Origin of the sequence: Halorubrum zhoui (assembly GCF_051194155.1) — an archaeon.
Lineage (GTDB): Archaea > Halobacteriota > Halobacteria > Halobacteriales > Haloferacaceae > Halorubrum.
In genome coordinates, this window is sequence record NZ_JBLZNJ010000005.1 from 1 (window position 1) to 54,363 (window position 54,363).

General features: G+C 69.1%; 61 protein-coding genes and 2 tRNA genes (1 of these 63 only partly in view). 30 read left to right on the top strand and 33 right to left on the bottom strand.

Annotation, left to right across the window (positions count from 1 at the left end):
• From ACNTAO_RS08720 to cysS, 3 genes are all read left to right on the top strand, one after another.
• A partial coding sequence (locus ACNTAO_RS08720; protein ID WP_435161604.1) for a transposase occupies positions 1-569 on the top strand: 569 nt, incomplete at its 5' end.
• Positions 570-680: 111 nt separating this feature from the next.
• On the top strand, positions 681-1,016 hold the full coding sequence (locus ACNTAO_RS08725; protein ID WP_435161605.1) for a hypothetical protein: 336 nt from the start codon (positions 681-683) through the stop codon (positions 1,014-1,016).
• 104 nt (positions 1,017-1,120) lie between these two features.
• Entirely contained in the window at positions 1,121-2,620 is a 1,500-nt protein-coding gene (gene cysS / locus ACNTAO_RS08730; protein ID WP_435161606.1) for a cysteine--tRNA ligase, read from the top strand.
• Between the two features lie 58 nt (positions 2,621-2,678).
• Here the strand turns inward: cysS and ACNTAO_RS08735 are convergent, their stop codons facing one another.
• The 5 genes from ACNTAO_RS08735 to ACNTAO_RS08755 form a co-directional block, all read right to left on the bottom strand.
• Positions 2,679-2,858, bottom strand: a complete 180-nt coding sequence (locus ACNTAO_RS08735; RefSeq protein ID WP_435161608.1) for a hypothetical protein — start codon at positions 2,856-2,858, stop codon at positions 2,679-2,681.
• Positions 2,859-2,868: 10 nt separating this feature from the next.
• Positions 2,869-3,078, bottom strand: a complete 210-nt coding sequence (locus tag ACNTAO_RS08740) for a hypothetical protein (RefSeq protein ID WP_435161610.1) — start codon at positions 3,076-3,078, stop codon at positions 2,869-2,871.
• A 75-nt stretch (positions 3,079-3,153) separates the two neighbouring features.
• Entirely contained in the window at positions 3,154-3,960 is an 807-nt protein-coding gene (gene pheA, locus ACNTAO_RS08745; RefSeq protein ID WP_435161612.1) for a prephenate dehydratase, read from the bottom strand.
• 62 nt (positions 3,961-4,022) lie between these two features.
• Positions 4,023-4,886, bottom strand: a complete 864-nt coding sequence (locus ACNTAO_RS08750) for a TIGR01548 family HAD-type hydrolase (RefSeq protein WP_435161614.1) — start codon at positions 4,884-4,886, stop codon at positions 4,023-4,025.
• A gap of 83 nt (positions 4,887-4,969) precedes the next feature.
• On the bottom strand, positions 4,970-5,467 hold the full coding sequence (locus tag ACNTAO_RS08755; protein WP_435161615.1) for a UPF0146 family protein: 498 nt from the start codon (positions 5,465-5,467) through the stop codon (positions 4,970-4,972).
• Positions 5,468-5,506: 39 nt separating this feature from the next.
• On the opposite strand from ACNTAO_RS08755, the gene ACNTAO_RS08760 reads away from it, so the two are divergent.
• The 3 genes from ACNTAO_RS08760 to ygfZ are packed head-to-tail and all read left to right on the top strand — an operon-like array spanning position 5,507 to position 7,592.
• Positions 5,507-6,028 carry an archaemetzincin family Zn-dependent metalloprotease gene (locus tag ACNTAO_RS08760; RefSeq protein WP_435161616.1) on the top strand — a complete coding sequence of 174 codons (522 nt, stop codon included), beginning with the start codon at positions 5,507-5,509 and terminating at the stop codon, positions 6,026-6,028.
• A gap of 42 nt (positions 6,029-6,070) precedes the next feature.
• Positions 6,071-6,367: a DUF6432 family protein gene (locus ACNTAO_RS08765; RefSeq protein ID WP_435161617.1), complete on the top strand. Its 297-nt coding sequence runs from the start codon at positions 6,071-6,073 to the stop codon at positions 6,365-6,367.
• A gap of 58 nt (positions 6,368-6,425) precedes the next feature.
• A complete protein-coding gene (gene ygfZ, locus ACNTAO_RS08770) occupies positions 6,426-7,592 on the top strand; it encodes a CAF17-like 4Fe-4S cluster assembly/insertion protein YgfZ (protein ID WP_435161618.1) in 1,167 nt (388 codons plus the stop codon).
• 22 nt (positions 7,593-7,614) lie between these two features.
• Here ygfZ and ACNTAO_RS08775 read toward each other — a convergent pair whose 3' ends face one another.
• The 7 genes from ACNTAO_RS08775 to ACNTAO_RS08805 all read right to left on the bottom strand — a co-directional run bounded on the left by ACNTAO_RS08775 (position 7,615) and on the right by ACNTAO_RS08805 (position 13,153).
• Entirely contained in the window at positions 7,615-8,781 is a 1,167-nt protein-coding gene (locus tag ACNTAO_RS08775; protein WP_435161619.1) for an inorganic phosphate transporter, read from the bottom strand.
• Positions 8,782-8,783: 2 nt separating this feature from the next.
• Positions 8,784-8,912 (bottom strand): DUF7859 family protein, encoded by a 129-nt coding sequence (locus ACNTAO_RS08780; RefSeq protein WP_435161620.1) that lies wholly within the window; start codon positions 8,910-8,912, stop codon positions 8,784-8,786.
• Between the two features lie 54 nt (positions 8,913-8,966).
• The gene (locus tag ACNTAO_RS08785) at positions 8,967-9,479 is read right to left on the bottom strand and encodes a metallophosphoesterase (protein WP_435161621.1); all 513 of its coding nucleotides are present in this window, start codon (positions 9,477-9,479) and stop codon (positions 8,967-8,969) included.
• 39 nt (positions 9,480-9,518) lie between these two features.
• Positions 9,519-11,147, bottom strand: coding sequence for a preprotein translocase subunit SecD (locus ACNTAO_RS08790; protein ID WP_435161622.1), 1,629 nt, complete (start codon positions 11,145-11,147; stop codon positions 9,519-9,521).
• A complete protein-coding gene (secF, locus tag ACNTAO_RS08795) occupies positions 11,147-12,028 on the bottom strand; it encodes a protein translocase subunit SecF (protein ID WP_435161623.1) in 882 nt (293 codons plus the stop codon). The genes ACNTAO_RS08790 and secF overlap by 1 nt, the downstream gene beginning before the upstream one ends.
• A gap of 85 nt (positions 12,029-12,113) precedes the next feature.
• Positions 12,114-12,584, bottom strand: coding sequence for a DUF5812 family protein (locus tag ACNTAO_RS08800; RefSeq protein WP_435161624.1), 471 nt, complete (start codon positions 12,582-12,584; stop codon positions 12,114-12,116).
• Between the two features lie 2 nt (positions 12,585-12,586).
• Positions 12,587-13,153 (bottom strand): DUF8056 family protein, encoded by a 567-nt coding sequence (locus ACNTAO_RS08805; protein ID WP_435161625.1) that lies wholly within the window; start codon positions 13,151-13,153, stop codon positions 12,587-12,589.
• A gap of 93 nt (positions 13,154-13,246) precedes the next feature.
• Here ACNTAO_RS08805 and ACNTAO_RS08810 point away from each other — a divergent pair, with 93 nt between their 5' ends.
• The gene (locus ACNTAO_RS08810) at positions 13,247-13,855 is read left to right on the top strand and encodes an undecaprenyl diphosphate synthase family protein (RefSeq protein ID WP_435161626.1); all 609 of its coding nucleotides are present in this window, start codon (positions 13,247-13,249) and stop codon (positions 13,853-13,855) included.
• A gap of 494 nt (positions 13,856-14,349) precedes the next feature.
• Here the strand turns inward: ACNTAO_RS08810 and ACNTAO_RS08815 are convergent.
• Positions 14,350-14,420, bottom strand: a tRNA-Gly gene (locus tag ACNTAO_RS08815).
• Positions 14,421-14,598: 178 nt separating this feature from the next.
• Here ACNTAO_RS08815 and ACNTAO_RS08820 point away from each other — a divergent pair.
• Positions 14,599-15,264, top strand: a complete 666-nt coding sequence (locus ACNTAO_RS08820; protein ID WP_435161627.1) for a DUF7114 family protein — start codon at positions 14,599-14,601, stop codon at positions 15,262-15,264.
• 125 nt (positions 15,265-15,389) lie between these two features.
• Positions 15,390-15,461, top strand: a tRNA-Thr gene (locus tag ACNTAO_RS08825).
• A gap of 452 nt (positions 15,462-15,913) precedes the next feature.
• Here the strand turns inward: ACNTAO_RS08825 and ACNTAO_RS08830 are convergent.
• From ACNTAO_RS08830 to ACNTAO_RS08850, 5 genes are all read right to left on the bottom strand, one after another.
• On the bottom strand, positions 15,914-16,291 hold the full coding sequence (locus ACNTAO_RS08830; RefSeq protein ID WP_435161628.1) for a DUF5811 family protein: 378 nt from the start codon (positions 16,289-16,291) through the stop codon (positions 15,914-15,916).
• Between the two features lie 114 nt (positions 16,292-16,405).
• Positions 16,406-16,951: a pyruvoyl-dependent arginine decarboxylase gene (locus ACNTAO_RS08835; protein WP_435161629.1), complete on the bottom strand. Its 546-nt coding sequence runs from the start codon at positions 16,949-16,951 to the stop codon at positions 16,406-16,408.
• A gap of 110 nt (positions 16,952-17,061) precedes the next feature.
• Positions 17,062-18,285, bottom strand: coding sequence for a proteasome-activating nucleotidase Pan2 (gene pan2, locus ACNTAO_RS08840; protein WP_435161630.1), 1,224 nt, complete (start codon positions 18,283-18,285; stop codon positions 17,062-17,064).
• A 164-nt stretch (positions 18,286-18,449) separates the two neighbouring features.
• Entirely contained in the window at positions 18,450-19,538 is a 1,089-nt protein-coding gene (locus ACNTAO_RS08845) for an aminopeptidase (protein ID WP_435161631.1), read from the bottom strand.
• A gap of 69 nt (positions 19,539-19,607) precedes the next feature.
• Positions 19,608-20,222, bottom strand: coding sequence for a LysE family translocator (locus ACNTAO_RS08850; RefSeq protein WP_435161632.1), 615 nt, complete (start codon positions 20,220-20,222; stop codon positions 19,608-19,610).
• Positions 20,223-20,415: 193 nt separating this feature from the next.
• Here ACNTAO_RS08850 and dhaK point away from each other — a divergent pair, with 193 nt between their 5' ends.
• The 3 genes from dhaK to ACNTAO_RS08865 are packed head-to-tail and all read left to right on the top strand — an operon-like array spanning position 20,416 to position 22,486.
• A complete protein-coding gene (gene dhaK / locus ACNTAO_RS08855) occupies positions 20,416-21,414 on the top strand; it encodes a dihydroxyacetone kinase subunit DhaK (RefSeq protein ID WP_435161633.1) in 999 nt (332 codons plus the stop codon).
• The gene (dhaL, locus tag ACNTAO_RS08860; RefSeq protein WP_435161634.1) at positions 21,411-22,106 is read left to right on the top strand and encodes a dihydroxyacetone kinase subunit DhaL; all 696 of its coding nucleotides are present in this window, start codon (positions 21,411-21,413) and stop codon (positions 22,104-22,106) included. Before dhaK ends, dhaL begins: the two co-directional genes overlap by 4 nt.
• Positions 22,106-22,486, top strand: a complete 381-nt coding sequence (locus ACNTAO_RS08865) for a PTS-dependent dihydroxyacetone kinase phosphotransferase subunit DhaM (RefSeq protein ID WP_435161635.1) — start codon at positions 22,106-22,108, stop codon at positions 22,484-22,486. Before dhaL ends, ACNTAO_RS08865 begins: the two co-directional genes overlap by 1 nt.
• An 8-nt stretch (positions 22,487-22,494) precedes the next feature.
• On the opposite strand, the gene ptsP is transcribed toward ACNTAO_RS08865, so the two are convergent.
• Together ptsP and ACNTAO_RS08875 are read right to left on the bottom strand one after the other, a co-directional pair.
• Positions 22,495-24,186 (bottom strand): phosphoenolpyruvate--protein phosphotransferase, encoded by a 1,692-nt coding sequence (gene ptsP / locus ACNTAO_RS08870; RefSeq protein ID WP_435161636.1) that lies wholly within the window; start codon positions 24,184-24,186, stop codon positions 22,495-22,497.
• The gene (locus tag ACNTAO_RS08875) at positions 24,183-24,467 is read right to left on the bottom strand and encodes an HPr family phosphocarrier protein (RefSeq protein WP_435161637.1); all 285 of its coding nucleotides are present in this window, start codon (positions 24,465-24,467) and stop codon (positions 24,183-24,185) included. Before ACNTAO_RS08875 ends, ptsP begins: the two co-directional genes overlap by 4 nt.
• A 146-nt stretch (positions 24,468-24,613) precedes the next feature.
• On the opposite strand from ACNTAO_RS08875, the gene ACNTAO_RS08880 reads away from it, so the two are divergent.
• From ACNTAO_RS08880 to cofH, 4 genes are all read left to right on the top strand, one after another.
• A complete protein-coding gene (locus tag ACNTAO_RS08880; RefSeq protein ID WP_435161638.1) occupies positions 24,614-25,549 on the top strand; it encodes an HFX_2341 family transcriptional regulator in 936 nt (311 codons plus the stop codon).
• A 183-nt stretch (positions 25,550-25,732) separates the two neighbouring features.
• Positions 25,733-25,954: a DUF3311 domain-containing protein gene (locus ACNTAO_RS08885; RefSeq protein ID WP_435161639.1), complete on the top strand. Its 222-nt coding sequence runs from the start codon at positions 25,733-25,735 to the stop codon at positions 25,952-25,954.
• Positions 25,947-27,422: a sodium:solute symporter family protein gene (locus ACNTAO_RS08890; RefSeq protein WP_435161640.1), complete on the top strand. Its 1,476-nt coding sequence runs from the start codon at positions 25,947-25,949 to the stop codon at positions 27,420-27,422. The genes ACNTAO_RS08885 and ACNTAO_RS08890 overlap by 8 nt, the downstream gene beginning before the upstream one ends.
• Positions 27,423-27,631: 209 nt before the next feature.
• Positions 27,632-29,023 carry a 7,8-didemethyl-8-hydroxy-5-deazariboflavin synthase subunit CofH gene (gene cofH / locus ACNTAO_RS08895; RefSeq protein ID WP_435161641.1) on the top strand — a complete coding sequence of 464 codons (1,392 nt, stop codon included), beginning with the start codon at positions 27,632-27,634 and terminating at the stop codon, positions 29,021-29,023.
• Between the two features lie 565 nt (positions 29,024-29,588).
• Here cofH and ACNTAO_RS08900 read toward each other — a convergent pair.
• The gene (locus tag ACNTAO_RS08900) at positions 29,589-30,587 is read right to left on the bottom strand and encodes a radical SAM protein (RefSeq protein WP_435161642.1); all 999 of its coding nucleotides are present in this window, start codon (positions 30,585-30,587) and stop codon (positions 29,589-29,591) included.
• A gap of 150 nt (positions 30,588-30,737) precedes the next feature.
• On the opposite strand from ACNTAO_RS08900, the gene ACNTAO_RS08905 reads away from it, so the two are divergent.
• On the top strand, positions 30,738-31,847 hold the full coding sequence (locus ACNTAO_RS08905; RefSeq protein WP_435161643.1) for a DUF373 family protein: 1,110 nt from the start codon (positions 30,738-30,740) through the stop codon (positions 31,845-31,847).
• Positions 31,848-31,870: 23 nt separating this feature from the next.
• Here the strand turns inward: ACNTAO_RS08905 and ACNTAO_RS08910 are convergent, their stop codons facing one another.
• The 5 genes from ACNTAO_RS08910 to ACNTAO_RS08930 form a co-directional block, all read right to left on the bottom strand.
• Complete coding sequence (locus tag ACNTAO_RS08910; RefSeq protein WP_435161644.1) at positions 31,871-32,788, bottom strand: cell division protein CdpA domain-containing protein; 918 nt, start codon at positions 32,786-32,788, stop codon at positions 31,871-31,873.
• Between the two features lie 77 nt (positions 32,789-32,865).
• Complete coding sequence (locus tag ACNTAO_RS08915) at positions 32,866-33,927, bottom strand: AAA family ATPase (RefSeq protein WP_435161645.1); 1,062 nt, start codon at positions 33,925-33,927, stop codon at positions 32,866-32,868.
• Positions 33,924-36,038 (bottom strand): acetate--CoA ligase family protein, encoded by a 2,115-nt coding sequence (locus ACNTAO_RS08920; RefSeq protein ID WP_435161646.1) that lies wholly within the window; start codon positions 36,036-36,038, stop codon positions 33,924-33,926. Before ACNTAO_RS08920 ends, ACNTAO_RS08915 begins: the two co-directional genes overlap by 4 nt.
• 116 nt (positions 36,039-36,154) lie before the next feature.
• Positions 36,155-37,765: a PAS domain-containing protein gene (locus ACNTAO_RS08925; protein ID WP_435161647.1), complete on the bottom strand. Its 1,611-nt coding sequence runs from the start codon at positions 37,763-37,765 to the stop codon at positions 36,155-36,157.
• Positions 37,766-37,887: 122 nt separating this feature from the next.
• Positions 37,888-38,268, bottom strand: coding sequence for a helix-turn-helix domain-containing protein (locus ACNTAO_RS08930; protein WP_435161648.1), 381 nt, complete (start codon positions 38,266-38,268; stop codon positions 37,888-37,890).
• A gap of 111 nt (positions 38,269-38,379) precedes the next feature.
• Between ACNTAO_RS08930 and ACNTAO_RS08935 the strand changes: the two genes are divergently transcribed.
• The 3 genes from ACNTAO_RS08935 (at position 38,380) to ACNTAO_RS08945 (ending at position 39,802) form a co-directional block, all read left to right on the top strand.
• On the top strand, positions 38,380-39,036 hold the full coding sequence (locus tag ACNTAO_RS08935; protein WP_435161649.1) for a helix-turn-helix domain-containing protein: 657 nt from the start codon (positions 38,380-38,382) through the stop codon (positions 39,034-39,036).
• 65 nt (positions 39,037-39,101) lie between these two features.
• Positions 39,102-39,260 carry a DUF7560 family zinc ribbon protein gene (locus ACNTAO_RS08940; RefSeq protein ID WP_435161650.1) on the top strand — a complete coding sequence of 53 codons (159 nt, stop codon included), beginning with the start codon at positions 39,102-39,104 and terminating at the stop codon, positions 39,258-39,260.
• Between the two features lie 83 nt (positions 39,261-39,343).
• The gene (locus ACNTAO_RS08945) at positions 39,344-39,802 is read left to right on the top strand and encodes a pyridoxamine 5'-phosphate oxidase family protein (protein ID WP_435161651.1); all 459 of its coding nucleotides are present in this window, start codon (positions 39,344-39,346) and stop codon (positions 39,800-39,802) included.
• 18 nt (positions 39,803-39,820) lie between these two features.
• Here ACNTAO_RS08945 and ACNTAO_RS08950 read toward each other — a convergent pair whose 3' ends face one another.
• The 3 genes from ACNTAO_RS08950 to ACNTAO_RS08960 form a co-directional block, all read right to left on the bottom strand.
• Entirely contained in the window at positions 39,821-39,979 is a 159-nt protein-coding gene (locus ACNTAO_RS08950; protein ID WP_435161652.1) for a DUF7560 family zinc ribbon protein, read from the bottom strand.
• 76 nt (positions 39,980-40,055) lie between these two features.
• A complete protein-coding gene (locus tag ACNTAO_RS08955; RefSeq protein ID WP_435161653.1) occupies positions 40,056-40,811 on the bottom strand; it encodes an ABC transporter permease in 756 nt (251 codons plus the stop codon).
• Positions 40,808-41,983 (bottom strand): ABC transporter ATP-binding protein, encoded by a 1,176-nt coding sequence (locus ACNTAO_RS08960; RefSeq protein ID WP_435161654.1) that lies wholly within the window; start codon positions 41,981-41,983, stop codon positions 40,808-40,810. Before ACNTAO_RS08960 ends, ACNTAO_RS08955 begins: the two co-directional genes overlap by 4 nt.
• A 120-nt stretch (positions 41,984-42,103) precedes the next feature.
• Between ACNTAO_RS08960 and folP the strand changes: the two genes are divergently transcribed.
• The 3 genes from folP to ACNTAO_RS08975 all read left to right on the top strand — a co-directional run bounded on the left by folP (position 42,104) and on the right by ACNTAO_RS08975 (position 47,551).
• Positions 42,104-44,773, top strand: coding sequence for a dihydropteroate synthase (gene folP, locus ACNTAO_RS08965; RefSeq protein ID WP_435161655.1), 2,670 nt, complete (start codon positions 42,104-42,106; stop codon positions 44,771-44,773).
• A gap of 50 nt (positions 44,774-44,823) precedes the next feature.
• A complete protein-coding gene (locus ACNTAO_RS08970; protein WP_435161656.1) occupies positions 44,824-46,329 on the top strand; it encodes a DHH family phosphoesterase in 1,506 nt (501 codons plus the stop codon).
• 151 nt (positions 46,330-46,480) lie between these two features.
• Positions 46,481-47,551, top strand: coding sequence for an NAD(P)/FAD-dependent oxidoreductase (locus ACNTAO_RS08975; protein WP_435161657.1), 1,071 nt, complete (start codon positions 46,481-46,483; stop codon positions 47,549-47,551).
• A gap of 388 nt (positions 47,552-47,939) precedes the next feature.
• Here the strand turns inward: ACNTAO_RS08975 and ilvA are convergent, their stop codons facing one another.
• The 3 genes from ilvA to trxA form a co-directional block, all read right to left on the bottom strand.
• Entirely contained in the window at positions 47,940-49,151 is a 1,212-nt protein-coding gene (ilvA, locus tag ACNTAO_RS08980) for a threonine ammonia-lyase (RefSeq protein ID WP_435161658.1), read from the bottom strand.
• Positions 49,152-49,809: 658 nt separating this feature from the next.
• Positions 49,810-49,959: a 50S ribosomal protein L40e gene (locus tag ACNTAO_RS08985; protein WP_435161659.1), complete on the bottom strand. Its 150-nt coding sequence runs from the start codon at positions 49,957-49,959 to the stop codon at positions 49,810-49,812.
• A 100-nt stretch (positions 49,960-50,059) separates the two neighbouring features.
• Complete coding sequence (gene trxA / locus ACNTAO_RS08990; protein ID WP_435161660.1) at positions 50,060-50,326, bottom strand: thioredoxin; 267 nt, start codon at positions 50,324-50,326, stop codon at positions 50,060-50,062.
• A gap of 165 nt (positions 50,327-50,491) precedes the next feature.
• Between trxA and ACNTAO_RS08995 the strand changes: the two genes are divergently transcribed.
• From ACNTAO_RS08995 to hisE, 6 genes are all read left to right on the top strand, one after another.
• The gene (locus ACNTAO_RS08995; RefSeq protein ID WP_435161661.1) at positions 50,492-50,656 is read left to right on the top strand and encodes a preprotein translocase subunit Sec61beta; all 165 of its coding nucleotides are present in this window, start codon (positions 50,492-50,494) and stop codon (positions 50,654-50,656) included.
• Positions 50,657-50,748: 92 nt separating this feature from the next.
• Entirely contained in the window at positions 50,749-51,432 is a 684-nt protein-coding gene (locus tag ACNTAO_RS09000) for an SCO family protein (RefSeq protein ID WP_435161662.1), read from the top strand.
• The gene (locus ACNTAO_RS09005) at positions 51,433-52,020 is read left to right on the top strand and encodes a TlpA family protein disulfide reductase (RefSeq protein ID WP_435161663.1); all 588 of its coding nucleotides are present in this window, start codon (positions 51,433-51,435) and stop codon (positions 52,018-52,020) included. It begins immediately after the preceding gene.
• 19 nt (positions 52,021-52,039) lie between these two features.
• Positions 52,040-52,705 carry a cytochrome C biogenesis protein gene (locus ACNTAO_RS09010; RefSeq protein ID WP_435161664.1) on the top strand — a complete coding sequence of 222 codons (666 nt, stop codon included), beginning with the start codon at positions 52,040-52,042 and terminating at the stop codon, positions 52,703-52,705.
• A 90-nt stretch (positions 52,706-52,795) separates the two neighbouring features.
• Positions 52,796-53,389 carry a pyridoxal 5'-phosphate synthase glutaminase subunit PdxT gene (gene pdxT, locus ACNTAO_RS09015; protein ID WP_435161665.1) on the top strand — a complete coding sequence of 198 codons (594 nt, stop codon included), beginning with the start codon at positions 52,796-52,798 and terminating at the stop codon, positions 53,387-53,389.
• A complete protein-coding gene (gene hisE, locus ACNTAO_RS09020) occupies positions 53,386-53,691 on the top strand; it encodes a phosphoribosyl-ATP diphosphatase (protein WP_435161666.1) in 306 nt (101 codons plus the stop codon). Before pdxT ends, hisE begins: the two co-directional genes overlap by 4 nt.
• A 4-nt stretch (positions 53,692-53,695) precedes the next feature.
• Here hisE and ACNTAO_RS09025 read toward each other — a convergent pair whose 3' ends face one another.
• A complete protein-coding gene (locus ACNTAO_RS09025) occupies positions 53,696-54,097 on the bottom strand; it encodes an SHOCT domain-containing protein (protein WP_435161667.1) in 402 nt (133 codons plus the stop codon).
• Positions 54,098-54,231: 134 nt separating this feature from the next.
• On the opposite strand from ACNTAO_RS09025, the gene leuS reads away from it, so the two are divergent.
• Positions 54,232-54,363, top strand: partial view of a leucine--tRNA ligase gene (gene leuS / locus ACNTAO_RS09030; RefSeq protein WP_435161668.1) — the start only. Its footprint extends 2,607 nt past the window's final position; the window shows 132 of its 2,739 coding nt (coding positions 1-132); the start codon lies at positions 54,232-54,234; its stop codon lies beyond the right edge, outside the window.

The window sequence follows — 54,363 nt, forward strand, 5'->3', positions numbered from 1 at the left end:
ACCAGTCGAAGGTCAAACTCGAAGAGGGGCGGTACACGTCGAAACGGATTCGACGCCTGTACCGACGCCGGACGAGACGGCGCGACCACGCCATGGACGCCCTCGCCCGCGACCTCTTCAAGCGACTGTACGAGGAGGGCGTGGCAACCGTGTACGTCGGCGACCTCACCGACGTACTCGACACGCACTGGTCGGTGCGAGCGAACCAGAAAACGCACAACTTCTGGTCGTTCCGGGCGTTCGTAAATCGACTTGCGTGTATCGCCGAGGAGTTCGGCATCACCGTCGAAGTCCGGCCCGAAGCGTGGACGACTCGGACGTGTCCGCAGTGCAGTTCGACGGAGAACACGACTCGGCACCAAGACACGCTCACGTGCACCTGTGGATTCGAGGGCCACGCGGACCTCACGGCGTCGGAGACGTTCCTCCGACGCCACGAAGCAGACGTACAACGGCCGATGGCACGGCCCGTATGCCTCAAGTGGGACGACCATTCATCGTCGGCGTCACCACGCGCTCACCGTCCCAACGAGGAGCATACAGACCAGAGTATCCTACGGTCGGCGTAGGAGAAAGTTGCCCCCGTGGGGGGTGGCGCTAATGCCGGACCCTCAACGCGAGGAATCCCACGGCTTCAGCCGTGTGGAGGATGTCAAGTAGCTGGAGTCGAATCGTCGGCCGTGAACCACGTTCCGGACGAGGCGCTCGCCGCGATCGATGCGTTCGGCGAGGGGCACCTGTACGGCGACCCGCCGCCGGTTCGCGAACGTCTCCGCTCCGACCTCCGCCTCCGGATCGTCCCGGACGGAGACGGCCGGCACGCCAGCTGTCGGTTCGAGACCGAACACACCCGCGCGCCGGCGTCGCTCCGCGAGCGCGGATCCTTTCTCGCGACGTACGTCGACGGCGTCGACGACCGGCTCCGGGCGTGGGGGATCGAGCCGCCGCCGGTGTACGAACACGTCGAGACCACCGACGGGACCCACCACTACGCGGGAACGCTTCGGCTGCCCTAAGCGGGACGCTTCGGCTGCCGTAGGCGTCGTGTCGTGGTCGCGACGCGGCCTCTGGCCGCGCCGATCCGACGATTTCAAATCCGCCGCGTCGGTACGCCCCGTCAATGAGTCTCGTCGTCACCGACACCCTCGCAGGCGAGCGCGTCGAGTTTACCGCGGACGACGACGTCACCCTGTACGTCTGTGGGCTCACGGTGTCCGACGATCCCCACCTCGGACACGCCCGGCTCTGGTTCCACGCAGACGTGCTCCACCGGTGGCTGTCGTACCGCGGCTACGCCGTCCGCCACGTCGAGAACGTCACCGACGTCAACGAGAAGATCACCGCGCGGGTCGGCGAGCGCGACGAGTGGGCCACCGAACGCGACGTGGCGACGACGTTCACCGAGTCGACGTTCGCGGCGATGCGCGGATTGAACCTGTTGCGCGCGGAGGTGTACCCCCGCGTCACCGAACACGTCCCGGCGATCCGCGACCTCGTCGAGACGCTCGTTGACGGGGGATACGCCTACGAGTCGAACGGCTCCGTCTACTTCGACGTCACGACCTTCGAGGCGTACGGGGCGCTCTCGAATCAGGCCGTCGACGAGCTGGAAGCACAGGGTGAGCCCGACGAGCGCTCTGAAAAGCGCAACCCCGCCGACTTCGCGCTGTGGAAAGCCGACGGGGTGAGCGAGACGGCCGTCCGTGAGCACGCGAACCACGACCACGGCGACGCCGTCCCCGAGGGCGAGACGTGGGCGTCGCCGTGGGGCGAGGGGCGTCCGGGGTGGCACGTCGAGTGTTCGGCGATGTCGACGACGCACCTCGGTGACACCCTCGACGTGCACATGGGCGGCCGCGACCTCGTCTTCCCCCACCACGAAAACGAGATCGCCCAGTCGGAGGCGGCCACCGGCGAGCCGTTCGCCCGTCACTGGCTCCACGTCGGGCTCCTCCAGACGGACGGCGAGAAGATGTCGTCGTCTATCGGCAACGTCTGGACGGTGCCCAACGCGCTCGAGGAACTCGGCGTCAACGTGCTCCGGACGTTCTACGCCGGGGCCGCCTACCGCTCCGAGCAGACGCTCACCGAGGAGACGATCGCGGAGGCCCAAGAGCGCTGGGAGCGCCTTTCGCGGACGTACGACCGCGCCGTCGCGGCGCTCGACTCCGCCGACGCCTACGCGACGACGACCGACGAGTCGCTGCGCGAGGCGGCCGAGCGCACCCGCGACGCGTTCGAGACGGCGATGGACGACGACCTCAATCTCCGACGGGCGACCGCGGCGCTGCTTTCGCTCACCGACGCGGTGAATCGACACCTCGACGCGCGGTCGGTGGCGACCTCGCGTGGCGACGACAACTACGATTACCGCGGGCTCCACGCGGCCGTGACCGCCTTCGACGAGCTCGGCGGTGACGTGCTCGGCCTCCAGTTCGAGTCGTCCACCGACGGCGACGTCGACCTGGCCGGTGAGCTGGTTGAGCTCGTCCTTGACGTCCGCGAGGCCGAGCGAGAGGCCGGGAACTACGACCGTGCGGACGAACTCCGCGACGCCCTCGACGCGGTCGGGGTCACCGTCGAAGACGGCCCGGACGGCGTCGAGTACCGGTTCGAGTGAGTCGCGGACGCTCGCCGCGCGGTTCACGCGAGAGTCGACCGGTCGCGTCGCGACCGACTCACTCGAGGAGCCGACTGCCGACGTACAGCGACACGACGACCCCGCCGAGTGCGGCCGCGACGACGAGTCGAAGCTCCGTCGGCTCGTCGACGTCGAGCGCGTCGATCTCGCGGTAGATCGCCACGCCGACGGCGAGCAACACCCCGTAGGCGACGAGCAGCCGCGTGAAGACGGACATCCCGCCGCACTCAGCGGTAGCCGAGCGCTTCGAGTCGTTCGCGCGTCTCCGCGTCGAGCGCCGTCTGCTCCAGCGACGCGGCGAGGTCGGCGTGTTGGTGTTCGACGACGTCGACGAGCTGTCGCGCCGTGCGGAGCGTGTAGTGCACCTCGGGGTCGTCGGTCTCGTCGATGGCGCGCTCTAAAAGCGCCGCCATCGTCTCGAGCGCGCTGGACTCCATACGAATCTCGAATGTGAGAACCTGCATATAAAATTATGCGATCTCGAGGCGTCGCCTCGTGACGACCGGACTCGCTTACTGGAGCACGTGTTCGGTGTCGTACGATCCGAGCACCCGGACCCAGCCGTTCTCGGCTATCGCCTCGACGTCCTCGACTGCCGCCTCCATGTGGTCCTCGTAGAGACCGGCGTCGACGTCGAAGTGGAAGCAGTAGTCGCCGAGCCGCTCGCCGCTCGGGCGCGATTCGATCCGCGAGAGGTTGAGGCTCCGGTCGGCGAACGCCTCGAGCAGCTCGAGCAGTAGTCCGGGGTAGTTCGCGTTCGGGTAGACGACGAGCGTGGTCTTCCCGCCGGCCTCAGAGCGCTCCGTCTCGGGAGCGACGACCAGGAACCGCGTCGCGTTCGAGGTTCGGTCCTGGATGTTCTCGGCGAGGATCTCGAGGTCGTCGCCCGCGTTGTCCGGGTGGCCGATGCCGGCGACCCGGGCGTCCTCGCGGGCGCGTTCGACCCCGCGTGCGGTGGAGGCGACCGCCTCGAGGCCGGCCTCCGGGTGCGTCGTCTCTAACCAGTTGCGACACTGTGCGAGCGCCTGCGAGTGACTCGCGACGAGTTCGAAGCTCGGCGACTGAGCGAGCAGCGCGTGGCGGATCGGCGTGACGACCTCGCGGGTGACGGCGACGTCGTGATCGGCGAGCGCGTCGAGGCTCTCTGAGACCGACCCCTCGATGCTGTTCTCGATGGGGACGACCCCGCGCTCGAACGCGCCGGTCGCGACGGCGTCGACGATGGCGGTGACGGACTCGCGGAACGACACCTCGGCGGCGACGGCCCGCGCCGCGCGGTGTGAGTACGTGCCGGCCGGTCCGAGCGTGACTGCGTTCATGCGTGTCCCGTACTCGGCGGCACGCGAAAAGGGTGCTGGGATCGCGACGTCTGCCCGACTCGTCACCAGCGGTCGTCGGTGAGCGCGTTCACGTCCGCGACGACCGCGTCCGCTCCCGCCTCGAGAAACGCCCGGCGCCCCGCCTCGCCGGTCAGGCCGCCGGTCAACACGCCGATGGCGTCGTACGTCCGGTCCGGATCCGCCTCGTCGGCGTTGCGAGCGGTGCGGACGTCGTCGAGCGTGTCGCCCGCGAACGCAATCCGATCGGCGTCGAACCGCGCTGCGAGCGTGACGAGCGCGCGCGGGTGTGGTTTCCCCTCCTCCCAGTCGTCCATCGTGAACCGGTGGGCCGCGGGGACGTCGAGTCCGACGCGCTCGAGCGCGATCGTCGCCTCCGCGGCCGGTCGCCCGGTCAACACGCCGACGTCGAACCGTTCGGTCAGCGCCTCGATCGTCGCCGGCTTGACGAGCGTCGGCTCGTCGTGGATGTACCCGGTCGCCGCTACCGGCGGGTCGCCGCCTTCGAGCTCCCGATACAGCGTTGCACCGAGGTACAGCGCCTGGAAGACGGCACGGAGCCGCTCCGGGTCCCACGCCTCGAAGACGCGTTCGGTCGCCACGCCGTCCGCCGTCTCGACGACGCGTCTCGCCGCCTCGACTCCGCCACCACCGGCGGCGACGCGGTCGGTGAATGCCTCGACGTCGAGGGCGAGACCCGCCCGCCGAGCGAGCACGAACAGCGCGGCCGCGTCCGTGAGCGCCCAGTCGTTGTTGAACCCGCCGGCGGCTTTGAACGACTGTATCGCGTCGCGGTCGATCGTCTCGCCGTAGACGCGGTCGATCGACTCGCGGATCGCTTTGCGGTAGGAGTCGGCGACGTCGACGAGTACGCCGTCGATGTCCACCACGAGGGCGTCGACCTGCATACCGGTAGGCCGGCCGGTAGAGAGTTGAACGTTCGGATCTGGTACTCACCACATCGAGCGCGTCGGTCGCTGTCTCGCGCCGGTCATCGCTCCGCGTCGACGACGTACACCGTCTTCCGTGCCAGCGCCCGTCGCTCGACAGGCACGATTGGCTCCTCGAAGCCGAGCGTAGTGAACATACACGCCGCGTCGAGTCGCCGAGCGAGCGCGACGGTCGGCCGCTGGAGCTCCGCCGGGAGCCGTCTGGCGTAGACCGCGTCGACCGTCGCTCGACGGATAGCCGGGTCGAGCTGTGCGGTCGCGTCGGCGGCCGCGAGCGCGACGACGTCACCGCGGCGTACCGTCAGGCTGCCGCCGCTCGCGGTGGGCCCGTCGCCTGCGGCGGTCTCGTTGCCCGCAGCGGTCTCGCCGCCTCCGCGCTCGTGGCGCCCGCTCGGCGGGTCGACGTCGATCGCGAGCACGGTACACCCACGTGCGGCGAGCTCGCACGCGACGCCGGGCCGGTTGCCGACGCCGACCTCGAGCAGCCGGTCGTATCGCTCGAGCGCGTCGACGAGGTCGTCGTGTCGGGGAGATCCCACGGCGGGGGGTTTATGACCGGGGCGGCCAAAACCGCTTTCATGCTCGTGGACATCGTGCCCGTCGGGGAGGTAACCCCGCGCGTGAAGCGGGAAGCCTCCACCGTGCTCCGGTCGGTATACGAGTGTGACGTGACGGTCCACGACGACCAGCCGGTCCCCGAGAGCGCGTACGACGACACCCGAGACCAGCACCGCGCCGAAGACCTCATCGAGGTCGTGAGCCGCGTCGGCAGCGGCGAGAAGAACATCGGCATCACCCCACAGGACCTCTACTACCGCCGCCGGAACTACGTCTTCGGGCTCGCGTACCTCAACGGGAGCGGCTCGGTCATCTCGACACACCGGCTCCGGACGTCCTCGGACGGCGGCGTGTCGACGAAGCCCGCCATCGACGTCTTCGCCGACCGGGTCCGCAAGGAGGTCGTCCACGAGGTCGGCCACACGCTCGGGCTCGAACACTGTGACAACAGCAAGTGTGTGATGTCGTTCTCGCCGACCGTTCGTGAGGTCGACGTGAAAGAAGAACACCTCTGTGGCACCTGCTCGCGGCTCGTGCGGTGAGCCGCCGGTACACTAAACCCCGTCCGAACCCACCACACACGTATGGCCGCAAAGCCGGAGTACCGCGATCGCCCCGACGTCGAGGTCGCACTGCTCGACGCGCTCGTCGACCGCGGCGACGACGGGATGACCGTGCTTGAGCTTCGGGCGGCCGTCGACGCCGACATCGACGCGATCGAAGACGCGCTCGCCTCGCTGAAAGCCGACTCGCTCATCACCGTCGAAACCGACGATCGCGTTCGCGTCTACCCGCACGACCGCGTCGTTCCCGACCCGGACGCCGCCACGGACGAGGACCGCGGGGTCGTCGACGCCATCCGCCGTCGGCTCGGACTGTAAGTCGGGGCCGCCGTCGCCGACCCGCGGGCTTTTGTCTCCACCGCGACTGTGTCTCGTCATGACGCTCGTCGCTTCGGCCCACGCCGACCACGGGGCGATCACCCGCGACCGCGGCGGGAGAGCAGTCGTCGACCACTACGGCAAGCCCGCCCGCGTCGGGAAGGCCGTCCGAAACGTCGTCGGGACGATAGAGATGGGATACGGGGTGCTCGCCGTGACCGGCAGCGACCGCGTCGCGTTCGTCGACAACGCCGTCAGCAACCGCGTGCCAACGGCCGACGGCCACGGCGTCTACGCGTTGTTGTGTGACCCCCAGGGCGGAATCGAGACCGATATGTACGTGTACAACGCCGACGAGCGTCTGCTCGTCTTCCTCCCGCCCGAGCGCGCCGACCCGGTGCGCGAAGACTGGGCGAGTAAGGTGTTCATCCAGGACGTCGCGGTCGAGGACGTCTCCGACGAACTCGGCGTCTTCGGCGTCCACGGACCGAAGTCGACCGAGAAGATCGCCTCGGTGCTCGCCGGCCCCGGCGCGCCGGAGCCGCCGCTCACGTTCGTCCGCGGCACGATGGTCGACGCGGGCGTCACCGTGATTGCGACGGACGCACCGCTCGGCGAGGAGGGATACGAGGTCGTCTGTGCGGCCGCGGACGCGCCGGCCGTCTTCGACACGCTCGTCAATCGGGGACTCAACGCCGCCCCGTTCGGCTACCGCACGTGGGACGCGCTCGCCCTCGAGGCGGGGACGCCACAGTTCGAACACGAACTCGCGGAGACGATCCCGAACGTCGTGGGGATCCGCAACGCGCTCGACTTCGAGAAGGGGTGTTACGTCGGCCAGGAGGTCGTCTCGCGCGTCGAAAACCAGGGACGACCCAGCCGGCGACTCGTCGGGCTCACGCTGTCCGGACTCGCAGATGCCGTCGCCGCGATCGACGGTGACGCGGATCCAGACGCGGTCGACGAGGTGTTGCCGGCCGCCGGGGCGGCGGTGTTCGACGGCGACGAGGCGATCGGGGAGGTGACCCGTGCCGGGGTCGGCCCCGCGACCGACGTGCCGCTCGCGCTCGCGCTCGTCGACGCGACCGCCGATTCGCCGGCCGACGCGGTCGCCGTTCGCGTCGATGGCGACGAGACGGACGCACGGATCACGTCGCTCCCGTTCGTCGAAGGGAGCGCCCGGTCTGCACGCCTGCCGGCGTACCCGGACGCGACCGAGTCGTAGACGGCCACCTCGGACACCGTGTTCAGATCACTCGGGTGACCCCGCTGAACACGCCGAACCCGAGCACGAACGCGCCGACGAGCGATCCGATCCACGCGAGGACGGTGTACCCCATCTTCGTCCGGCTCACGCCCGCGTCGCCGGCGGCGTACCCCGCGCCCACGATCGCCGAGACGATGATCTCGTTGAACGACACCGGGATCCCGAACGCGACGGCGGTCTGTGCGATCGCAAACGACGGAATGAGCGCCGCGATCGACCGCCGCGGTCCCATCGAGGCGTAGTCCTGTGCCAGCGCCTTGATCATCCGCGGTGCGCCCGTCCACGACCCGGCGAGGAGGCCGACGCCGCCGCCGACGAGCAGCGCGAGGAGCGAGACGCCGACGTCGCCGAATATCGGGACCAACGGACCGATCGCGAGCCCGACCTGTGACCCGCCGGCCGAAAACGCCACCAGCCCGCCCATCGAGAGCAGGAACCGACGCTGTGCGCCGGCTCGATCCCGCGTGACGTCCGCGTACTCCGCCCCAGCGACCACCGCCGCGACGGCGATCGTCACGACGGTCGACGGCACCCCGGCGCGCTCGGCGACGACGACGGCGACCGAGGCCTGCTCGCCGGCCGGTCCCAACAGCGCGAACCCGACGTTCGCGAGTATCGCGCCGACGACGCCGGCCAGTGCGGCGGTGAGCGCCCGCTCCGGCAGCCGAGTACCGGTGAGCGCCCGCGCGACGAGGTAGGCGGCCCCCCCGCCGACGAACGGGGTACTCACCCACAGGGTGAGGATCTCGACGTACTTCGGCCAGGCTGGGTCGCCACCCATCGCCAGTCCAACGCCGACAACGGCCCCGGTCACAGTGAACGCGGTCGCGATCGGGTAGCCCGCGAAGACGCCGGCGGCGACGAGCACCGCGGCGACGACCAGCGCGACGATGGCCGCGGTCGCGGTGAGCGTGACACCGCCGATCAGCTCGGTCCCAACCGCCTCCGTGACGTTCGCTCCTTGCAGTACCGCCCCGAGGAGTCCGAGCACGCCGACGACGAGTCCCGCGCGCATCACGGAGATGGCGTTGGCACCGACCGCAGGAGCGAACGGGGTCGACCCCGAAGAGCCCGCCCCGATCGACCACGCCATGAACAGGCTGGCGGCGCCGGCGACGACGAGGGTCGCGACCGTAGCGAGCGCCATCGTCACCGCCGCCCGTCGTCGTAGCCCTCACGCAGTCCGAGGAGCGTCCGCCGAGCGAGGAGGTAGCCGAAAAAGAGCAGCCCGAACAGTCCGAGGAGAACCAGCACGAACAACGGGTCGACCGAGAACATACCCGAGTATCCGTCAGGACGGTGTTAGTCGTTTCGACCCGGCCGCGCGCACGCTCACGGCTCGATCCGGAACCGCTCGAACACCTCGCCGTCGGGCGTGACGAGCCGGCCGTCGAGGCTCCCGTCGCCGGCCGACTCGAGCTCCGCGTGGGCCGGCCGATTCCCGCGGGGCTGTGCGTGACTCCCGGGGTTCACGATCGGGAGGGCGGTTCCATCGTCGAACCGTGGACGATGGCTGTGGCCGCAGATCACGGCGTCGGCCTCGCGCTCACGGCCGAGCATGACGAGCCCGGTGTCGCCGCTCCGGTGTCGGTGTGTCACCGCAAAGCGCACTCCGCCGTACTCGACGGTACACACCGCCGGGAGCCGGTCGCGAATCGCCGGCCCGTCGTTGTTTCCGTACACCGCCCGCAGCGACCGCGCGCTCCGTTCGAACCCGTCGAGCACCGATGGCCGGTAGAAGTCGCCGGCGTGGACGACGAGGTCGGCCTCGGCGACGGCCGTCCGCGTTCGGCCCTGCAGCCGGGTGTCGTCCGCGCTGTGTGTGTCCGAGAGCACCGTGAGCATGCGTGTGATCTCGCCGGCTCGGAGTTAAACGCCGCGGCCTCACCGGATCGTCAACAGCCGGCGAAGGATGTCGCCGTAGGCGGGCCGGGTGATCAACACACCGACGAGCACGCCGAGGATGGTGAAGATGGCGAACCCGGATAAGTCACCGAGGCTCAACACCATGAGCGGCGACATCGCCACGATCGTCGTCGCCGCAGCGGCCCCGATGACCCAGAACGCCCGGCGGAACCGCGAGTCGAACACCGTCCGGGAGTTCACCTCGCCTTCGCTCATCACCTCGTCGGCGATGATCACGAGGTCGTCGACGCCGGTACCGACCACGGCGATGAACCCGGCGATGACCGCCAGCTCGAGCGGGTACCCCACGAGCGCGGCGAAGCCGAGGAGCGCGTACACCTCTGCGAGCGCGGTGAGGATCATCGGGAGTGCGACCCGCGGCTCGCGGTAGCGGACGAACACCATCCCCGCGACCGCGAAGACGGCGAGGAGCCCGGTGATAGCCGAATAGAATCGGAAGTTCGCTCCCTGGCTCGCCGAGATCGTCGAGGAGGTCCCCTGGCCACCGATGTCGAGTTCGGCCGGAAGTGCACCGGCCCGGAGGTTGATCGAGATCGTCTGCGCGTCGCTGAAGTTCGTCGTCGTCAGCCGAAAGTTGCCGCTCTCGGCCCAGCTGCCACGCGCCATGCTCGCCGCCAGGTCGTCGACCATTCCGAAGGCGTTGACGACCTCGCCGTTGACCATGAGCAACAGACACGGGTCACTGTTCTCGGCGAGCGCGTCCGCCGACATGTCGTAGTTGCAGGTCGCACCGCCGGTGGCGCTCGCGACGCCGCGTTCGACCGCTGCAGACTGGAACCGCGCTGCGGGCGACTGCTCGCCCGCTGGGGCCTCGTTCACGACCGACACCGGGACGTACGCACCGCTTCCTCGTTCGCGTTGACTCGCCGTCCCGATGTTCTCGAAGTCGTCCTGGATGAGGACGTTCTCTTCGACTGCCGTGCCGTCCGACGCCTCGGGGTCCGGGTACGCGATGGCGATCTGGACGGTGCCGCGCTCTTCGAGCAGCTCGATCACGTCTTCACGGCCCTCACCGGGCACCTCGACGAGCAGGAAGTACTCGCCGGTGATCGACTGCACCTGCTGGACGCTGCCGCCGGAGAGTCCCGCCTCGTTGATCTTCCCGCGGATGACCTCCTCGGCGACGCCCCGCGTCTCGTCTGTTACCCCCGACCGAATCGAGTCGTACGCGTAGCCGGAGGCGTCCATCGCCGCCCGGAACTGCGCCTCGTCGACCGCCGGATCGGTGACGTCGACCGCGCCGGTCGGGGTCCCGGTGGCGCTCGTGGTGTCGTCTGCCACCACGGCGTTCACGTCGCGCGCGGAGACGTTCGGGAGCTCGGCGGCGACGTCACTCGCCACCTGGGTGGGTCGGGTGCCGTCGAAGGCGACGTCGGTCGCGGTGTACCCGAGCAACGGAGCACGGACCCGCGTCCCACCGGCGAGGTCGAGGCCGTACTGGAGGTTGGTCGCCCCTTGCGTCGCGTCGCCCGCGGTGCCGGCCGCGGTCTCGGGGGCGAACTGCGGGGCGAACAACGCGACCGACGAGCCGAGCACGACGGCGACGAGCAGGAGGACGCGCCAGTTCTTTTTGATCGGCTCGAACATCAGCGACTCACCCCCTCGAACGTGTACCAGCGAAGCAGCGCCACGTTCAACAGGTACGTGTTCATCAGGTCCGCACAGAGCCCGACCGCGAGGATGATACCGATGTCACGGAGCAGGTCGATGCCGAACAGCGTGGCGACGATCGCCATGACGATCATCGCCGCCATCGAGGTGATCGTCATCGTCACCCCGGTCCGCATCGCCCGGCTCACCGACTCGTAGAACCCGCCGGTTCGGCGCAACACCGAGTTGTTCAACAGGATGTCGGAGTCGACGCTGTACCCGATGATCATGAGCAGCGCGGCCACGATGCCGAGCGTCATCTCGATCCCGAGGAGGTTCATCGCCGCGACCGGGATCACGAGATCGGAGAACGCCGAGGCGACGACGGCCACGGACGGCACCACCGTGCGGAACAGCGCGAACACGAGCACGCTCATTCCCAAGAAGGCGAGCGCGAGCCCGAATATCGCGGTGCGGACGGTGTCGGCGGCGAAGTTCGGTGACACCTGGTCGATGCCGGTCGTCTCGAGGTTCGCCGCCGCCGCCTGGTCGTCGAGGCGGCCGGCGAGGTCTTCGGGGTCGCCCTCTGCGGCACGGAACGTCACCACGTAGACGTCGTCGGCGGGGATCGACTGGATCGCGTCTGGCTGTCTGTCGAACGCCGTCTCGATCTGCCCGCGAACGTCTTCGCCGTCGTCAACGACGCGGAGTTCGACGCCACCGGTGAACTCGAGCCCGGGCGTCGCCGGCGCGCCCGTGACGACGTACCACCCGCCGATCACGACGATCGCGAGCGCGAGCACGGCGAGCGGGACGAGCACGAGCTGCCGGTTCGAGTACGCGGTGTAATCGACGTCCGGTACCTCGATCCCTGTCATGAGACCGGTTCGTCCGTGATGCCGAATAAGCCTTCTTATATCCGTGGCGACGTACGGACACGGCCGCTCGTCGTCCCCGTGTGGTTCACGGCAGATACCGAACGCTGAGCACGCCCGGCTCAGTGCGAATCTCGACCCGGTTCACGCCGAGCCTGGCGGCCCGCGAGAGCGTCGCCTCCCGGTCGTTCACCACGTCGTCTGCGGCCGCGTCGGTGGCGTCTTCGGGCGGCGACAGGACGTGAATCTCGCCGATACCGGCCCGCGGCTCTCGCGTCAGTTCGCCGGTCGGCTGGTCGGCGGCGATCGCCCGTTCGTGTGCGGTCGGCGGCTCCTCGCTGTGCTCGATCGAGAGCGGCCACCGTTCGTCGATCTCGACCACGCGATACGTCACCTCCATCGGCGGCTCCGGTTCGATCGTCGCCTCGACGGCGTCGTCGACGGCGAACTCGTCGGTCGCGTCCAGCGTGTGGACCTGGCCGTCGTGGACGTCTTTGAGGACCGTCGACGTGGACTCGGCGTGCGTCACGAGGAACGTGCTCGTCTTCTGGTCGCTCATCGTCAGCCCTCCGTCTGCGGCTCGGTCGGGTGCGTCGACGCGTCCGTACTCGACCGGCGGAGTCGGTAGTGCGTCCAGAAGATCCCCGCCGCGGCCGCCACCGGCGGCAGTGCACCGATGGGTTGCGGGAGCGCGTACAGCGCGCCGAGTAGCACTGGGGGATTTTTTAGCGCATCGGGCCGATCTTGGGGCAATTCGGGGACAGTGATGACGAGCCCGAGGTACAACGAGGCGAGGAAGGCGAACCCGGCGACGGCGAGCGCGCGGTCGTAGCCGACGGCGACGGGGTCGCTCCGGCGGTGGCGGCGCGCGACGAAGAGCAACGGGGCCAGAAGCGGCGCGACCGCGGCGAAGCCGAGTATCACGTACAGCGTGCGCGTGAACAGGTACGTCCCGCTCGGGACGCCGACGGTCTCGCCCATCCAGACGACGAGCGCGAGCGTCACGACGGCGGCGATCGCGGCGGCGGCGAGTCCGCCGATCACCCCATAGACCCGCAGCACCCAGGAGTCGGTGTGGCGGATCGCGTACGGGATCGCCCCGAGGACGCCCCGGTAGCTGTCTGTCATTGGACGCGATACGGCCGTCGATCGATTAAACCTCTCGTCCGCGAGCGGTGTGTCGTCCGCGAGATTTTAGCCGTTCGACGACGACCGTCGTCTGTGGGCCTGTACGACGTGTACCTCGGCGTTCGCCACCGACTTCACGACGGGGAGCCGCCGGACCACGTCGCGATCGTGATGACGGAGCGCGACCTGCTCGCCGACGGCGCCTTCGAGACGCTCGCCTCGGCGCTCGGATGGGCGTTCGACTACGGCGCCGACCGGGTGACGGTCTCGGTCTCGGTCCTCGACACCGCGGTCGTCCCCGCGCTCACCCGTGCGTTCTCGTCGCTTGAGACGCCCGCCCCGACGTCGATTCGGGGACCCGACGACACCGACGCTGCGGACGCGCCGATCCACGTGAACGTCGGCCTGGGCGGGAAAGCCGAGTTCGCGGCCGCCGTCCGCGATCTCGCCGCCGACGTCGCCGCCGGCGAGTTGACGCCCGAGGCCATCGACGAGACGGCCGTCACCGACCGGCTCGTCTTGCCGACCGAGCCAGACCTCGTGATCAAGACCGGCGAAGAACGGCTCTCGGACTTTGCTATCTGGCAGTCGGCGTACGCGGAGCTGTACTTCACCGACGTCAACTGGCGCGACTTCAGACGACGCGACTACCTCCGGGCCGTCCTCGAGTTTCAAGACCGGCAGCGACGGTTCGGTCGATAGGTGGTGTGCTGTGGATGAGACGGCGCCGAGGTACGGGGGCGCGAGGTGTGCCGCACCTTCCCGAGCCGATTCGATACGACTGTGACGGTACCAGCGTGCACAATACGACCGCGCGACCACCGGACACCAGTTGGGCCACACCCTCCCCAGCCGATTCGATACGACTGTGACAGTACCAGCGTGAACAACACGACCGCGCGACACCCGGACACCAGTTGGGCCACACCCTCCCCAGCCGATTCGATACGACTGTGACAGTACCAGCGTGAACAACACGACCGCGCGACCACCGGACACCAGTTGGGCCACACCCTCCCCAGCCGATTCGCTCGTCGCCTGCGGCGACTCGCTCATCCCTCGCACGCGCTCGCGAGGCCGCCTGCGGCGACCTCGCGAGGCGCGCGCCACCGCAGTAAGCGTTTTCACTCTCGGTGATGTTGGTCACGAACGATGCTGGCCGGACCGAACGTGAGCCGGCCGATGTACACTGTGAGTGCACCGGCCGCGATTTGAACGCGGGTTGCAACCATGGCAAGGTTGCGTGATACCACTACACTACCGGTGCGTGCTCCGCATACAACGATCTAGCGGTGAGATACTTAACTCTATCACCTCGGGTCGCGGCGAGAGCGAGGCGTGCCCCAACACCATCACGGTCGATCGGGTAGGCGCGTGTCGGTCTCGTCCGGCCGCCGGGTGTCGTTTCCAAAGGTCTTTGCCCCTGCCTGTCGAACCCGGCAGTAATGGACGATGTCGCGCGAGCGCGTAGTGCCGCCCGCGAGGCGCTCGCGAACGTCGAGCCCGACCGGCTCCGACAGACGCTCGACGAGCGACTCGCGACGGCGGCCGTCACGCCCGGCGTTCTCGCTATCGTGACCGCCCGTGCGCTCGACCCCGACGTCGACCCCGAGGCCGTCGTCGACCAGGCCGCGGGCGTGCAACTCATCTACGAGGGACTCAGGCTCACCCGTCGACTCGCACACGATGAGCCTTGGACGGCCGTCTCGACGCCGGAAGCCGAGATCGACGCCGACCTCGACGTCCTCGCCGCCGACGTGCTCGTCTCCCGTGGCTTCTCGCTTCTGGCCCGCACCGACGCCTCGTCGGCCGCCGTTGAGGTCGTGCGTGCGTTCGGCCGCGACCAGACGCGCCGGGCGAGCCCGGCCGTCGACCCGCCAGAGGCGACCGCACTCGATCGGAATCTCGAGGTCGACGCACTGGAGCTCGCGGTCGTCGCCGGAACGACCGCAGTCGGCGGCGACCCGCCGGCCGAGCTGCTCGCGTACGCCAGAGAACTCGCCGCGGACTACGACGGGGAGTTCCCCCCGCCGGGGCGTGCCCTCCCCGAGACGACCGCTGACCAGATCGCGGCGATCTCAGAGCGCGCAGTGAGTGCGACCGACCGGTGAGTGTCGTGACCGAGCGGACGTCGATTGCGACACCGGGACACGGCCGGTGGCTTTCATCACATTCATATACGGCTGCCCAGTAGCATCGGATGCAGCACGCCGATCGACGGACGTCGACCGCCCGCGCCTGGGTAGCTTAGCGGTAAAGCGCGTCCTTGGTAAGGACGAGAGCCCGGGTTCAAATCCCGGCCTAGGCTCTTTCTGCTGTACCCCTTGTGTGTACACTCGTCTGAACGAAACCCGGTCAAGATTCGCGTCTCTCGTTAAACCCGAGAGACGAGCTGTGAGAGCGGGCCGACCGTACAACCACCGGACACCACTTTCAGCCACACCCTCCTCAGCCGATTCTGTACGCGTGTGAGAGTGGCTGTGAGAGCGGGACGACCGCACGACCGCCGGACACCACTTTCAGCCACACCCTCCCCAACCGATTCGCTCGGTGGCTTCGCCACCTCGCTCATCCCTCGCGCGCGCTCGCGAGCCCGCCGCCGGCGCGCTCACAAGGCGCGCGCCACTGTCGTCGGTGACGTAGACGGAGCCGTATGTCGGTTCGGTTGATACAGGGGCTCCGTCTCTGTGGAACCGACGCGGACGTCGTGCGGACAGAATTAAGCGCCTTCTCGAGCGGACTCGGCTCGCCGCGGCCGCCTCACTTCGCCGTCGGGGTCACGTCGCCGACGGCGTCCATCACCTGCGCGGCCGCGCTCGCGGCCAGCCCGCGAGCGACCTCGTCGGCGTCGGCCTCGGCGATACCCGTCTCCAACTCGTCCCGGTCGGGCGTGAACCCGGCAGAGACGGGGTGGCCCGCCGGGGGATTGACCGCGACGGTCGCCTGCGGGCCGTTCGCACCGACCGAGAGCTCCGAGCCGACGGCGTAGCTGTCCGGGAGGTACGACTCGGTGCGCGAGACGATGCCGGCCACCGTCTGTCGCAGCCGCCGCTCCTGTTCCGGCGAGAGGTCGACCGGTGTGGGTTCGCCGGCGTCGGTGACGCCCGGCGATCCCGCATACGGATTGTTGCCGTTCATCGAAGACACCCGTGATATGCGAACCGTCGGTAAAAAGTCGTCGACACGTGTCACCGAGAACCACACCGAGGCTCACCCGGCGGCGTTCCTCTCTCCGACCAGGTATCTACCACCTCACACGACCGGCTCTGCCTCGCCGTACGCGGCGATCACGACCGCCGTGGTACACCGCGTCTCGTCTGCGGTCGCCGTCTCCACGTGCGTCTCGCGGTCGGTAAGCTCCCAGTCGCGGAGGGCCGCTCCGGCGTCCAAGCCGGCGTGGATCCGGTCGCGAACGTCGTCCGGATCCTCTCCGGTCACCTCGTAGAAGAGCCCGGGTCCCGGACCGGTCGCCCAACCCAGACCGGCAGCGACGTCCGGATGACGGTGAGGCGCACGCGTCTCCGCGGCTCCAGTCGCTCCCGACCGCCCTCCCTCGCGAAAGTCGACCGCGTCGCTCGGCCCGACGGTCCGGCGCGCCTCGACGACGGTGAGCGCCCCGCCTGCGGGTCCGAGGTCGGGAGCGGCCTCGACACGCCGCACGGTCGCGCCGGCGGGGACGACGGACGACACCGCGACGAGGTTGTAGTTGTGAAGGTTCGCCTCGGCGAGCGCGGCGTCGTACGAGGCCATCGCGGTCTCGGCGACGCCGACGCCGCCGGCGACGTGAATCTGCTTCATCACACGTCTGTCGACGACGAGGAAGCTAATGCGTTACGAGCACGGCCGGTGAGCCGACGGTTCGGACCTGCGACGGACGAGACGCGCACACCACGGCGGTTCTCGACGGCTCAGTACTGGTAGTTTATGACCTGTTCGTCGGTGCCCTCTGCGTCGGCGAGCTTCTCGCGGGCGCGCTCGAAGTCGGACTGGACTACCTCGGTGCGGCCGTCGCGGATCGCGAACATCCCGGCCTCGGTCGCGAGCGAGGCGATGTCCGCGCCGCTGTATCCCTCGAGGTCCGCCGCGACCGTGTACACGTCGACGTCGTCTGCGACGTTCATCTCGCCGGTGTGGATCTCGAGGATCCGGGCGCGACCCTCGGCGTCCGGCTCCGGCACCTCGATGAGCCGGTCGAACCGGCCGGGGCGCAAGATCGCCTCGTCGAGCATGTCGAAGCGGTTGGTGGCCGCCATGATTCGCACCTCCCCGCGCTCGTCGAAGCCGTCCATCTCCGAGAGCAGCTGCATCATCGTGCGCTGGACCTCGGCGTCACCGGAGGTCTTCGAGTCGGTCCGCTTCGAGGCGACCGCGTCGATCTCGTCGATGAAGATGACCGCGGGTTCGCGCTCTGCGGCGAGTTCGAACAGGTCACGGACGAGCCGTGACCCCTCGCCGATGAACTTGCGGACGAGTTCGGAGCCCGCCATCTTGATGAACGTGGCGTCGGACTCGTTGGCGACCGCCTTCGCCAGCATCGTCTTACCCGTGCCCGGCGGGCCGTGGAGCAGAACGCCACTCGGCGGCTCGACCCCGACCGTCTCGAACTGCTCCGGGTTCTCGAGCGGGTCCTCGACGGCCTCTCGCACCTCACGAATCTGTTCGTCGATCCCGCCGATATCGGCGTACGCGACCGACGGCGACTCCGTGACCTCCATGGCCTGTGCGCGCGAGTCGGTCTCGTCGTCGAGGACCTGCTGTACGGCGAAGGAGTCGTTGATCGCGACCCGGTCGCCGGGACGGAGGTCGGCGTCGAGCCGGGTCGCCGTCTGTGTCAACACCTCCTGGTTGTTGCCGTGTTGTTTGATGACGACGCCGTCGTCTGTGATCTCTTCGACCGAGGCGATGTACAGTGACGACGTCTTCAACACCTCGTTCTCGCGTTTGAGCGTGTCGACGTCCGCTTTGAGGTCGCCGCGACGGCCCTCCGCCTGCGAGAGCCGGTCTTCGAGTTCGTCGTTCACGTCGACGATCCGCTGATAGTGTTGCCGGATCGCCTCGAGGCGCTCCGCCTCGCTCATCTCCGGATCGAGTTCCAGACGCGGGCGGTCCGGTAGTGAGGGGCTGTGAGACATTCGTTACACGTGAATACGAGACGCGCGTAAATGTGCCTTTGGGTCACGGCGGCGAGGCGGGTGTTCGACGCGGTGACTCCGGCGAGACCGACGCGTCACCGCACGGGCCGTCGGCGACGTGTCACCCCACAGGTCATCGACGACGCGATCGACCCGGCGGCGGTTCAGGCCGCCTCGAAGCCGTCTTCGAAGACGAACGTGCCGTCACGCTGGACGACCTCGCCGTCGACTTCGATCACCGAGTCCTCGCTCATGTCGACGATCATGTCCACGTGTTCTGCGGATTCGTTGACCGCGTTCGTCTCACCGACCGTCTCCGGGTACGCCGACCCGACCGCCATGTGGACGGTGTCACCCATCTTTTCGTCGAACAACATGTTGTACGTGAACCGGTCGATCGCACGGTTCATGCCGATACCCAGCTCCCCGAGGTACCGGGCCCCCTCGTCGGTCTCGAGGATGCCCGTCAGCAGCTCCTCGTTTCTGTCGGCTGCGTGTGAGACGACGCGTCCGTCCTCGAATCGCAGCCTGACGCCGTCGATCTCTCGGCCGTATCGGTACAGCGGGAGGTCGAAGTGGACCACGCCGGAGACGCTCTCGCGAACTGGTGCGGTGAACACCTCGCCGCCGGGAAGGTTCGCCTCGCCGGTGTCGTTCTCGGCGGTGTTGCCGGCGATCGACATCGTGAGGTCCGTCTCGTCGCCCGATCGTATCCGGACCTCCTCGGCGTCGTCGAGTCTCTCGACGAGCTGTGCCTGGAAGGCTCCCTGCGCCTCCCAGTCGATCGAGACGGCGTCCCACACGAAGTCCTCGTACGCCTCGGTGCTCATCCCGGCCAGCTGGGCGTGACCCGGCGTCGGGTACTGCGTGAGACACCAGCGCTTCGAGAGGCGTTCGCGTTTCACCGCCTCCATCGCCCGGTTGTACGCGGCGTTCGTCTCTGGGGCGACGTCGGCACCCTCGGTGACGTTCGCGCCGCCGCGGGCGATCACGAACACGTCGGTCTCCTCGTACAACGCCCGACGGTGTGCCGGCTCCTCGAACGAGTCCGCCGCGCGCTTGTACGCCCGGTCCGCGCGCTGTGAGTACGAGAGGAACACCGGCTGTGCGCCGCGATCACCGCAGATCTCGTGGAGTGCAACTGCGAGGTCCTCGGCGGCTGGCGGGAGCTGGACGACGACCGTGTCGCCGGCCTCGATGCTGGTCGAGTGCGTCGCGATGGTCTTGGCGTGTTCGCGTATCCGTGGGTCCATGCGACCCGTTCTCTCCGCGACGAATTACCGCTTGTGGCCGGTCGCCCTCGACGCGTCGGCCCGCGCCGGTCATCGAAGTAGCACCCAACCGCCGAGCACGAGGAGGAGCCCGCCGGCGACGCGGTCGAGCCACCGGCCGGCCCGCGGTGAGCGAAGTGTCCCCGCGGCGACGTCCGCGACGACGGCCACACCACCGAGGTACGTCGCCGTGAGCCCGGCGTAGGTCACGCCGAGAACGGCGAGCGACGTCTCACTGGCTCCCGTACCGCCCGCACTCGCCGCGAACCCGGGCAAGAACGCGAGAAAGAACAGCGCGACCTGCGGATTCAACGCGTTGACGAGGAACCCCTCGCGAACCCCACCGGTCGCGGCGCCGGGCTCGTCGTCGCCGGCAGCGCGGAGCGTATCGACGCCGAGGTACCAGAGGTAAAGCGCACCGGCGACCTGTATCACGTGCTCTGCACCCGGAACAGTCCGGTACACGGCCGCGACGCCGACGACGACGAGCGTCGTGTGAAAGAGGATGCCGCCGGTGACACCGAGGGCGGCGCGGAGCCCTGCGTCCCGGCTCTCGAGACCGCGCGAGAGGACGAACAGCGTGTCCGGACCGGGAACGACGATCAGCGTCGCGGCCGCGAGGACGAAGAGGACGTACGTCGAGGGATCGACGGCGAAGGCGGTCACTACACCGGAGTGTGACCCGTTCGGGCAAAAGCGCCCCGGGTCGTTCCGGTGGCGACCGGCTGCGCACGTCCTCCGTCGATCGCGCGGGCCTCCGGCGACCGCGCACGCCCTCCGTCGGCCGACTGCCGTCGAACGTGACAGCGACGCGGCACACTAACTTTATTTCTATAACGATCCATTGTCACACTGCGTCATGAAGAAACTCATTAACGATCCCGACGACGTGGTCGACGAGATGCTCGAGGGGATGGTAGCGGCCCATCCCGACCGACTCCGGCGGCTGCCGGACACCCAGGTCGTAGTACGTGACGACGGCCCCCTCGACGGGAAGGTCGGGGTCGTGAGCGGCGGCGGCAGCGGCCACGAGCCGACACACGCGGGGTACATCGGCGACGGGATGCTCGACGGCGCGGCTGCCGGCGACGTGTTTTCGTCGCCGACCGCCGACGAGTTCGAGGCGTTGATCGACGCCTGTGACGCCGGTGAGGGCGTCTTGGCGGTGATCAAAAACTACGAGGGCGACGTGATGAACTTCGAGACCGCCATCGAGCTGGCCGAGATGGAGGGCGTCGACGTCGAGACGGTCGTCGTCGACGACGACGTCGCGGTCGAAGACTCGCTGTACACCTCCGGGCGTCGCGGCGTCTGCGGAACGATCCTCGTCCACAAGGCCGCCGGCGCCAAGGCGGCAGCGGGTGCCGACCTCGACGAGGTGAGACGGGTCGCACAGAAGGTCGTCGACAACGTCGGCACGATGGGGATGGCGCTCACCTCCTGTGTCACCCCCGAGAAGGGCGAGCCGACGTTCGACCTCGGCGAAGACGAGATCGAACTGGGTATCGGTATCCACGGCGAACCCGGCACGGAGCGAACCGACGTGATGTCCGCCGACGAGGTCACCGACGCGCTGACCGAGTCGGTCCTCGAAGACCTGGACGTAGACGGCGACGAGGAGGTCCTCACGATCGTCAACGGCATGGGCGGCACCCCACAGATGGAGTTGTTCGTCGTGAATCGCCGGCTCCAGGCGCTCGTAGACGAGCACGGGCTCGAGACGTGGGACGCCTGGGTCGGTGACTACATGACCTCGCTGGATATGGCGGGCTGTTCGATCACGATGTGTGTACTCGACGACGAGCTGAAGGAGTTGCTCGGCGCGCCAGCCGACACGCCCGCGTTGACGCGCCAATGAGCGAGGACGGTGTCGCGGCCGCCGCGGCCGTCGAGCGGGTCGCCACGCGCATCGAGACCGAACGCGACTACCTGACCGAGCTCGATTCGGCCATCGGCGACGCCGACCACGGCGGCAACATGGCCCGTGGCTGGGCGGAAGCGGCCGAGGCGGTCGCCGAACTCGACGACCCCGACGCCGCGACAGTCGTCAAGACGACTGGCAAGACCCTGATGGCCGAGGTCGGCGGCGCATCCGGTCCGCTGTTTGGCGGCTCGCTCGTGTTCGCCGCCGCCGAACTCGACGACGGGATCACCGCCGACAGCGCTGTCGCCTTCGCGGAGACGTACCTCGAGAAGGTCACGGACAGAGGCGACGCGAGGGTCGGCGACCAGACGATGGTCGACGCGCTCACCCCCGCGGTCCACACGTTCAAGAAGTCGATCGAGGTCGACGAGCTGTCGCCGCTCGACGCGCTCGCGAAGGCCGTCGCCGCCGCCGAGCGCGGGGTGGCGTACACCGTACCGATCCGCGCCAGCAAGGGACGGGCCTCGTACCTCGGCTGGCGGTCGGTCGGCCACCAGGACCCGGGGGCGACGAGCACACTGTTCATCCTCGAAGAGCTGCTCGCGGCCGCGGAGGCGGCGCTCGATACGACGGCACCCGAGTCGGCCGACGCGACGTCGCCGACGATCCCGGACGAGGAGGCGTGATGGTCGGGCTCGTCGTCGTCTCACACAGCGCGCGCGCCGCCGCCGGTATCGCCGAGGTGGCGGGCGAGATGGGCGGAGACACCCGCATCGAAGCCGTTGGCGGCGACGGCCAGGGCGGTCTCGGGACGGTCCCGGACGACATCGAGACCGCGCTCGCCGCGGCCGACGAGGGCGACGGGGTCGTCGTGCTCGTCGACCTAGGGAGTGCCGTGATGAACGCCGAGGTCGCGATCGAGTTGAGCGACGTCGACGCGGTGATCGCCGACGCTCCGGTCCTCGAGGGCACGGTGAACGCAGCCGTCACGGCGACGGACCCGGCAGCGACGCTCGAGACGGTGTGTGAGGCGGCCGAGGCCGCTCGCGACGTCGACAAGACGTGAACGCTCGATCAGTCGAGCTCGAGTAGCGCTCGTACCTCTTCGCGGGTCGAACACGCCAGCGCGTCTGCTGCGAGCGCAGCGGCGTCTTCGGTGTCGGTCTCCGTGACGCGCGCTTTCACCGCCGGAACGGTCACCGCGCTCATGCTGAGCTCGTCGAGCCCGAGGCCGACGAGCAACGACGTGAGCGCCGGGTCACCGGCCATCTCGCCGCACATCCCCACCCAGGCGTCGGCCGCGTGCGCAGCCGTCACGGTGTGGTCGATCGCCCGCAACACCGCCGGGTGGAGCGGGTCGTGGAGGGCAGCGACACGGTCGTTCTCGCGGTCGGCGGCCATCACGTACTGTGTGAGGTCGTTCGTGCCGATGCTCAGGAAGTCGAGCCGCTCGGCGAGCCGGTCTGCGAGGAAGACGGCCGCCGGCGTCTCGACCATCGCCCCGAGCGACGGGATGGCGTACTCGACGCCGGCCGTCTCGAGCGCGTCGGCGACGGCGTCGATCCGGTCGAGCACCGCGGTCACCTCTTCGAGGCGCGCAACCATCGGGAGCATCACCGCGAGGCCGTCACCGTGTGCGCTCGCCGCCGCCCGCAACAGCGCCCGCAGCTGCGTCTCGAAGAGGGCCGCGTGTTCGTCCAGCGAGAGGCGGACGCCGCGGCGACCGAGAAACGGGTTCGGCTCGGTCGGTAAGTCGAGGTACGAGATCGGCTTGTCTCCGCCGACGTCGAGCGTCCGCACGACGACGCGGTCGTCGGGAAACGCCGCCAGGGCCGCGGTGAACGCCGCGTACAGTTCGTCTTCGTCCGGCGGCGTCTCTCGGTCGAGGTAGAGGAACTCCGTCCGAAAGAGGCCGATGCCGTCGGCTCCGCGCGCCACTGCCGGGTCGAGTTCCGTCACCGATCCTACGTTAGCGGCCACCTCTATCGGGGTGCCGTCTGCGGTCTCGACGGGGTCGTCTCGCACGGTGGCGTCGACGCCGCCGGCTGCCGCCCGGCGCTCTGCGCTAGGGTCGACGACGACCGCCCCTGCCTCGCCGTCAACGAGCACCTCGGTACCCGTCTCGATCGTGTCGAGCGCGTCGCCGACGCCGACGACGGCCGGGATCGACAGGGCGCGAGCGATGATCGCGGCGTGGGCGGTTCGCCCGCCGGTCGCGGTGACGATACCGGCGACGGCGTCCGGGTCGAGCGCCGCGGTGTCACTCGGCGTCAGTCGCTCGGCGAGCAGGACCGTCCCGGCGGGTAGTGAGGCGAGGTCGACGTCGTCGACGCCGAGCAGGGCGGTGAGCAGTCGGTCACGAACGTCGCGGAGGTCGTCCGCGCGTTCGGCCATCCGGCCGTCCATCGCCTCGAACTGGTCGACGGCTGCGTCGAAGCGCGACGCGACCGCGTGCGGAGCCGGCGTCCCGTCGTCGATGGCGTCTTCGATGTCGTCGATGAGCCCCGGATCGTCGAGGAACTGTTGATGAGCCTCGAAGACGGCTGCCGCTTCGTCGCCGACGCGGTCGGCCGTTCGGGTGCGTGCCGCCTCGAGCGCCTCACGAACCTCGTCTCGGGCCGTCTCGAAGCGGCTTCGCTCGTGTTCGACGTCCACGTCCGCCGTGGCGGGACGTGTCGGCAGCGACAGCTCGTCGGCGGGTCGGTGCCACCGGGCGACGCCCACGCCCGCGAGCGGCGTGCTCCCCACGCCGGTCAGTGTCCTCACGACGCCTCACCCTCGTCTTCGACCGTGCTCGTCAGGATCGCGGCGACCGCATCGAGCGCCGCGGCCGCGTCTGGCCCCTCGGCGACGAGCCTGACCGACTCTCCTTGGGTGACGTTCAGTCCGGTCACCGCGAGCATGCTGTTCGCGCTTACCAGCTCGTCGCCGTCGGTGGCCCGTCCGATCTCCACCGTCGCGTCGAACGTGTTCACGGTCTGGACGAGCGAGGAGGCGGGCCGGGCGTGGAGTCCCGCCGCCGGGACGACCTCGACAGTGCGTTCCATACCGGTCGATCGTGGGTGATCGATATGACGCTGTCGTCGTCGGTGGACTCGCCGTCGGTGGACTCGTCGGCGACGCGGTCGCACCGAGACGTCCCTCGCGACGCGAAGTGTCGTGGTTTTTACCCGGACCGGCCGTTCCCACGAGTATGCAGACCCACATCGTCCCCGTGGGATTCGATTACGATCGGATGATCGCGCCGCTCATCCGCGACCAGTTCGACGTCGATCGGGTGATCTTACTCGAAGGCACAATCGGCAGCGAGGCCAACGTTGAGTACTCACGGAGCCTCGCACGGAAGCTCGAGCAGGACTTTCAGAACTTACTCGACACCGAGACCGAGCGGGTCGCCGTCGACGACGTGTACGACTACGACGCCGCCTTCGAGCAGGCGTACGACCGCATTACCGCCGAGCTCGACGCCGACCACGACGTGTGGGTGAACGTCTCGTCGATGCCGCGGCCCGTCTCGTTCGCCTTCGCGACCGCCGCCCACTCGGTCAGTCTCGAGCGCGAGGACGATCGCGACCGCATCCACACCTACTACACGGCCCCCGAGAAGTACCTCGAGACCGAACTCGCCGAGGAGCTGCGCGCTGACCGCGACCTCCTCGCCGACCTGCTCGCCGGCGTCGACGACGACGCCGCGACCGTCGCCGGCGTTGACGCGAGCCGGATCCGAGAACGGCTCGGGACCGCGAGCGACCTGCTCACCGAGTTCGACGAGCGCGGGACGACAATCGGCGCCAAAGAGATAGACGGGACCCACCTCATCGAGCTGCCGGTGGCCTCCATCTCGAACGTCAAGCCGTTCGAGGCCGTCATCCTCCACAAACTCGAGGAGGACGGCGAGTTCGAGTCCGTGAGCGAGCTCGCGAAGGCGCTGGCGGCCGATCTCACCGAGGAGTACACCGACTCGTTCCGGTCGAAGGTGATCTACACCGTCGACCGACTCGGGCCCGGCGGCAAAGGCTACGTGGAGCGTGAACCGCACGGCAACTCCTATCGAACCCGCCTGTCGCGCACCGGCGAGCTGTGGGTACGGACCCACGGTCGAGCCGAGTCCGCCGAGTACGACGGCTGAGCAGGGCGCAGGCGTTCACCACGCACGGTAAGCGACGAGCGATCGGCAGGCGGGTGTGACACGGCAAGGCGATCGTAAGTGGGTGATCTTCGACCCCGCTTTGAAGAGATATTTTCTTCATATAGCTACCTCGATGAGAATAGAACAATATTTATCCGGATCGAAGGTTGATCGTAGCTCACGATGCGTGATCGAACGGACGCGTTGTGGATCGGTGGGTTCGCGGTGCTCGTGGCGTTCGCCGTGCCCTGGTTTCTCTGGGGAGACGCGACGATCGTCGCCGGACTTCCCGCCTGGCTGTGGTGGCACATCGGATGGATGGCACTGGCGAGCGTGGTCTTCGCCGTCTTCAGCAGACGGGCGTGGGACCGGGGGATCGACGCTGGGGTGATCCGGCGTGGCTGACGTCGGTACCGACCTCGGTATCGTCGTCGGGTACCTCGTGCTCGCACTCGGCGTGGGCCTCGCGGCGTATCGGGTGACGGACCGCTCGGCGACGGACTACTACCTCGCCTCCCGCTCGGTCGGGCCGCTCGTGTTGTTGTTCACGACGTTCGCGACGCTGCTGTCGGCGTTCACCTTCTTCGGCGGTCCGAACCTCGCGTACGGCTCGGGTCCGGAGTGGATCCTCGTGATGGGCGTGATGGACGGGCTCCTCTTCGCGCTGCTGTGGTACGTCGTGGGGTACAAACAGTGGCTCGTCGGGCGCGAACACGGCTACGTGACGCTCGGCGAGATGCTCGGTGACCGCTTCGACTCGACGCGGCTGCGGGGGCTCGTCGCGGGGGTGAGCCTCGTGTGGCTCTTCCCGTACGTCATGCTCCAGCAGATCGGCGCCGGGCAGGCGCTCGTCGGGCTCACCGACGGCGCCGTACCGTACTGGGCGGGCGCGGCGATGATCACCTTATTCATGGTCGCGTACGTCGGCCTCTCTGGGCTCCGGGGTGTCGCGTGGACCGACACGATCCAGGGCGTCTTCATGCTCGGTGCGATCTGGGCGGCGGTCGCGTGGATCGCCGTCGACGCGGGCGGCGTGAGCGCGCTGACCGCGGGGATGGTCGAGGCGGAGCCGTCGTTCGCGGCGCTCGGCGGCGGGGTGTACACGCCACAGTGGATGATCGGGCAGGCGGTCGTGATCGCCTTCGGCGTCGCCGCCTTCCCACAGGTAAACCAGCGCTTCTTCGTCGCCGACCGCGTCGAGACGCTGAAGCGCTCGTTCGCGCTCTGGCCGGTGCTCGTGCTCGCCCTGTTCGTCCCCGCGTTCTTACTCGGGTCGTGGGCCGTCGGTCTCGGCGTGACGGTGCCCGAGGGGAGTAACGTGCTTCCCGTGTTACTCACCGAGTACACGCCCGCATGGTTCGCCGCGCTCGTGGTCGCCGGCGCGCTCGCGGCGATGATGTCCTCGTCGGACTCGATGTTACTGTCGGGGTCGTCGTACCTCACCCGCGACCTGTATCGGCCGCTCGTCGCGCCAGAGGCGAGCGCGGAGCGCGAGGGGCGGGTCGCCCGGGTCGGCGTCGCCGTCTTCGCGACCGCGTCGTTCGTCGCGTCGTTGTTCGCGGGCGGGGGCGGGCTCGACGCGCTCGTCACCCTCGGGAGCACGGCCTTCGGTGGGTACGCCCAGCTCACGCCGCCGCTGTTGCTCGCGCTCTATTGGGGCGGCACCACGGAACGAGGGATGCTCGCGGGGATCGTCGGTGCGGAGTCGCTGTACCTCGTACACACGTTCTTCCCGCTGCCGTCGACGTACCTCACCTGGGACGTGGCGTTGTGGTGTCTGCTGGCGTCTGTCGTCGTGACGGTCGCCGTCTCCGCGGTGACGACGTCGGCGACCGAGACGGGCGCCGCGAAGTTCGGGATCGGCGCGGACTGAGTGTCGCGTCGTTCGGTATGCGGTCGCTCTCGTCGTCTGGTGTGGAGTCGCTCTCGTCGTCTGGTGTGGTGTCGCTTTCGTCGTCTGGTGTGGTGTCGCTTTCGTCGTCTCGGGATCGCGTTCCACGATCGACGCACACCCGTCCCCGTCGGAGGCATATCGAACCGTGACCGTCTCGTTTTTACTCATGCGACCGAAACACGTGTCGAATGCGCACCGAGCCAGACCTGGATCCGGCCGATTTCGGCTTTCGCGAGCCGTCGACCGACCAGTCGTTCGAGAACGCGCTGGCGAAGGCGCGCGACGGGGTCCGGCTCACCGTCGACGACGCCACGGAGCTGCTGGCGACCGGGACCGACACCGAGGGGATCGACCCGGTCCGCAAGGAGGCGGTGCTTGAACTCGCCGACCGCCGGCGCGCCGAGCGGGTGGGTGAGGCGGTGACGTTCGTCGCCAACCTCAACAACAACGTCACCACCGCGTGTAACACCGGCTGTCTCTTCTGTAACTTCAAAGACAGCGCACACGCCTTCGAGGCCGGGAGTGACGCCGACCACGCCGGCTTCACCAAGACGCCGCGCGAGTCGCGGGCGATAGTCGAAGACGCCCTCGACATGGGGGTCTACGAGGTGTGTTCTGTCTCCGGGCTCCACCCGGCGTTCGCGCTGAACGACGAGCACCACGAGATCCTCGCCGCCCACGACGACCCCGCCAAGACGGTGAACTACGTCCCGCCGTCGCAGTACACGACCGACCCGGGCACCTACCGCGAACAGATCGCGGCGATGTCGGTCGGCGGCGTCCACCTCCACTCGATGACGCCCGAGGAGGCGTACCACGCCCGCCGCGGCACGGAGTGGTCGTACGAGCGAGTGTACCGCGAGCTGGCCGACGCGGGGCTCGACTCCGCGCCCGGCACCGCCGCGGAGATCCTCGTCGACGAGGTTCGAGACGTGATCTGCCCGGGGAAGATCCGCACCGACGGCTGGGTCGAGGCCATCGAGGGCGCGGTGGCGGCCGGGCTCGACGTCACCTCGACGATGATGTACGGCCACGTCGAGACGGTCGCTCACCGTGCCGAGCACCTCGGGGTGATCCGTGACCTCCAGGACCGTACCGGCGGGATCACCGAGTTCGTCCCCCTCTCGTTCGTCCACGAGCAGACGCCGCTGTACCGTCAGGGCGTCGTCGACGGCGGCGCCTCACGGGCCGAAGACGAACTCGTCGTCGCGGTCGCCCGGCTCTTTTTGGACAACGTCGAGCACGTCCAGGCGTCGTGGGTCAAATCGGGAGACGCCCACGGGCTCAAGCTGCTCACCTGCGGTGCCGACGACTTCATGGGGACGATCCTCTCCGAGGAGATCACGAAACGCGCCGGCGGGGCGTACGGCGAGTACCGGTCGTTCGACGACTACGTCGAGATGATCACCGCGATCGGTCGCGTCCCCGTCGAGCGGTCGACCGACTATCGTACCCGTCGCCGGATCGACCCGGCAGACGGGCCACACGGCCCGCGGCTCGGGCCGCGTGCGGATGGCACGCCCATGCTCCAGGGCGGGGCAGGAGACGACGGCGGAAGCCCCGCGTCGGCCGACGACTGATCCGCGGATACGGGTCGTCACGAGCGATTCGGCCGGGGCTCGCCCCCACGTGGGACGCGTGTGACGACCGCACGACGCCCGGACACCAGTTACCGCCACGCCCTCCCGGGCCGATTCGCTCTCGTACGTGTGTGGTGATCGTGTGACCGAGACGACCGCGCGACAGCCGGGCATCAGTTACCGCCACGCCCTCCCCAGCCGATTCGCTCTCGTACGTGCGTGGTGGTCGTGTGGCCGAGACGACCGCGTGATACCCGGGCACTAATTGAGCCACACCCTCCCCAGCCGATTCGATACGTCGGTGGTGGTTGTACGACTGAGACGACCGCGTGACACCCGGACACCAGTTACAGCCACGCCCTCCCGGGCCGATTCCGTGCGCGTGTGAGAGTGGGACGACCGCGTGACACCCGGACACCAGTTACCGCCACACCCTCCCCAGCCGATTCGCTCGGTCGCTTCGCTCCCTCGCTCATCCCTCGCACGCGCTCGCGAGGCCGCCGGAGGCGGCCTCACGAGGCGCGCGCCACCGTGCGGTGTCTCGCTTAGTAGATGGGTGAGGACGTCAGGCGACGGGGGTCCGCTCGACGACGGTTCCGTCGGCGGTCGGGTACTGCTCGACGATCTCGCCGCGGTCGAGGTCGCCCGCTTCGACCATCTCTTCGAGGAGCCACCAGGCCACCTCGACGTGGTTCGGCTTCACCGTGTAGAACTCCTCGGGGACGCCGAGCGTCTCGAACTGCGTCGCCGACGCGAACGCCTTCCCGTACACCAGCGTGCCGTCGTCGGTGACCTCGTCGAACTCGCGCCGGATGTTGCGCGCCATCCGCTTGAGCCGGTTGCGGTGCTGGGCGGCGTCTTTGAACACCGACGTACAGAAGTACACCTTCTCGTGGCTCGCCATCTCCTCGAGGATCGCATCGTCTTTCGACCCCTCGACGGCGGACATGTGGCCCTCCTGGAGCTCGAAGCCTTCCGCCTGCATCCGCCGGTAGTTGCCGTCGCTCATCTCGAACTCGTTGACGTTACAGAAGTCGGCCGCGCCCTCATCGAGGAAGTCGAGGAACTCCGGCTCGGCGCGGATACCCGGGATCTCGAAGGCGGGCGTGAGCCCCTCCTCGCGTGCGACGTAGAGGATGTCCTCCCACTCGGTGCCGTGGAGGTCACCCCACAGCTCGTACGGCGGGTGAAATCGGATCTCGTCGAGGCCGGCCTCGCTCAGCCGGCGCATGTTCGCCCGCCCGCCGGTGATCCCGGTGTAGAGGTGGGTGTGGTGGTCCTCACCGAACTCGTCTTTCAGCAGCGAGAGGTACCGCGTCGTCTTCGCCATCGCCTCCTGCGGCTCGCCGCCGGTGATCGACGTGCCGAGCGCGCTCATCCGTTTGGCCTCCTCGATCACGTCGCTGTCGGACTCGACGCGGCGCTCGTTGGCGTAGACGTCGGTGACGTTCTTGCGGTTCTCTCCGAGCGGGCAGTAGAAACAGTCCCGCTGGTCGCAGTAGCCGTAGACGAAGAGCACCATCTTGCCCCCCTTGGCGCACTGTTCACAGCCCTTGGAGATCATCTACGCACCGATAACGGCTCCGCGGTAAAAAAGCGTCCGAAGCGTCGAGGCCGACGACGGGCCGGCTACGCCGGTGTCGCCGACGGCACCCGAACCGAGGGACGACGGCGAGCCGAAAGCATATGTCGACTCCTCATCTACCCTCGCGTTATGCTGCTCGTCCTCTGTGTGGACCTCGATGACGACCTCGGCCGGAAGACCGGGATCCCCACCCCGGTGCTCGGCGACGACGACGTCACCGAGGCCGCGGTCGCGCTCGCGACCGCCGACCCGGAGGACTCGGACGTGAACGTCCTCTTTCAGGGGGTCACCGTCCACGACGAACTGGCCGCCCAGGGGGAGGCGGTCACGGTCGCAGCCGTCACGGGCGTCGACGGGTCGGACGTCCAGGCGAACCGGGCAGTCGGTGCCGAGGTCGACCGCGTGCTCGCCGAACTCTCGACTGGCGAGGAGGTGTCGGCGATCGTGATCACCGACGGTGCTCAGGACGAATCGGTGCTGCCTGTGATCCGGTCGCGGATGCCGATCGACGGGATGCGCCGCGTGGTCGTGCGACAGGCACAGGACCTCGAGTCGCTGTACTACACGATAAAACAGGTGCTCGCGGACCCAGAGACGCGTGGAACCATCCTCGTGCCACTTGGTGTCCTCTTGCTTATCTACCCGCTCGTGGTGCTCGCGAACCGCTTCGACGTCGCCGGGGCGGCCGTCCTCGGACTCATCTCCGGCGGCGTCGGCCTTTACTCGTTGTTTCGCGGCCTCGGGCTCGAGGCGTCCGTCGACCGCACCGCCGACGCGCTCCGAAACCTCCTGTACGCCGGCCGGGTGACGCTCATCACGTACGTCGTCGCGCTCGCGCTGATCGTCGTCGGCGGCGTTCAGGCCACCGAGACGGTCGCCGCCGTCCGCGGCGTCACCGACGGGGCGCTCCCGCTCGGTGCGACCGTCACCGCGTTCGTCCACGGGTTCGTCCAGTGGCTCGGCGTCGCCGGCGTGACGTCGAGTCTCGGGCAGATCACAGACGAGTACCTCGCCGGGCGCTTCCGCTGGCGGTACCTCAACGCACCCTTTTACGTCGTCGCCATCGCCGTGGTCTCGTACGGCGTGACCGGATTCGTGTTACCGCCGGCACCCGGCGTCACGTCGCTGACGCTCGCCGACCTCGCGCTCGCGCTCGCCGGTGGCACGCTCCTCGGCGTGTTGAGCACGCTCACCTTCGCGATCGCCGAGTCGCAACTGCCGTCGGGAGACCCGACGTGAAGACATACCGGGGAGCCGGCCGCTCACCGTGGCGTCCACTCCTCACAGGCCGTCATGTCCTCCATGCGTTCGTCGTGGAGGCCGCAGTAAGGGGCCATTCCGTCTTCGGTGCGGACGTAGTCGAACTCGGCGCAGTTCCCGCAGTAGACGTCACCAGGGCCGTCGGCCGTCGTGGGACGTGACTGTGGTGCGGGCGTCGCCGCCGGCCGCGACGACGTCGTCTCTCGGCGGCCGGACGAGGGAGGGCGTCGGGCCGTTCCGTCGAGCGGTGAGGAGATGTCGGGGGTCGTGTCGCCGCCGTCGCTGACGCCTGCTGTACCGCTCGACCCGAGCGACGCGCCGCTGGTCTGTGTCTCGACGCTGCCGTCTGGCGTCTCACCGACCAGTCCGACGCCGCCGAGTCCGCGGACGCTGTTGCGGTCGACCTCGACGACGCGCGTCTCGCCTCTGTGTGTCACCTCCATCGTCACCGTACCGCCCGGGTCGTTTCGCGTCTTGAAGTTGGCGACGCCGACGAACACCGACCACATCGTGGTCGCCGCGCCGAGGAAGTAGACGCCCGCCGTGGGAAGGGTGAGGTCGACGAGCTCCGGTCGCGGTCCCCCGACCCAGTGGTTCGGATACGCCTGCGAGAACAACGCCACGCCGAGCGCCATGATCACCGCACCGACGACGGCGGCGACTCGAGTGCGACGGTCTGCCGGGAGCACCGTCATCACGCCGAGCGTAACGAGCGGGACGCCGATACCGCCGAGGACGCCGCCGAGTCGTCTCGCAGCGCCAGACGTGGTGCCTGCCGGGACGAACACCTCCGCGGCGGCGAGGATGCCGGCGACGAGGAGCAGGGTGCCACCGAGGAACAACCCCGCACCGAGCGACAGGCGCCGCGGGCCGACCTCCGACCCCCCGGCCCCCCCGTATGTCTCCGAGAGACTGGTCATACGACCCGTTTCGACGTCCTCCCTCAAAACAGTATGTCAGACGATGTCGTCGATCAGGCCGTCGGGTCGTTAGCTCGTCAGATCACGGCGTCGACGTCGACGTGTGCGTCGAGCAGCTCCGCCATGCGGTCGACGGTGCGGGCGTCGCTGGTCCGACCGCCGTGGACCACGGACTCGACCCGATCGATCGCGGTCGCGGTGTCGGTGTTGACCGCGAGCACGGCCGTGTCGGCCTCCGCTGCACGGCCGAGCACCGCGCCGGACGGTCGATGTCCGCCAGTGAGGAGCAGACACTTGACGCCGGAGGCGTCGAGTGCTGCGGTCTGGACGTCCGCGCGGTCGCCGCCGGTGATCACGACCGCGTCGCGGGCGCGCCGGAAGTGCCGAAGCGCCTCGTCGCCGCCCATCGCCCCGACGAGGAACCGTTCGACGAAAGCGTCGGTCGAGACGTCGGTCAGGGTGTCCGCGCCGAGCTCGTCGGCGAGCGCCGCCACGGTGACTCCCGCGAGCTCTTTTTCGTGGGGGAGCGCCCCGAAGACGGCGATGCCCCGGGACTCTACGAACGGGATTCCGTCCTGGCCGAGCGAGTCGTACGCGGCGTCGGAGACCTTGTTGAACACGACGCCCGCGAGCCGGTCGCCGAACGCGTCTGCGGCCGCGAGCACCGCGTCGAGGTCGCCGGGTGACTCGTACTCGGCGACGAGGACGACGCGCGCGTCTAACAGCTCCGCCACGTCCGGGTCGGTGAGCTCGACGACACCGCCGGTTCGCCACTCGCCACCGCCCTCGACGAACACGTGGTCACGGCCATCAGCGAGCGTCTCGAACGACGTCGCGATCCGGTCGCGGAGCGCGTCGGTGTCTTCGGTGCCGCGGATAGCGCCCTCGACGAACGTGGGCGAGTAGACGACCGGCTCCATCTGGTGCATCTCGGCGTCCAAGCCGAGCGTCTCGCGGGCGAGCATCGGGTCCTGGTCGAGCGTCTTGCCGACGTTCGACTGGAGCCGGGTACCCTTCGGTTTCATGTAGCCGACGTCCTGGTCGCGGGCGGCGGCGATCCGTGCGAGCGCCAGGGTGATCGCGGTCTTTCCAACGCCTTCTCCGGTCGCGGTGACGAGTGTGGTGGTGGTGTCAGTCATGAGTCGAGTGTCTCTGGGTCGACGGTGAGTCGGACGTCGACGGCGGCGGCGTTCGCCTCGCCGTCGCCGTCGGGCAGTGCGACGAGCGGGTTGATGTCGAGTTCGACGATCGCGGGGAAGTCCGTGACGAGCTGTGAGAGCCGACCGATCGTGTCGACGACGGCGTCGACGTCGACCGGGTCGCGGCCGCGAGCACCGCGTAACAGGGGCGCAGACTGGATCTCGCGGGTCATCTCGCGGGCCTCCGGCTCGGAGACGGGTGCGACGCGGAAGGTCGTGTCTTCCATCACCTCCACGAAGATCCCGCCGAGTCCGAACATCAGCAGCGGGCCGAACTGCGGGTCGCGGTTCATGCCGACGATGGTCTCGACGCCGGCGTCGAGGTCGACCATCTCCTGTACCTGAACGCCGAGGATCGTCGCATCGGGTTGATAGTTGCGCGCCCGGGTTATCAGGTCTTCGTAGGTGTCGGCGACGTCTTCAGCCGCGACCCCGACGGCGACCCCGCCGATATCGGACTTGTGGAGGATGTCGGGTGAGACGATCTTCATCACGACGTCGCCGTCGATGTCGGCGGCCACCGCAGCCGCACGGCTCGGAGCGTCGACGATCTCGCCGGCGGGGGTCGCGATTCCGTACGCGTCGAGAAGTTCCATCGCCTCGACGCCGAGTCGGTTGTCGTCGCGGTCACGGACGGTCTCGAGTATCTCGCGTGCCCGATCGCGGTCGACGTCGAACGACATCGGGTCGGCGTACGTCCGCTGGCTGATGTCGCGGTACTCCGCGAGGGTGGCGAGGCTGTCGATCCCGCGGGCGGGGTCGAAGTAACACGGGATGCCCGCCTCCTGGAGCTTCCGGGTCGGTTCCCGGGTACGGTCGCCGCCCATCAGGCAGGCGGCGACCGGGGCGTCCGTCGTCTCGACCGTCTCGCGGACCGCGCCACCGAGCGCGTCGAAGTCGATCGTCGCAGTCGGCGCTGCCAGGACGAGCGCGGCCCCGACGTGGTCGTCGGCGAGGGCGATCTCGAGCGCCTCGCGGAACCGGTCGACGTCGGCGTCGCCGATGACGTCGACCGGGTTGTGGATGTTCGCCTCTGCCGGCATCGCCTCGCGAAGTGTCTCCGTCGTCTCGGGAGCGAACGACGCCAACTCGAGGCCGGCGTCGCCGACCGCGTCGGTCGCCATGACGCCGGGACCGCCGGCGTTGGTGACGATGGCGACGCTGTCGGTGTCCGGAAGCGGCTGGCTGCCGAGGATACCGGCAGCATCGAAGAGGTCGTCGACCGACTCGGCGCGGATGACCCCGGCCTGGTCGAGCCCGGCCTCGTACGCCTTCTCGGAGCCCGCAAGCGTGCCAGTGTGTGAGGAGGCAGCCTGTGCGCCGGCGCTCGTGCGGCCGGATTTGACGGCCACGATCGGGGTGTCCTGTGCCGTCTCGCGGGCGGTCTCGATGAACGCCCGCCCGTCGGAGATCCCCTCGAGGTAGCCGATGATCACGTCCGTCTCCGGGTCGTCCCCCCAGTGGTCGACGAAGTCGGTCTCGTCTAACACCGCCTTGTTGCCCAGTGAGACGACGTCTTTGAACCCGACGCCGTTGTCGTTCGCCCAGTCGAGGACGGCCGTGACGAACGCGCCCGACTGGCTCATGAACGAGAGGCCACCGGGGAGCGCGTTCTCCGGGCCGAAGGTGGCGTTCATGCCAGAGGGAGTCGACATGATCCCGAGGCTGTTCGGGCCGACGACGTTGAGGTCGTACTCCTCGGCGAGGTCGGCGAGTCGCTGTTCGCGCGCCGCGCCGTCTTCGCCGGTCTCGCCGAAGCCAGCGGTGATCACGACGACGTTTTGCGTCCCCGCCTCGCCGCACGCCTCGATGGCGTCTAACACGATGGACGGCGGCACGACGACGACGGCGACGTCCGCGTTCGCGTCGTCGACGGCGGCCACACAGGGAGTGTCGAGCACCTCGTCGTAGTTCGGGTTGACGGGGACCGTCTCGCCGTCGAAGTCTGCGAGCAGATTCGACGTGACGGCCCGACCGACCGCACCCTCGCGGGCCGTCGCGCCGACGACCGCGACCCGATCCGGGTCGAACAGTTCGGTGAGCGTACCCATCGGGCCGAACTACAGCGAGGACCGGTTTAACAACCGTGGAACGCGGCGCGCTGGATAGATCGATCGTGAACGTCTACGGCGTCGTAGTCGTGAATACACACGTTCTATGCTGATACTCATCTGGTCGTCCCCGCGTCGTCGGCGGACTCGGATCCACCGTCGGTCGCTGCGCCGCCGTCCGCTGCGTCGCCATCTGCTGTGTCGCCGCCGTCGAGCGACTCGACCGGACCGCCGGTCGCGGCAGACTCGCGGGTGGCAGGGACCGAGAGCGTCACCACGTTCCCCGTCTCGTGGGTGTCGAACGAGAGTCGGCCGCCGGAGCGGTCCGCAACCCAGTAGACGAGCCACAGGCCCATCCCGGCCGTGTGGCGGAGGTGGTCGACCTCCCATCGGTCCGCGATCACGTGCCGCTCCGTCGGGGGGACCGGCGGGCAGTTGTCGACGACGGCGACCGTCACCGTCGTCTCCGTGACGGTCACGTCGACGTGGACGTTCGGTCGGCCGTCGGCGTGTCGCACCGCGTTCTCGACGAGTTCGGCGAGCGCATCCTCGAGCTCGGGGAGCGCGAGCGCGGTCGCGCCGGGCGGACAGGTGCTGGATATCTCACCCGTCGGCTCGAGGGCGCGCGCCGCGTCGACCGCGCGTCGTACCGCCGGCTCGACGGCGACCGGTCGCGGCGCGCGCTCACGACACAGCAGGTCGATCACGTCCCGCTGCTTCTCGGCGGTCGTGAGCAGCCCCGTCGCCGCGCGACGGATGGTCTCGACGTCCGTGTGAACCGCCGACGACGCGTCGGCCGCGAGCGTCGCCGACGCCCGGTCGGCGATGCGTGAGGCCGTCCCCAAGACGACGTTCATCTCGTTGCGGATGCTGTGTCGGAGGAGGTGGTCCATCACCGCGAGCTGTCGGTTGCGCCGATACTCGTCGGTGACGTCGCGGAGGACGCCGGCGATGGCGACTACCTGGTCGTGCTCGAGGACCGGTTCGGCAGGGACGCGAAGCCACCGGACCTCGCCGTCGGGGCGCTCGATTCGGTAGTCCACCTGAGTGGCCTCACCGGCCGACAGTTGCGTCATCGCTCGGTCGATCTGCGAGCGATCGTCCGCGTGGACGAGCTCCAGGAGCCGTCGCGGTCGGCGACGGATCGCCGCCGGATCGACTCCCAGCATCGATTCGACGGGCCCGTCCACGTACTGGAGCCGCGACCAGTCGGGTGCCGCGATCCACGAGACGTCCGTCGAGCAGTCGGCGAGCGTCTCGAGCGGGTGCGTCGACGCCACCGACTCCGCGGGTCGCACCCGAGCGAGGACACCGTCGACCGGCTCGCCGGCGGTGGGGTACAGCTCTCCCCGGAGTCGTCGCCACTCGCCCGCGGCGGTCCGGTGTCGGAACTCGACGGCGACGCCCCCGGCGACGCCGGCCGACGTGCACCCGCTCTCGTCGTCGACGTCGTCGCCGGTCTCTGCGACTCGGTCGACCGCGTCGTCGTCGGTCCGAGTGGCACCGGCTACCGTCTCGAGGAGCTCGGTCACGAGCGCGCGAAGCGACGGCTCGTCGTCGGGATGCACCCACTGGAGCGCGTCAACCCCCACGAGCGCTCCCGCGTCGAAGCCGACCAGGCCCGCCGCCGTCTCGTTGACGTACCGGTACCGCAGCTGGGCGTCGACGACGGCGACGCCATCTCGCGTGAGATCGCAGAACGCGCGCGTACCGGACGAGATGGGCATACCGCGACGGTCGACGAGCGGGGGAGTTAACGGTACGCCCCCGAGTATCACCTGTGAGAATCGACGCGTCGGGACGGCCGGTAGCTACGGGACGACGGCGGTCGGTGGTCGGCGCGGCGCGGTCAGTCCGCAGAGACGCCGACGGTGTCGAAGCTCGACGAGGCGGCCTCGTCGGTCTCGACCGCGAGGGAGACGCCGGCGTCCGAGAGTGAGACGGTCGCCTCCGAAACGCCGCGGGAGTACTCGGCCGCGTGGTCGCCGTCGGGGTCGAACCGAACCCCCTCAGAGAGGAGTGGCGTCGCGTTCAGCCGCTCGACCTTGCGGTACGCCGTCGAGAGCGCGAGGTCACAGGCGTCTGCGATCTCGCTCGTGGTCATCGGCTCGTCGACCGCCGCGAGGATAGCTCGACAGTCGGGATCGGAGAGCGCGTCGAACGCGGTCTCGAGCGCCTCGTCTGCCTCGGTCATCGTCGACGGTCCCTCGGGACGGGGTGAACGCTTCATACACGGAGTGAGGTGGTCTGGCCCCCCGAGTGTGGTCCCTCCATATGCGGGGTGTTTTATACCACCGTCCGGGGCGTCAGCGTTTTGCCCCGGCAGAGACAGGGGCGAACGATGGGAGCCGGCATCAGAGCGGAGGTGTCGCTGCCCGCGTCGTCTCCGTCGCCGTTCGACGGCGTACTCGACGGATCGACGCCCGTCTACAGCGTGCGACGGACGCGCCGATCGGTCGACACGGGAGACGAGACGGGGAGCGAAGAGACGGTCGTGATCGAGTTCACCGCGGCCGCGGACCTCCCCGTGCCGGATCGCGTCGAGACGGTGTTCGATTACGGAGAGAAGGCGGCCTACCGGTTCGAAGCGCCGTGTCTCTCCGACTCGCCGTTCGCGACGCTCGACAGACACGGCGTCCCGACGGCGGACGCCATCGTCCGTGACGGCCGGCTGCTCGTGACGTTTCACGCCGCGGACCTGCCGACGCTCCGTCGCGTGCTCGGTGACCTTCAGGAGTCGTGTGCCGACATGCAGGTCATCCGGCTCCTCCAGTCGTCGTCGACGCCCGAGGAGAGCGACCTCGTTACCGTCGACCGCAGTGCGCTGACCGAGCGGCAACGCGAGGTGCTCGCGGCGGCCTACCAGGCCGGCTACTTCGACCACCCGAAGGGGGCGAACGCGAGCGAGGTCGCCGCCGCCCTCGACATCGACCGCTCGACGTTCACCGAGCACGTCGCCGCCGCCCAGCGGAAACTGTTCGGTGCGATGCTCGGATGAACCGGATTCCGTACCGGTGAGAACTCGGCTCGCGTTTGATGAGGGTGACCCGAGACGTGTCGAGTATGACCCGACCGACGCACACGTTCGTCTGCTCCGAGTGTCGTCGCTCGTTCGAGGTCGACGACGGCATGCGTGAGGCGCTGCTCACGTCCGGCTGCGCGCTCTGTGGCGCGCCGGTCGTCGCAGCCGATCTCAGCGCCGGCTCGACGGCGGCCGAGTGACGGACACGCGACCCGGTCCCCGACGGCGGACGCGCCGGTGGCGTCTCGTGTGCTTTATGCTCTCGGGTGTCGACGTGTCGACCATGACGACGAAGCGCGAGGCGGAGATGTCGGCCACCGCGGTCGACGGCTTTCTCGGCCGCCACGAGACCGGCGTCCTCGCTCTCGCCGACGCGTCGGTTCCCTACGCGATTCCGATCTCGTACGGCTACCACGAAGCCGACCGCGAGGTGTACCTCCGATTGGTGTCGACCGTCGACAGCGAGAAACGGGCGTTCCTCGGCACCGACCCCGCCGCGCGACTCGTCGTGTCCGAAGAAGACGGTGAGTCGTACGCCAGCGTCGTCGCGACCGGGACGCTGGAGCAGGTCGACCCGTCGTCGCTCTCACCGGAGGGCATCGTCCAGTACGGCGAGACGCGTCGACCGCTGTTCGAGATCTGGGCCGACGACGTCCCCGACCTCGACGTCGAGCTCTACCGGCTCGACCCCGACCGACTCAGCGGTCGGACGGTCGTCCTCGAAGACGAAACAGAGTTCTGAACCGTAGTGCTCTCGCGATCACTGTTCGACCAGCTCACCGGAACACTCCGAGAAGTCGTCGGGAGTGACGGCCGTCGTACACACCGGACACCCGACCGCCAGCATCGTCTCGCGCATCTCGGCGTTCACCGCTATCGTCTGTCCACAGCCGGGACAAGAGAACGTGTGGGTGGTCACGGTGCGGCCTCGTTACACGGTAGACGCACCCCGTGGTATAAAGCCCCGCGATCGATGCAGCCGACCCGCCAGTGACTCACTCGCCTCGCGGGACCGCGGCCGCACCGACCGCCAGGAACACGACGGCGAGCGCGACGAGCAGGAGCAGCTCGCCCGTCCACCCGCCCGCCCCGGACGTGATGGCCCGGGTGCCACGCGCGAAGTACGTCAGCGGTGAGGCGGCCATCGCCGGGCGGAACCACGCCGGCAGCAGCGTCGGTGGGACGAACGTCTCTGATAAAAAGAGCAGCGGCAGCGCGACCGTATTGCTGGCGGCGATGACGCCGTCCTGGGAGTCGGCGACGGCCCCGAGGATCGCGCCGACACCGCAAAACAGCGCGACCGCGACGGCGACGAAGACCGGCAGCACGGCGAGTGCCGGCGTGAAAGCGAGCGTCGCGTCGGTCACGGCGAGCACCAGCCCGAAGATCAGGAGGCTCGCCGCGCCGATGATCCCGACGTTGACCGCGGCGTGTGCGAGTAGCCACTCGGCGCGCGAGAGGGGCGTGGTCGCCAGCTTCTCGAAGCGACCGCCGTCGCGGTGGCGAGCGATCTCGGAGCCGACCCGCGAGAGCGGCGTGAACAACACGACCACCGCGAGGTAGCCGGGAATGTAGTAGCCCGCCGGCTCGGCGAAGAGGCCGCCGCCGGTCGGCTGTGTCCGGACCAGTGCGCCGAAGATGACCACGAGTATCACCGGGAAGAAGAACGTGAAGAACACCGCGGTCCGCCGGCGGAGGAACGACCGACTGGCGGCGCGCGTCTCCGTCGCGATGCGAGCGACGCGGCTCATCGCGCCCCTCCGTCGCCGTGGGCGTCGTCGTCGATGGACGGCCCATCGTCTGGAGGCGCTCCGCCGTCGGCGCGCCGGCTCGCGTCGGCGATGTCGGACGGCACCCGCGACGTGTAGGTCTCGCCGGTGAGACGGAGGTAGACGTCTTCGAGCGACGGCTCGGCCCACGTCAGCGACTCGAACTCGACGCCGACGTCGGCGAGGGCGTCGACGACCGCCCCGATCTCGACCGGGTCGATCCCGAGGATCCGAAGGCCGTCTGTCGTCGACTCAACGGCCGCCTCTTCGACCGCGTCGGCGACCGCAGCCGAGACGTCGGCAGCGACGTCCGGTGCGTCACCACCCGTGGGAGCCGTCCCGTCGGCGAGCGCGCCGCCGGTCGTCACCGAGTCTCCGTCCGTGACACCCTCGCGGGGGCGCGCGGCGGCCGGGTCGCGCAGTGCGACTTCGAGCCGAGGGCGACCTCCGTGTTCGGCGATCAGGGCTGCCGGTGGACCGACCGCGACGACCTCGCCGTCGCGCAACAGCATGACGCGGTCGGCGAGTCGCTCGACCTCGTCCATTGCGTGGCTGGTGAGTACGACTGTGGTGCCGTCGGCTGCGAGCCGCGCGATCAGCCGGTGGAGCGCACGGCGGCCGGCGGGGTCGATCCCCGTCGTCGGCTCGTCCAAAAAGAGCAGGTCCGGGTCGTTGACCACGGCGGTCGCCACACACGTGCGGCGTCGTTGCCCGCCGGAGAGCGTCTCGTACCAGGCGTCTGCGTTGGCTGACATGCCGACATCGGCGAGCACTGACTCGGTATCGCGGGCGTCATCGTAGAGCCCGCCGTAGTAGTCGACGAGCTCTCGCGCCGTGAGCCGCGCCGGGGGGTCGAACGACTGCGGGAGCAGCCCGACGCGTCCGGCGTCGACGGCCGTCGGCGAGGTGTCGAAGACGCGAACCGTCCCCTCGACGTCCGTGGTTCCGGTGAGCGCCCGGACCAGCGTCGTCTTGCCGGCCCCGTTCGGACCGATGAGTCCGAACACCTCGCCGGGCTCGACCGCGAGGTCGACACCCGCGAGTGCGTCGACGTCACCGTACGACTTCCGGACGCGCTCGCCGACGACTATCGGCTCGGCGACCGCTTCCGACTCGGTCGACGCGGCCGTCGCGTCGGCCACCCCTTGGTTCATACGAGGGCTCGTCTCTCGGCGCGCCTAAGGGTTGCTCTTCGGCGGTGTTCGTCGTCGGTCGTCTACCACCGCGCCGGTCGGTCCGGTATTCATAAACGACGCGACGCCGACCGAACGGGTATGCACTACCACGAGGCGGCGAACTTCTTGTTCGACCTCCGTCGCTTCTCGGTCAAGCCGGGTACCGAGCGGGTCGAGGCGCTACTCGACCGACTCGACCGCCCGGACGCGGCGGTGCCGTGCGTACAGATCACGGGGTCGAACGGCAAGGGAAGCACGGCTCGGATGACGGAGTCAGTACTCCGGGAAGCCGGCTACTCCGTGGGACTGTACACCTCGCCACACCTGTCGTCGCTCACCGAGCGGGTCCAGGTCGACGGTCGGTCGATGACCGAGTCGGCCGTCGCCGCGTTCGTCGAGCGCGTCTCGCCGTGGCTGATCGAGCAGGCGGCCGAGGGCGAGCCGCTCACGTTCTTCGAGGTCGTGACGGCGATGGCACTGCACGAGTTCGCGCGTCGTGACGTCGACGTCGCCGTCCTCGAGGTCGGCCTCGGCGGGGAGTACGACGCGACGAGCGCGGTGGACCCCGTCGCGACCGCCGTGACGAACGTCTCACTCGAGCACACGGCGGTCCTCGGCGACTCGGTGGCCGAGATCGCACGGACGAAGGCGCGCATCGCGGCGCCCGACGCCCCGATGGTGACCGCCTGCACGGGCGAGGCGCTAGCGGTGGTCCGTGCGGTCGCCGCCGCGGCCGACGCTCCGGTGACGACCGTCGCCGGTCCCGGTCGTGACCGAGACAGCAACGGCAACGACGACAGCGGCGACAACAGCAACAGCGGCGAAGGGGGGCCGGCAATCGTCGCACACTACGAGGGTCGGGTGAGTCGCACAGACTCCCACGTTCGGTTCGACGGAGCGTCGGCGGGGACGTACCGGATTCCGCTCGTGGGCGAGCACCAGGCCACGAACGCGGCTATCACGGCCGCGCTGGCCGACCGAACGTGTCGAGTGCTCGAAGACGACAGCGGCGACGACGAGACGGGAGTCGGCGAGCGGGCACTCACCGCGGGGTTGGCGCGGGCGACGTGGCCGGGGCGATTCGAGCCCGTCCGGACCGCCCCGCTCACGATCCTCGACGGCGCACACAATCCGGCGGCCTGTGCGACGCTGTCGGCGACGCTCGCCGAGTACGACTACGACGAACTCCACCTCGTGTACGCCGCGATGCACGACAAAGACCACGTCGAGACGGCCGCAGCCCTACCGTCGGCGGCATCGGCGATCACGTGTCGGCCGGCACTCGACCGCGCCGAGGACCCGGCCGTATTGGCCGCCGCGCTTCGTGACGCCGGACTCGAGAGCGTCTCGGTCGGCGACGACGTCACCGACGCCCTCGCGACGGCGACCGACCGCGCGGACGCGGACGACTGCGTGCTGGTCGTCGGCTCGCTGTTCGCGGTCGCGGAAGCGCGGGCCGCGGTGACCCGGACGGTGACGCCGCGGTCCGTCGACGACCCTGCGGCGGCGAGACGGGCTCTCGAACGGGGCGGGGTACCGCCGGCGGGCGTCGACCGGACGGCCGCGGGCGTCGACCACCGGACGTGTACGCTTCGGCTCCGTGGGGACCGCGCCGACCGCGTTGCGGCGACGGTCCGGACGCTCGGCGGCGAGGCGGCCATCGGTGGGCTCGGTGCCGACCCAGCCGGGAGCGGCGTCGACGGAGGTGGGGACGGCGACGGCGAGCAATCGCCGGTCACCCTGGCCGGGTCCGTCGCGACGTTTCGTGCGCTGTGTGACCGACTCGAGGCCGCCGGCGGTGGACTCGCCGGGGTCGCCGGTGACCTCCGGGAGTGTCTCCGCCTCGGCGAGCAGCACACCGAAGCCGATCACGACTCGACCGACTCGACCGACCCGACCGACTCGACCGACGCGACCGACTCGACCAACGCGACCCCCGAGTACCCGTGGAGCCGCGGGACCGCGATCATGGGCGTCCTCAACGTGACGCCCGACTCGTTCCACGACGGCGGGCGCCACGAGGAGCTCGCGGACGCGGTCGCCGGCGCGAGGCGGATGGTCGACGCCGGCGTCGACGTGATCGACGTCGGCGGCGAGTCGACGCGGCCGGGCGCTGACCCCGTGCCCGCGGCCGAAGAGGTCGACCGCGTAGTGCCGGTGATCGAGGCAGTACGTGGGATCGACGCGGTCGCGGACGGCGACGTCCTCGTCTCTGTCGACACCCGAAAGGCGGCCGTCGCGGCGGCCGCACTCGACGCCGGCGCGGACATCATCAACGACGTGACCGGACTCGAGGACCCAGCGATGCGCGAGGTCGTCGCCGAAGCCGGGTGTCCCGTGGTGGTGATGCACAGCATCGACGCCCCCGTCGACCCGACGAACGACCCGGAGTACGGCGACGTGGTCGACGACGTGATCGCCGACCTCCGCGAGCGACTCCTCCTCGCAGAGGTGGCCGGGATCGACCGAGAGCGCGTGATCCTCGACCCCGGAATCGGGTTCGGGAAGTCGGCCGCCGAGAGCTTCGAGCTGCTCGGGCACACCGACGAGTTCCGGGCGCTCGGCTGCCCGATACTGATCGGCCACTCGCACAAGTCGTTCTTCGACGCGGTCGGCTGTGCCCCGGACGAGCGGGAGCACGCGACCGTCGCTGCGACTGCCCTCGCCGCCGAGCGTGGCGCGGACCTCGTTCGGGTGCACGACGTCGCCGAGAACCGTGCGGCCGTGGACGTAGCCCGGGCGGTGAGCGATCCGGACGCGTCCGAGTGACCGGCCGCGGACGGCAGCGTTTTGGGTCGGCACCACGTCAAAACTGTCGTATGGTCCGGCGTCTACTGCTCGGCTGTAGCGCGGCGGGAAGCGCGCTCGTCGACCACCACGTCTCCGGCGACGACGCCGCCGTGGTGACCGACGACGAGGCGTGGGTCTCGACGCTGCGGGAGCGGTCCATCGCGGTCGTCGAGGCCGACCCGACCGACCCGTCGGCGTACCCAGACGAGGCCGCGATAGTGGTCGTCGCGGGCGACGACGCGGCCCGAAACCTCGCGGCCGCGACCGCCGCCCGTGAGCGGTATCCGGACGCGCTCGTCGTCGCACGCGTCGGAGATGGGGCGACGGCAGCCCGAATCGACGCGCTCGAGTCGGTCGCAGACCGCGTCGTCGACCCGACCGCAGCGCTCGCCGACCGGGTGTGTGACGCGATCGGTGTCGACGTCGGTGCAGGCGAGGGAGTCGAATCGACCGAGGAAGGTGTCGAGTCCGGTATCGGCGACACCGGCGAACGGCCGTCACGACTGGTCCGAACGCTCCGTGAACTGTCTGGCCCGCTCCTCGTCGTCGCACACGACAACCCCGATCCGGACGCCATCGCGAGCGCGCTCGGGCTCGCACGCGTCGCCGAGGCGGTCGGCGTCGACGCGGACGTGTGTTACGGTGGCGACATCTCACACCAGGAGAATCGCGCGATGGTGAACCTCCTCGACCTCTCGTTGCGGACCGTCGACGGGATCGACCTCGAGGACTACGGCGGGATCGCCCTCGTCGACCACTCACGCCCGGGCATCAACGACTCGCTTCCGGAGGAGACGCCGGTCGACGTGGTGATCGACCACCACCCGCCGCGTGGGCCGGTCGACGGGACCTTCGTCGACGTTCGACCCGACGCCGGGTCGGCGAGCACGCTGATCGAAGAGTACCTCTCCCGGCTCGGAGTCGAGCCGGACCGGGCGCTCGCCACCGCGCTCCTCTACGGCATCCGGGTCGACACGCGCGATTTCACCCGGGAAGTGTCGGGCCGCGACTTCGAGGCCGCTGCGTCGCTGACGCCGCACGCCGACGAGTCCACGCTGGAGCGCGTCGAGAGCCCGAGCGTGAGCCCGGAGACGCTCCGGGTGTTCGCGGCCGCGATCGACCGGCGAGACGTTCGCGGCTCGACGCTCGCGACCTGCGTCGGAGAGATGCACGATCGAGATGCGCTCTCACAGGCGGCCGACCGGCTGCTCGACCTGGAGGGGATCGACGTGACGTTCGTCTACGGCTACACGGACGGGGTAGTCCACGGGTCCGCACGAGCTCGAGGGGCCGACGTCGACGTCGGCGAACTCCTCCGTGACGCGCTCGGGCAGGTGGGTTCGGCGGGCGGACACGCCGACATGGCCGGGATGCAGGTGCCGCTCGGGATCCTCGCGGCGGTGCCGGACGAGACCGAGCTCGCCGCGGTCGTCGAAGAGTTCGTCGGGGAGCGGTTCTTCGAGGCCCTCGAAGACCGTCGACCCGAAACCACCGGTACGACACCGGACGGACGCGGGTCGCCGTATCCGGAGTGACGGGCTCTCCGGGCGTGGGTGACCGGCCAACCCGGCGTGGGTGACTGGCCAACCCGGCGTGGGCGACCGGCCAACCCGGCGTGGGCGACTCCGGTGTGGCCGGCCGGCCGACGGCGCAACCTACATATCCCGCCGTGCCGAACAGTATAGTATGAGCGACGAAATACTCGAGCATCGGCGGCTGCTCATCGCCGGCAGCGGGATCGCCGCGCTCAGCGCGGCGATATACGCCGCCCGGTCGAACAACGAGCCGCTGCTGATCGAAGGCGACGAGCCCGGTGGCCAGCTCACGCTCACGACCGACGTCGAGAACTACCCGGGATTCGCCGAAGGGATCTCCGGTCCAGAACTCATCTCCGAGATGCGGTCACAGGCGGAGACGTTCGGTGCGGAACTGCGGAGCGGGATCGTCGAGGACGTGCAGGCGGCTCCTGAGGGCCACTTCCGCGTCGCGCTCACCAACGGCGACGTCTACACCGCCGACGCCGTGATCGCGGCCTCCGGGGCGTCTGCGCGGACGCTCGGGGTTCCGGGCGAGGACGAGCTCATGGGTTACGGGCTGTCGACGTGTGCGACGTGTGACGGGGCGTTCTTCCGCGGCGAGGACATGCTCGTCGTCGGCGGGGGCGACGCTGCGATGGAGGAGGCGACGTTCCTCACCAAGTTCGCGGACACGGTGTACGTCGCACACCGCCGCGAGGAGTTCCGCGCCGAGGACGTCTGGATAGAGCGCGTGCGCGACAAAGCCGAGGCGGGCGAGATCGAGCTTCTCACCAACACCGAGTTGACCGCGATCCACGGCTCGGTCGAGGACGGGATCGACCACGTGACGCTCGTCGAGCACCCCGACGGGCATCCCAAAGCGAAGCTCGAGGACCCCGCGACCGCCGACGCGGTCGACGAGTACGACTTCGACGTGGGGGCGGTGTTCTACGCGATCGGACACACCCCGAACACGGGGTACTTGGAGGGAACGGGCGTCGAACTCGACGACGCGGGCTACCTCCTGACGCAGGACGGTCGCGGCGGGAACCAGACGGCGACAGCCGTGGAGGGGCTCTTCGGTGCGGGCGACGTCGTCGACCACCACTACCAGCAGGCGGCGACCGCCGGCGGCATGGGCGTGAAGGCCGCCCTCGACGCCGACGAGTACCTCAGCGGGCTCGCACAGGCCGGCGAGCTCTTCGAGGCCGACGTCGACGCCGCGACCGCGGACGACTGAGCGGGCCTCTCTGCTGGAGCACTCCCAGCCGATCAGCCTCATCGAGATCCACCCATACCCCGCGGTGGCGCGCGCCTCGTGAGCTCGCCGGAGGCGGGCTCGCGAGCGCGTGCGAGGGATGAGCGAGTCGCCGCCGGCGACTCGCGAATCGGCTGGGGAGGGTGTGGCTGCAAAGTGTGTCCGGGTGCCGTGGGCCGTCTCGGTCATACATCCACCAGCTGCATATGCGAGCGAATCGGCCCGGGAGGGTGTGGCTGCAAAGTGTGTCCGGCGGTCGCGCGATCATGTTCGTCACAGAACTGCTACCACACACGTATAGAGTCGACCGAGGAGGGTGTAATCGAGTGGCGTCCGGGCGCTACGAACTCGTCTCGTTTTCACCGGTCTCTCACGACAACACGTCGACGTCGTAGCCGTCGGCCTCGAGGTCGGCGACGATGCTCGCGGCGTGGTCGGCGTCGTTCGTCTCGAGCTCCAGCTCCAGCTCGGCGGCGTTGACCGCGACGTCTCGCGACGTCCGGTCGTGGTGGACCGCGTAGACGTTGGCGCCGGCGCGCGCGACGATCCCGGCGACGCGTTCGAGCTCGCCTGGCCGGTCTTTCAGCCCAACGGTGATCTTGCGGTAGCGCCCGAGCTGGACGAGCCCCCGGCGCACGATCGTCGCGAGCCGGTTCAGGTCGACGTTGCCACCGCACAGCGCCGCGACGACCGTCTCGTCGTCGTCGTAGCTGAACGCCTCCGAGAGCGTGGCGGCGAGGGCCACCGCACCCGCACCCTCGACGAGCGTCTTCGCGCGCTCTAACAGCAGGGTGACCGCGAGCGCGATCTCGCGGTCGTCGACGGTGACGACCTCGTCCACGTACTCGCGCATGACGGCGAGCGGACGTTCGCCGACCGACCGGGTCGCGATGCCGTCGGCGATCGTGTCGACGCGGTCGAGTTCGACCCGCTCGTCGGCAGCGAGCGACGCCGCGGCCGAGGCGGCCCCCGCGGCCTGGACGCCGACGACCCGTGCGTCCGGAAGCTGTGACTTGACCGCGACGGCGACGCCCGCGATCAGCCCGCCGCCGCCGATCGGCACGACGACCGTATCGAGCGCGGGACAGTCGTCGACGATCTCGAGGCCGAGGGTTCCCTGGCCGGCCATCACCGCCGGGTCGTCGAACGCGTGGACGTAGGTGAGCCCTTCGGCGCGCTCGAGCTCGTGAGCGACCGCCTGCGCCTCGTCGTAGTCGACGCCCTCGAGCCGGACGGTCGCCCCGTATCCACGGGTGGCTTTCACCTTCGAGACGGGCGCGAACTTCGGCATCACGACCGTGGCGTCGACCCCGGCGCGCTCGGCCGCGAGCGCGACGCCCTGCGCGTGGTTCCCGGCGCTCGCGGTGACGACGCCCGCCTCGCGGGCCGCCGCCGAGAGCGTCCCGATCCGGTTCGTCGCCCCGCGGATCTTGAACGCGCCCGTCCGCTGGAACGTCTCGAGTTTCAGGTGGACGTCTGCGCCCGTCATCTCGGAGAACGTCCGCGAGCGCTCCAACGGTGTGTGGCGGGCGACGCCGTCCACGCGGTCGCGGGCCGCCCGGATGTCGGAGAGTGAGAGCATACCCCCGGTCGACGCGCGGCCGGCTAATCGATTCCGGTCGCCGTCGCTCGGCGGCGTAGAAGGGGGGAATGAGAGGGCACGCGTGTGACCTGCAGTTGAGTAGCGTGACGCCAGGTACAAAAAGCCGAGCCAGGCGGAGTGAAAGTGAAACCGGTAGACTCCGGTGTGGTGAGTCGCGCGTCAGCCTTGCGTCCGACAACAACAAATCGGGTGTGGCCCGAGTCGCGCGTGCGGCTATGAAATGGAGAGACGACTCTCAAGTTCGATCGTCGACGACACGTACCGGACAGATGCCGTATGGCTGTGTCGGTGGCTGTATGAACAGTACGATTCCGCGACACACGGGCGCAGTTTCAGCCACCCCCTCCCGGGCCGATTCGATACGTCGTTGGTGATCGTGTACCCGAGACGACCCACGGTACCCGGACACAATTTTTAGCCACACCCTCCCCAGCCGATTCGCTCGTCGCCCACGGGCGACTCGCTCATCCCTCGCACGCGCTCGCGAGCCCGCCTCCGGCGAGCTCACGAGGCGCGCGCCACTGCAGGGGCTCAATGGTTCAGGTGTACGAGACGTGAGCCCACGGTGGTGGGTGACAAACAGTTGCGGGACGAACTGGGAGCTCCGTCGGCGTGCAGTCGAGAGACGTGAGCCGATTCACGCCGCGCGGCGTTCTTTCGCCTTCGGCCGGAGGTTCGTGTATCCGCACTTGCGGCAGCGCTCCGCGTCGGGGGCGTTGCGAGCGTTACAGCGCATACAGATCTGTCGGTCGAGGGTGCGGCGTTCCGCGGCGTCGAAGCTGGCCATACAGAAGTCACGCGTGCGGGTGCTGTAAAAGGTTGCGAGACGTCGCGGGTGAGCAGAGACCGTGTCACGCCGACGCCAGCGCGCGAGCAGGCGCGTCCGGTCAGGCCGCCTCGTCGATCGCGGCCGTAATGTCTTCTTTCTGTGTGACGCCGACGAACCGGTCGACGACGCCGTCGTCGTTCTCGACGACGAGCGTCGGGAGCGACCGAACCTGGTACTGGTTCGCGACGTCCTGTTCTTGATCCACGTCGACCTTCTGGAGCTCGAAGGCGTCGCCGAGCTCCGCTTCGACCTCCTCTAAGATCGGGTCTTGAGTCTTACACGGGCCACACCAGTCGGCGTAGAAGTCCAGCACTCGAACGGTCATGGTTCGACGCGACGTAGCGTGGGCTCGCCGATAAGGGTTTTCACCTGGGCAGTACGGGCACAGCACACGGTCCGACCGGGCAGCACGTGGCGCTCGGGCACGGCCGTGAGGCTGACGCGAGCCGAAGACGAAACGCTTAGGCCGCCTGCACAAGGACGCGTAGTTATGAGCAGTGGCAGCAACTCGGGGGGGCTGATGTCCAGTGCAGGACTCGTCCGGTACTTCGAGTCCGAAGACCGAAACGCGATCGCGATCAACCCGAAGACCGTCCTCGCGTTCTGTATCCTCTTCGGCGTCTTCGTGCAGATCCTCTCGCTGACGATCTCGTGAGCCCCGCCGGTCGCCGGCGTGCACGCGGAGCGTTCGTCATCGGTCGCCGATCGACGAAACCGACTTAGTCGCGAGCGACCGTACGTCACCGTATGAACCGCCGTCACTACCTGCGTTCGCTCGCCGTCCCCGCCGCTGCCGGAAGTGCCGGGTGTCTCGGAGGGCTCGGAATCGGCGGCGCACCGGGGACGGTCCTCGGTCCACCAGAGCTCGACCTGAGCGAGGCGTCACACCCGAGCTACGGCGACGAGCTCCCGGCGATCACCCTCCCCGACCCGATCGCCGGAGAGCCCGTCTCGACGGAGGCACTGGAGGGTGAACGGACGACGCTGCTGACGTTCTTTTACACGAACTGTCCCGACGGCGTCTGTCCGGCGCTCGTCCTCCGTCTCCGCCGAGCACAGGCGGTCGCCGCCGAGGCGGGATACGCCGACCGAGCCGCGTTCCTCCCGATCACCTTCGACCCCGAGCGCGACACCGCGCCGGTGCTCCGCGAGTACGCGGCCCAGCAGGGGGTCGACCTCGAGGCCGGCAACTGGCACTTTCTACGCCCAGAGACGTACGAGCGGGGGAAACGGCTCATCGAATCGGAGTTCGGGCTCGCGGTCCAGAAGGCGGAGGCACCCGACTACAGCAGTCTCGAGTACCGGTTCCCCCACTACGGGCTGATCCTCCTCGTGAACGATCGGGGGATCGTCGAGCGCGCGTACCCGAACGGCCCGCAGGTGTCGATAGAACGGGTGGTCGACGACTTCGATCGGGTGGTGACCGCCTGAATGGATCGTCGACACCTCCTGGCCGGCATCGCGAGCGTCGGAACACTCGGCGTCGCTGGCGCGGTCGCGTCCGGCGGGCTCCCGGCACCGATCGGCGGATCGTCGACGACGACCGACCCCGGTCAGTCGCCGTCGACCGACTCCGATGAGCGCTCGGGACCGGTCGAGCCGGTGACGCTCGATACGATACCGGCTCCGGGCAGCCGAGACGGAGCCGTGACGATTCCGGCGGTGGACCGCCCGACGTTCGTCGACTTCTTCGGGACGTGGTGTCCGCCCTGTATCGAACAGATGCCGGCCCTCGGCGAGGCGAACGACCGCGTGGGTGACCGGGTGACGTTCGTCTCGGTGACGACGGAGGCGGTGGGTCGGTCGGTGACGGAAGCCGAGGTGGCCGAGTGGTGGCGCGAACACGACGGCGACTGGCTCGTGGCCGCCGACCCGACGGTCGCACTGTTCAGCCGGCTCGGCGCGAGCAGCTTCCCGACCGCGGTCGTTCTCGACGCATCCGGTCGGATCCGATGGTCGGAGGCTGGCGTCCACAGCGCCGAGACGCTCGTCGGACAGATCGAGGCCGCCCTCCCGTGATCGCGAGCCGCGCCCGGCGATGACCGGACCCGCGATCGCGACCGACCTCTCGTTCGCGGTCGCCGCCGGCGTCGCCACGTTCTTTTCGCCGTGTGCGTACCCGTTATTGCCGGGATACGTCGGCTTCTACGTGAACCAGACGGACGCGACGGAGGCGTCGATCGCGGGTGCCGGCGCCCGCGGGGTCGCCGCCGCCGTCGGCGTGCTCGCGACGTTCGGCGTGCTCGCGGGGGCGACCGTTCGAGTGGGTAACGCGACGCTCGCGAACGTCACCGTGTTCGAGGTGCTCGTCGGCGGGCTCCTCGTCGTGGGAGGCGTCCTCGTCGCCGCCGGCCGAACCCCCTCGGTCTCGGTGCCGCTGCCGAAACGGCGGGCGAGCGTGCTCGGGTTCGGGCTCTTCGGAGCGGGGTACGCGCTGGCCGGTGCCGGCTGTGTCGCGCCGGTCTTTCTCGCGGTGATCGCCCGTTCGATCGCGTTACCGGCCGGGACGGCCGCGCTCGTGGTACTCACCTACGCCGGGGTCGTCGCGGCGCTGATGGCGGCGACGACGGTCGCGACGGGAGTCGGACTCGTGAGCAACGCGGGTCGGCTCACGGCGTACGCAGGCGGGCTGAAGCGGCTCGCCGGCGTGGTGATGGCGCTCGCCGGCGTCGGACAGCTCTACCTCGCGCTCGTCGTCTACTGAGGGCGACGCCGCCACCGTACTGGCGGTCACCGTCGACCCAAACAGACCCGCGAGCGCGCCCTTTTTGCCCGTCCCGCGCACACGGCGGGTATGCACGCTGGTGTCATCGCCGTTCAAGGCGACGTGGCCGAACACGCCGAGGCCGTTCGTCGCGCTGCGGCCGCACACGACACGGACGCGACGGTCGTCGAGATCCGTGAGGCGGGGGTCGTTCCCGACTGCGACGTGCTGCTCATGCCGGGCGGTGAGTCGACGACGATCTCACGCCTGCTTCACCGCGAGGGGATCGCCGCGGAGATACGCGAGCACGTCGCCGCCGGAAAGCCGGTGCTCGCGACGTGTGCCGGCCTCATCGTCTGCTCGCGCGACGCGAAAGACGACCGGGTCGACGCGCTCGGGCTCGTCGACGTCTCCGTCGACCGCAACGCGTTCGGCAGACAGAAGGACTCCTTCGAGGCCGAGATCGCCGTCGACGAACTCGCGAGCCCCTTCCACGCCGTCTTCATTCGGGCGCCGCTCATCGACGACGTCGGCGAGGACGTCGAGGTGCTCGCGACGGTCGACGATCGACCGGTTGCGGTGCGTGACGGTCCAGTGGTGGCCACCTCGTTCCACCCCGAGCTCACCGCCGACCCCCGGATCCACGACCTGGCGTTTTTCCCGGCGGAGGCGGTGCAAGCGTGACAGACGAGGCGGAACACGACGGGGCCGTGCTCGACGAGTTGTTCGCCACGATCGAAGCGCGAAAGCAAGACCTCCCGGACGACTCGTACACCACCTCGTTGTTCACACACGAGAAGGGTGAAAACGCCGTCTTAGAGAAGATCGGCGAGGAGGCGACGGAGACGATCCTCGCGGCGAAAGACGACGACTGCGACGGGCTCACCGCCGAGAGCGCCGACCTCGTCTACCACCTGCTGGTGGTGCTCTCGATGAAGGATCTCGACGTGGACGCCCTCAGAGACGAGCTCCGTGACCGATTCTGATCGGCTACCGTTCGCGTTCGAGTTCGCGGTCGATCTCGTCGGTCGAGTTGGCCTCCAGCTCGCTGGCGAGTCGTCGCTCGAACTCCGCCTCGTCGATCTGTCCCTCGACGTACTGTCGTCGCAGGCGGTCCTGTGGGCTCTCTGTGACATCACTGGACGACGTCGACGAGGACCACGAGTCGCCGAGTGGGTCTGCGTCGACAGACGCGTCGTCGCCGCCAAAGAGCCAGGATCCCGCCCGATACGCGACGTAGGCGACCCCGACGAGGAGCGCGAGAGTGACGATCCCGGAGACGACCGCCCACGCGAGACTCAGGATCGCCGAGACGACGGAGACGAGCACGCTGACCCCGATCAGGATCGCAAGCGCGATCGCGGCGTAGGTGAGGGCCTTCTTGCTGTCCATACCAGTGGATGACACAGCGGCGCGAAAATACCTTGCGACGCGTTCGAGTCTCGACCGGGTCGAGCGGCTGGCACAGGGGCCACCACGGGATGGAAAGCTATACGACGCCGACCCGACCACGACTATATAAGCAGATGTCTCAGGAGGCTTACGACCACACCGCAGTCGAACGCCGGTGGCAGGAGGCGTGGGACGACGCCGACGTGTACCGAACGCCGGACGACGTCGAAGACCCGACGTACGTCCTCGGGATGTACCCGTACCCG

Bases quoted from the DNA above. Each gene is read 5' to 3' on its own strand.
- dhaK (WP_435161633.1), top strand. From the start codon at position 20,416: ATGAAGAAACTCATTAACGATCCCGACGACGTGGTCGACGAGATGCTC.
- dhaL (WP_435161634.1), top strand. From the start codon at position 21,411: ATGAGCGAGGACGGTGTCGCGGCCGCCGCGGCCGTCGAGCGGGTCGCC.
- ACNTAO_RS08805 (WP_435161625.1), bottom strand. From the start codon at position 13,153: ATGACAGACAGCTACCGGGGCGTCCTCGGGGCGATCCCGTACGCGATC.
- ACNTAO_RS08865 (WP_435161635.1), top strand. From the start codon at position 22,106: ATGGTCGGGCTCGTCGTCGTCTCACACAGCGCGCGCGCCGCCGCCGGT.
- ACNTAO_RS08760 (WP_435161616.1), top strand. From the start codon at position 5,507: ATGCTCGTGGACATCGTGCCCGTCGGGGAGGTAACCCCGCGCGTGAAG.
- folP (WP_435161655.1), top strand. From the start codon at position 42,104: ATGCACTACCACGAGGCGGCGAACTTCTTGTTCGACCTCCGTCGCTTC.
- ACNTAO_RS08845 (WP_435161631.1), bottom strand. From the start codon at position 19,538: ATGGACCCACGGATACGCGAACACGCCAAGACCATCGCGACGCACTCG.
- ACNTAO_RS08930 (WP_435161648.1), bottom strand. From the start codon at position 38,268: ATGAAGCGTTCACCCCGTCCCGAGGGACCGTCGACGATGACCGAGGCA.
- ACNTAO_RS09025 (WP_435161667.1), bottom strand. From the start codon at position 54,097: ATGGACAGCAAGAAGGCCCTCACCTACGCCGCGATCGCGCTTGCGATC.
- cofH (WP_435161641.1), top strand. From the start codon at position 27,632: ATGCGCACCGAGCCAGACCTGGATCCGGCCGATTTCGGCTTTCGCGAG.
- ACNTAO_RS08940 (WP_435161650.1), top strand. From the start codon at position 39,102: ATGACCCGACCGACGCACACGTTCGTCTGCTCCGAGTGTCGTCGCTCG.
- ACNTAO_RS08935 (WP_435161649.1), top strand. From the start codon at position 38,380: ATGGGAGCCGGCATCAGAGCGGAGGTGTCGCTGCCCGCGTCGTCTCCG.
- ACNTAO_RS08750 (WP_435161614.1), bottom strand. From the start codon at position 4,886: ATGCAGGTCGACGCCCTCGTGGTGGACATCGACGGCGTACTCGTCGAC.
- secF (WP_435161623.1), bottom strand. From the start codon at position 12,028: ATGACAGGGATCGAGGTACCGGACGTCGATTACACCGCGTACTCGAAC.
- ACNTAO_RS08960 (WP_435161654.1), bottom strand. From the start codon at position 41,983: ATGAACCAAGGGGTGGCCGACGCGACGGCCGCGTCGACCGAGTCGGAA.
- ACNTAO_RS09010 (WP_435161664.1), top strand. From the start codon at position 52,040: ATGACCGGACCCGCGATCGCGACCGACCTCTCGTTCGCGGTCGCCGCC.
- ACNTAO_RS08970 (WP_435161656.1), top strand. From the start codon at position 44,824: ATGGTCCGGCGTCTACTGCTCGGCTGTAGCGCGGCGGGAAGCGCGCTC.
- ACNTAO_RS08900 (WP_435161642.1), bottom strand. From the start codon at position 30,587: ATGATCTCCAAGGGCTGTGAACAGTGCGCCAAGGGGGGCAAGATGGTG.
- ACNTAO_RS08775 (WP_435161619.1), bottom strand. From the start codon at position 8,781: ATGGCGCTCGCTACGGTCGCGACCCTCGTCGTCGCCGGCGCCGCCAGC.
- ACNTAO_RS08910 (WP_435161644.1), bottom strand. From the start codon at position 32,788: ATGACCAGTCTCTCGGAGACATACGGGGGGGCCGGGGGGTCGGAGGTC.
- ilvA (WP_435161658.1), bottom strand. From the start codon at position 49,151: ATGCTCTCACTCTCCGACATCCGGGCGGCCCGCGACCGCGTGGACGGC.
- ACNTAO_RS08885 (WP_435161639.1), top strand. From the start codon at position 25,733: ATGCGTGATCGAACGGACGCGTTGTGGATCGGTGGGTTCGCGGTGCTC.
- ACNTAO_RS08985 (WP_435161659.1), bottom strand. From the start codon at position 49,959: ATGGCCAGCTTCGACGCCGCGGAACGCCGCACCCTCGACCGACAGATC.
- ACNTAO_RS09005 (WP_435161663.1), top strand. From the start codon at position 51,433: ATGGATCGTCGACACCTCCTGGCCGGCATCGCGAGCGTCGGAACACTC.
- ACNTAO_RS08875 (WP_435161637.1), bottom strand. From the start codon at position 24,467: ATGGAACGCACTGTCGAGGTCGTCCCGGCGGCGGGACTCCACGCCCGG.
- ACNTAO_RS08830 (WP_435161628.1), bottom strand. From the start codon at position 16,291: ATGAACGGCAACAATCCGTATGCGGGATCGCCGGGCGTCACCGACGCC.
- ACNTAO_RS08835 (WP_435161629.1), bottom strand. From the start codon at position 16,951: ATGAAGCAGATTCACGTCGCCGGCGGCGTCGGCGTCGCCGAGACCGCG.
- ACNTAO_RS08740 (WP_435161610.1), bottom strand. From the start codon at position 3,078: ATGGAGTCCAGCGCGCTCGAGACGATGGCGGCGCTTTTAGAGCGCGCC.
- pheA (WP_435161612.1), bottom strand. From the start codon at position 3,960: ATGAACGCAGTCACGCTCGGACCGGCCGGCACGTACTCACACCGCGCG.
- ygfZ (WP_435161618.1), top strand. From the start codon at position 6,426: ATGACGCTCGTCGCTTCGGCCCACGCCGACCACGGGGCGATCACCCGC.
- ACNTAO_RS08765 (WP_435161617.1), top strand. From the start codon at position 6,071: ATGGCCGCAAAGCCGGAGTACCGCGATCGCCCCGACGTCGAGGTCGCA.
- trxA (WP_435161660.1), bottom strand. From the start codon at position 50,326: ATGACCGTTCGAGTGCTGGACTTCTACGCCGACTGGTGTGGCCCGTGT.
- ACNTAO_RS08920 (WP_435161646.1), bottom strand. From the start codon at position 36,038: ATGGGTACGCTCACCGAACTGTTCGACCCGGATCGGGTCGCGGTCGTC.
- ACNTAO_RS09000 (WP_435161662.1), top strand. From the start codon at position 50,749: ATGAACCGCCGTCACTACCTGCGTTCGCTCGCCGTCCCCGCCGCTGCC.
- ACNTAO_RS08975 (WP_435161657.1), top strand. From the start codon at position 46,481: ATGAGCGACGAAATACTCGAGCATCGGCGGCTGCTCATCGCCGGCAGC.
- ACNTAO_RS08820 (WP_435161627.1), top strand. From the start codon at position 14,599: ATGGACGATGTCGCGCGAGCGCGTAGTGCCGCCCGCGAGGCGCTCGCG.
- ACNTAO_RS08995 (WP_435161661.1), top strand. From the start codon at position 50,492: ATGAGCAGTGGCAGCAACTCGGGGGGGCTGATGTCCAGTGCAGGACTC.
- ACNTAO_RS08955 (WP_435161653.1), bottom strand. From the start codon at position 40,811: ATGAGCCGCGTCGCTCGCATCGCGACGGAGACGCGCGCCGCCAGTCGG.
- pan2 (WP_435161630.1), bottom strand. From the start codon at position 18,285: ATGTCTCACAGCCCCTCACTACCGGACCGCCCGCGTCTGGAACTCGAT.
- ACNTAO_RS08915 (WP_435161645.1), bottom strand. From the start codon at position 33,927: ATGACTGACACCACCACCACACTCGTCACCGCGACCGGAGAAGGCGTT.
- ACNTAO_RS08905 (WP_435161643.1), top strand. From the start codon at position 30,738: ATGCTGCTCGTCCTCTGTGTGGACCTCGATGACGACCTCGGCCGGAAG.
- ACNTAO_RS08880 (WP_435161638.1), top strand. From the start codon at position 24,614: ATGCAGACCCACATCGTCCCCGTGGGATTCGATTACGATCGGATGATC.
- ACNTAO_RS08780 (WP_435161620.1), bottom strand. From the start codon at position 8,912: ATGTTCTCGGTCGACCCGTTGTTCGTGCTGGTTCTCCTCGGACTGTTC.
- ACNTAO_RS08790 (WP_435161622.1), bottom strand. From the start codon at position 11,147: ATGTTCGAGCCGATCAAAAAGAACTGGCGCGTCCTCCTGCTCGTCGCC.
- ACNTAO_RS08735 (WP_435161608.1), bottom strand. From the start codon at position 2,858: ATGTCCGTCTTCACGCGGCTGCTCGTCGCCTACGGGGTGTTGCTCGCC.
- pdxT (WP_435161665.1), top strand. From the start codon at position 52,796: ATGCACGCTGGTGTCATCGCCGTTCAAGGCGACGTGGCCGAACACGCC.
- ACNTAO_RS08785 (WP_435161621.1), bottom strand. From the start codon at position 9,479: ATGCTCACGGTGCTCTCGGACACACACAGCGCGGACGACACCCGGCTG.
- ACNTAO_RS08945 (WP_435161651.1), top strand. From the start codon at position 39,344: ATGACGACGAAGCGCGAGGCGGAGATGTCGGCCACCGCGGTCGACGGC.
- cysS (WP_435161606.1), top strand. From the start codon at position 1,121: ATGAGTCTCGTCGTCACCGACACCCTCGCAGGCGAGCGCGTCGAGTTT.
- ACNTAO_RS08925 (WP_435161647.1), bottom strand. From the start codon at position 37,765: ATGCCCATCTCGTCCGGTACGCGCGCGTTCTGCGATCTCACGCGAGAT.
- ACNTAO_RS08800 (WP_435161624.1), bottom strand. From the start codon at position 12,584: ATGAGCGACCAGAAGACGAGCACGTTCCTCGTGACGCACGCCGAGTCC.